Source organism: Pseudoalteromonas sp. 1181_04 (genome assembly GCF_052850545.1).
In genome coordinates this window covers 1-57671 of sequence record NZ_VXCS01000016.1, presented here as the reverse complement: position 1 = coordinate 57671, position 57671 = coordinate 1, and the positions used below count along the sequence as shown (strand labels likewise).

The window sequence follows — 57671 nt, the reverse complement described above, 5'->3', positions numbered from 1 at the left end:
TATTACCCTAATAATGAAGAGCAAATGTTTACGCTTGATGCTAAAAACAGTTTGACCCGCCAGCTGACGATTAAAAATTATGATTGGGGGCGATACAGTGTTGAACTGTCTGTTTTTGGCACTAATGTGAATGGCCGTGAATTTATGGCAACTTTACCGACCTATAAATTTGAAATCGAGCGGCCAATTGAAGTGGTGCCTGAATTACCAGCACCAATTATTACCCCAGCACAGCAACAAGAAATAGAAAGAGTTGCTAAGGAAGCCGAATCAATGGCAACAATTACATTTATTAGTTTAATTGTTGGCGGGAATTTACTGGTTTTGCTGTTGGGTTGGTTAGCAATTCGTGTATTTGTGCAGAAAAAATCAATCATGCCGAAAATCAACTTACCATTTTTGAAGAAAAAAACAGCAGTTGAAAATGAGCCGCAAAGTAATGAAAAAAAAGAACTCGACAAAAATGGTTCAAAAAGTGATAGATCCGGTGAAATTTTAAACCTTTCGATGTCAGATGACTAAAAAACCTGTAAAAAAACAAAAAAGCCCTTGACGAAGTAGGGGTTGGTTCGTATTATTCACGCCGCTGTCAGGGGAGACTCAGACAGCAACGAAAATGTGGAGTGGTAGTTCAGTTGGTTAGAATACCGGCCTGTCACGCCGGGGGTCGCGGGTTCGAGTCCCGTCCACTCCGCCAATTTTCGACAATTTGTAAGTACACGCTGGAGTGGTAGTTCAGTTGGTTAGAATACCGGCCTGTCACGCCGGGGGTCGCGGGTTCGAGTCCCGTCCACTCCGCCAACACTTACACAACATATGGTTGTAAAACATATTCTTATTATGGAGTGGTAGTTCAGTTGGTTAGAATACCGGCCTGTCACGCCGGGGGTCGCGGGTTCGAGTCCCGTCCACTCCGCCAATAAGAAAAAATAACAGTTTAAATATGCGCTGGAGTGGTAGTTCAGTTGGTTAGAATACCGGCCTGTCACGCCGGGGGTCGCGGGTTCGAGTCCCGTCCACTCCGCCAACTATTTAAACAATGTTATATTACAAAATTTGTATGCTGGAGTGGTAGTTCAGTTGGTTAGAATACCGGCCTGTCACGCCGGGGGTCGCGGGTTCGAGTCCCGTCCACTCCGCCAACAAATTAAGTAATAACAAGTATAATGATATCTCTGCGGAGTGGTAGTTCAGTTGGTTAGAATACCGGCCTGTCACGCCGGGGGTCGCGGGTTCGAGTCCCGTCCACTCCGCCACTTGATATCAGTAATAAAATTAGTAAGTGCATTACCCCATGCACATACCACTGCGGAGTGGTAGTTCAGTTGGTTAGAATACCGGCCTGTCACGCCGGGGGTCGCGGGTTCGAGTCCCGTCCACTCCGCCACTTGTTATTTCCTCAATAACAAGCTTATAAAATCCTTATATACCTATTGCAATAAAACATACTTTAGCTATCAGCTATCAGCTATCAGCTATCAGTTATCTTATCTGAACTTGACAAAGAACATAATAAAACCTGCAATCTTGATCAGAATTACAGGCTTATAATTAAACTTCTAGTCAGCTTTAATATTAGCCTTGTGGGCCAAAGCGTTCTTTTAAGTAGGTATCTAAAAAGTTTAGATACGCGTTGGAGGCACTGATACGGTTTTCTTTTTTGCTAAAACCATGACCTTCATCGTCAAATAATACATATTCGACCGGTACGCCATTGGCTTTCACTGCGGCAACTAATTCATCACTTTCTATCTGTAATACGCGCGGATCGTTGGCGCCTTGAATAACCATTAATGGTTTGGTGATATTCTTAGCATGGAATAGCGGTGAGATTGCACGATGACGCTCGCCGTCCGTTGCAGGGTCGCCCATTTCATCGTACAACGCTTTTTTAAAGCTTTCCCACCACGGTGGAATTGAGTTGAGCGTTCTTACCCAGTTGGTGACACCAAAAATATTAATGCCCACTTTGAATTCTTCAGGCTCAAAAGCAAGCGCTGCTGCGGTCATGAAGCCACCGTAGCTGCCACCTATGATACCGATTTTTTCTGCATCGACCCAATCTAAACTTTGTAAGTGCTTTTTACCGTAAACAATGTCTTGTAAGTCGTCGGTGCCGTGTTTTTTATCATCTAAATGAAAAAAGGTTTTACCATAGCCTGAACTGCCACGGTTATTAACCGCAAAAATAGCATAGCCATGATTGACTAAGTGTTGTTGCATTGCACTGTAACCAGTGCGGCTTTGGCCACCTGGACCACCGTGCACCCAAATTAGCGCTGGCACTTTATTATTGCTATTGGCTTGCTTGGGTTTATAAAGTACGCTGGGTATCTCTAAACCGTCAAAGCTTTTAAAGCGCACTATAGTGCTTTCAACTAAATCATTTTGATCTATCTCTTTGCTTAAAGTATTACTTAATTGCTGTGCCTTATCACTACCCACTTGCCAGACAAACAGGTTACTTGGCGAGGTATCTGAATTTAAGTAAAACGCCATGCTTTTTTCATCTGCAGAAAAGTTAACACCACGTAAGTTACCTGTGGGTAACTGAGGCATCGCAATCTCTTGGTCTGACTGGGTATCAATCACCGTGACTTTAGTGCTGGCATCGGCATTGACACCGCTGACTTGATAACGCCCTGATTTAGAAAAATAAATGAAGCTGACATCCCAATTATCTTTTAATACAGGGCTATGCTCCTCTGAGGCCAACTCATAACGCCACACTTGTGAAAACTCGCCTTTAGCATCCGTTGAGTAGTATAAGTATTTACTATCAACAGAGAAGGTTTCAGGCGTGTATTGAGCTGGTGTATTGTGTTTTGAAATTAGCTGTGGTTTGAGGGTCTTTTTATAGGTATCGAGAATAAATGTGTCGCTGTCTTTATTGGTGTTATTTTTAGATAGTGCGATATAGCGGCCATCGGGGCTGATTGCTCCGACATCTAAACCAAGCGTATTTTGATAAACAGGGGTGATTTTATAGGTTTTACTATCAACGCGGTATAAGTCCATAAATTTAGCATCGCGCTGGTTACTAGTAATAAAAAACTCGCTGCTATCTTCTGTAAATCCTGCAAAGCTTGCGCGGGTTTCATCGCCGGGGGTTAAATCTGTTATTGACCCGTCAAGTTCACGGACGTAGACGTGAAAGCGCTCATTGCCGCCAGAATCTTTGGTAAAGAGGACCCTTTCATCATTTGGGAAGTAACGGACAGGGTAGGTGCTATCCTGAAAATTGGTTAAGCGGGTTTTGTTGCCTGTTTTTGCATCTACTTCATACAAGCTGTAAATACCACTTTCATCAGAGCTTACCAGTACTTTATCGCCATTGGGTGAAAAGCTACTGCCCATAATTGCGGTCGTATCAAAGAAGGTTTTAGCATTATAGGTGCTAACTTGCTGAGTTTGCTGCGACTGTACTGTGGTGACGGCTGTTGTTGAGGTTGATTGGCTACAACCGCTCAAGGCAATACTGATTGCACAGGCGAGTGCGGCAAATTGCAATTTTTTGTTCATAGTACATTCCTTGGTTTATTGTTATCTAATCATATTTTTACCGGTTTTAGTGTTGCCCTAACCCTATTTTAACGCAAGTTTTTAGCTGATTTTAACTGCAACAAAGTGTTACAAAGCCTGTATCGTTAAAAATACAGCCTACGTTATAATACTCACTCATATAAAAGGCTCTCTCATATAAAAGGAAAGTGATGATTGAAGTTAGTGGTTTACACAAGCAATTTGCCCAAAACATCCTATATAAAGATTATCGCATCAGCTTTACAGCACCGAGGGTATGTATTGAAGCGCCGAACGGTCAAGGTAAAACCACGCTGCTAATGATGCTTGCTGGACTTGAGCAACCACAAAGTGGACAGATATTATTTGCAGGCAAGGTGTTGTCTGAGCCTTATAAACAGGTAGCAATTGCCAGTGATCGCATCGCGCTGCCTGAGTTTTTAACCGCGAAACAAATTATCAATTTAACGGTTAGCAGTTTAGGCTGCGATTGGCCGACAGCGCTTATCAGCGGCTTTAATTTTTCAGATTTTTTAGCGACTCGTTTTGATGCGTTGTCATCGGGTAATCAAAAAAAGTGCCAATTAATTTTAGCGTTAATGCGCGGTGCGCCGTATTTGTTACTAGATGAGCCCAGTGCGGCACTTGATCAAGCCAGCATTATATATTTACTTGGTTTACTAGATAATTATTTAGCAGATAAAGCGCATGGGCAAATCATTATCACTTGCCATGAGCCGGCGCCGTTTATCGAGCATGGCTTTGAGTGTGTCCCCTTATGAGCAAGCTAGGTATTAAGCTTGAGATTGCACAATATCGCTCATTTATGCAGTATCGTTATCAGGCCTATAAAATTGAGCTGGCACAACTACTACAGCAACTTAAAAACTTCGGCTTATTATTTTTAGTGGTACTTGGCTCAGCCATGCTTGGAATGATTTTGCTGTTATTTTTAGGTCTGGGCAAAATCATCGACAGCATAGATGCGCCGCAATATGGCGCTCAAATGGCGTGGCTGTATCTATTACTGCAAAGCGTGATGCTCAGTGCAATGAAATCAGCCATTCAAAATAGTCAGCAGCGGCTCTTTCAACGCACTATTGTAAGGTCAAACTGGCTTAAGTTAATGGATATAAAACTATTGCTTTTAAGCAATGGCTGGTTGCTAGCAAGTGCTGTAATTGCGCTGGATTTAAACTATTCACAGTGGCTACGAGCACCCCATTTTGTGCTGTTTATGTTACAGCAGTTTAGCCTCGGTGTACTGTGTTTGTACAAGCCAAGAGCATTAATATATGGCTTAGTATTTACTGCTATTTTAGTCTTGCTACCGATTAATATAGCGCCGTTAGCCTATCACTGTGGCTTTATTATATTATTTGCGCTGAGCATGTTGTTGCCAGCATTTTCGCTGAGCGACCGGTTATCGGTCAATGCATTATCTACTTTTTGGCTGAGCTTTTTTATGCAACATAGCAGGGTACTAGTATGGCGAGTGGCTTTATTGTTGTGTGTATTTATGGCAATCACTACTTTGCTCAATGAGCGTGCTGATTTAGAGGCTATATTTAGTGTGATAGCCGCCGCTTTTATGGTGTTGTTTACCAGCTCACTGCAATTTGATTGTGGCAAGCTACATGATAAGTACCAGCTATTTTTTCAAGCAAATAACCAATCGCGGCTGTTTTTTATCAGCCAATTTATGCCAAGTTGCTTGTTCTTTTTGATAACACTTAGCAGCTATCTGTTGTTTGTCGCTCAAATAGAGTGGCTATTACTGAGCCTGAGTGTTGGCTGGGGTACATTACAATTATATATAGCACAAAAAAAACCAGCGCATTATGCGCTGGTTTGGATGATCACAACAGGCGGGCTGTTGGCTGTGTTAACTTAATATGTTAAGCAGCATTCGCCTTTTTTGCCGTGTTATTACGTGCAGCTTTGCCTGCTAATAAATCTGCAGGGTCAAAGTCGTCAACGTTAATAACATCTAAACGTGCTTTTTCAACGCTTGCTAGCTGATCAGCCTCTGCTTGCGTTAAAATACCCGCTTCAAGTCCCATCTGAGCAACTTTATCAAGCTGGAAGAAAGGCAGTTTAACGCCTTTTTCACGACATACCTTATCAAATAAAGGTTCAACAGCTAGCACGTCTTTAAGCGTTTGCTCTTGACGACCAACTAAGTTAAGTGGTTCATTTGTTAAGTATACGTAGCTTGCTAAACGGTTACGTGTTTCGCTAGGTACTTGTAAAATTTGTGCTAATTTATGCTCAAGTTTATCAGTCGGTTTACGAACTGGACGACCGAACGGGAACAACATCAACTTAAGTGCTGCACGAAGCGGAGCTGATGGCATATTGTTAATTAAATCAGCAAGTGCACGTTGGCAGTGGTAAAGGTGATCTTGACAGCTCCATTGTACAAGCGGTAAATCTTCTTTTTTACGGCCTTCATCGTTATAACGTTTCAGCGTTGCAGACACTAAATAAAGGTAACTAAGCAAATCACCTAAACGAGCGGAAATACGCTCTTTACGTTTTAGTGAGCCACCAAATACAGCCATGCTAATGTCAGACATCAATGCAAGTGACGCACTAAAGCGCGACGCAGTACGGTAAAACTCAGCTGTTTCGTCTTTAAATGGTGTAGTTGCAAAACGGGCTCCGGTAAAGCTCATCCACTTAGTACGTACAAGGTTAGACATAGTAAAGCCGATGTGGCCCATTAATGCTTTATCAAATACCGCTAGCGCTTCTTCACGATCTTCGATTGCGCAGGCACCCAATTCAGTCAGTACAAATGGATGGCAGCGAATGGCACCTTGACCGTAAATAATCATATTACGGGTCAAGATATTTGCACCTTCAACAGTGATGGCAATTGGTGCACCTTGATAGCCACGACCTAAATAGTTATTTGGCCCAAGCATAATACCTTTACCGCCGTGAACATCCATTGCATGATTGGTTGAATCACGCATTTGCTCGGTCAAATGGTATTTAATGATTGCCGAAACAACCGATGGCTTTTCGCCTAAATCAACCGCACCAGTTGACATGCTAACAGCCGCATCTGAGCTGTACGCATAACCTGCTAGTTTTGCTAGTGACTCTTCAACACCTTCCATTTGGCCAATAGGTAAACGGAATTGACGACGAATACGGCTGTATGCACCACTTGCAAGTGCAATTGTTTTAATACCACCCGTTGAGTTTGACGGCAATGTAATAGCACGACCAACCGATAAACATTCAACCAGCATGCGCCAGCCTTGGCCGGCCATTTCTGGTCCACCAATAATGTAATCAAGCGGTACGAAAATGTCTTTACCACGAGTAGGACCATTCTGAAATGGTACATTTAGCGGGAAATGACGACGACCAATTTCAACACCTGGCATGTCTGTAGGAATAAGTGCACAAGTAATACCTGGCTCTTTAACATCGCTTAGTAGACCATCTGGGTCTTGTAGTTTAAACGCCAGACCTAATACTGTCGCAACAGGCGCTAGCGTAATATAACGTTTGTTCCATGTTAGGCTAAGACCAATGACTTCTTCGCCTTCCCACATACCTTTACATACCACACCATAATCTGGAATGGCGCTGGCATCAGAGCCTGCTTCTGGTGAAGTTAAGGCAAAGCATGGGATCTCTTGACCACTAGCAAGGCGAGGTAAGTAATGATCTTTTTGTTCTTTAGTACCATAGTGCTGTAACAATTCGCCCGGACCTAATGAATTAGGAACGCCTACAATTGATGAAAGCAGGGTAGATTTACTGGTTAACTTTTGCAGTACACACGATTGTGCAAAGGCAGAAAATTGCAGGCCGCCATATTCTTTTTTAATGATCATGGCAAAGAATTTATTATCTTTTAGGTATTGCCAAACATCTTGTGGTAAATCGGTTAACTCATGAGTTGCTTCCCAGTCGTCCAACATACTACATACCACCTCAACTGGACCATCGATAAAGGCTTGCTCTTCGATTGTCAATTTAGGCATTGGGTATTGGTGTAATTTGTTCCAATCAGGACGGCCGCAAAAAAGATCGGCTTCCCACCATGTTGTACCCGCATCAATGGCTGATTTTTCAGTTTCAGACATAGTTGGAGTAACTTTTTTAAACATGGCAAAAATAGGTTTAATAATATATTGCTGACGAATGCCAGTAACAGACAATGGCACTGCAATGATCAAGAAGATCAACCAGCTAATTGCGCCAAATGCACCTGCAAAGGTACCAATGACAAGTGTTGCGATGGAAACGCCAAGGGCAGTATTCCAGCTCGCTCTGTGGTAACTCGCGATGCTGAGCAGCACGATTAAACCAAGTGTAAATATGAGTGTCATGTATTCAATCCTTAATAGAGGTCAGACCACCTTTAGTTAGAGTAGCGCTAGAGTGAATAATTATCAAGTAGCTTAGTGAAAATATCAGTGACTGTTATTTTGTAATCTGTGCACATCAGCATACGGATAAATGTGTGATTCGTCAGTATGATTTATTTGAGAAAAAATTAAGCTGTTTTCTTGCTTGCCTTGCCCTTGCTTATGTTTAACAATGCCGCTAAGGCCTAAGTTACGGGTTTACGCTTTTTAAAAAGCAGTATTTTAAAAGTATAAAAATTTTTGAAAGGTTAATTTATTTTATGTGTGAGTTGCTTGGCATGTCGGCGAATGTGCCTACAGATATTTGTTTTAGTTTTTCAGGGCTGTTAGAGCGCGGTGGTAACACAGGTCCGCATAAAGATGGCTGGGGCATTACTTTTTATGAAGGGAAGGGGTGTCGTACTTTTAAAGATCCTGAGCCTAGCTGTCAGTCTGAAATTGCCAAGTTAGTAAAGGCCTATCCCATTAAAAGTGTCTCGGTGATTAGCCATATTCGCCAAGGTAATCGTGGCCGTGTCTGTCTTGAAAATACGCATCCTTTTACCCGTGAGTTGTGGGGCAGGGAGCTGACCTACGCGCATAATGGTCAGCTTTCGAATTATCATGATTTAAAACCTGAATATTATCGGCCAGTGGGTAATACCGACAGTGAACTGGCGTTTTGTTGGTTACTCGATCAAATTCGTGAAAAATACCCTAAACGTCCAGCTAATATGGCGTCAGTGTTTCGTTATGCGGCAAAGCTTGCACACACTTTACGTGAAAAAGGTGTGTTTAATATGTTGCTGACTGATGGTGTGTATGTGTTAGCGTATTGTACTAATAATTTGCATTGGATCACCCGCCGTGCGCCGTTCGGTAAGGCTACGTTAATTGATGCAGATATGGTGGTAGATTTTCAACAAGAAACTACGCCAAATGATGTCGTAACGGTGATCGCTACTCGGCCACTGACCAACGATGAGCGTTGGCAAAAAATGGAACCAGGTGAATTTGCGTTGTTTAAAATGGGTGAGTTAATTTAGCCGTCAGTTTTAACGTTTGAACTTAATTAATGTGGTTATAAGCTGAAAAGCCCAAGTTATGATCGTCACACTTGAGCCTTTCGTCTTGCATCTTGAAAGCAATTTATTCTGGTGTTATTTCGTTTTTAACTTCTTCAGGTAATGCAACTGGGTTGGTTACCGTGAACGAGTTAAGTTGCACTTCAAATTGTTCTACGCCTTTTTCGCCTTTCCACATCCTGACTAGCATGTAATCCATTTCAGGGGCGAACCATGCAAGCGCTTGGCGTTTATCATTATCATATAAGCGTTTTACTTTGATCGCTTCGATATTACCGATTGGTAGGGAAATAGTCTCTTTACCAACGACCTCAAAGTTATACTCACGGCAGTTGCCTTTTTTATCAACTAACGGATACGAAAAGCTGGTTTTACCCATTTTTAATTCTTCGCGCACTTGTACTTGGTATGAAATTGAGTCTTGAAATTGCTCAGACCACTCACACTCAATGGGGTATTTACTTTCACTGCTGTTTACGAGTTTTTTAGTGTGGTCAAATTGCAGTGTATATTCTTTATCCGGGCCTGTGCCTGTGCGGATCATGCTATAACTTTCAGGCGTGATTTTTTTGTCGCTGAAAGTAAAATTTGATGTTTCTTTGCGTGAATCTGAGAATATCATCCACTCAATGTCACTGTGGTAGCTAACTTGGTAACTGTTATCTGCTAGTTTTTTTAATGTGCGGACGCCTTGACCATGGTTTTCGCCTTTGCGCAAAATATCATAGTTAGCTTCAAATTGAGTAAGTTCACCAGCAATTAAACTAGTAGGAAGTAATAAAGTGCCCGCACAGAATAGCAAGGCACTTAGTTTTTTATTCTGGGTAGTGCGCGCCGTGTGCAGGAAGTTGTTTTTTGTCAAGAACTGCATAATCTGCTTCCATAGTAAGTCGTTGTTCACTGAACCACTTGACCACCAAAGGGTAAATTATATGCTCTTGTGCATGCACGCGTTTTGCTAATGTGTCAGCAGTATCATCTGCCAGCACGGGTACTTTGGCTTGAAGAATGACAGGACCACCGTCTAATTCTTCAGTAACAAAGTGCACACTTACGCCATGAATGTCATCTTTTGCATCAATTGCTCTTTGGTGGGTATTCAGCCCCTGGTACTTAGGCAACAAAGAAGGATGAATGTTCAACATTTTTCCTTTAAATTTTTGCACTAAGTTAGGAGTAAGAATACGCATAAACCCAGCTAATACAACTAGATTTGGTGCAAAAGAATCAATAACGTTCATTAATTGCGCATCGTAGGCTTCGCGCGAGTCAAAATCTTTATGGCTGAGCACTGCTGTTGCAATGCCCGCTTGCTTTGCTCGCTCAAGGCCATAAGCGTCTGCTTTATTACTAATTACAGCCGCTATGTTTGCATTTATCTCGCCGTTATTACAGGCGTCAATGATGGCTTGTAAATTAGAGCCACTACCTGAAATTAAGACTACTAGACGAGCAGGGGCCATTAATCACGGCCGCCTAGGATTTCTACTTGCTCTTCGCCAGCTTTAGCATCATGGATCTCACCAAGGTGCCAAGCATTTTCGCCAAGCTCTTTTAAGATGCTTAAGCTTTGCTCAAGTTTGTCAGCTGGCACAACCAATACCATACCTACACCACAGTTAAATGTGCGGTACATTTCGTGGGTGGTGATGTTACCGTTTTCTTGTAACCAATTGAAAATACCAGGCCACTGCCAGCTATCACCTTTAACTACTGCTTTTGCAGACTCTGGTAATACGCGTGGGATATTTTCCCAAAAACCGCCGCCAGTAATATGCGAAAGAGCATGAACATCTACTTGCTTGAACAGCTCAAGTAATGGTTTAACGTAAATACGTGTTGGTTCAAGCAGAGTTTCGCCTAATGTTTTACCTTCAAATTCAGCACTTGTATCAGCATTTGATACTTCAAGTACTTTACGAATTAATGAGAAGCCATTTGAATGCGGGCCGCTTGATGCAAGCGCGATTAGTTGATCACCAGCAGCTACTTTTGTGCCATCGATGATATTTGCTTTTTCAACTACGCCAGTACAAAAACCAGCCATGTCGTAATCTTCGCCTTCGTACATACCTGGCATTTCAGCAGTTTCGCCACCAATTAATGCACAACCAGAGATCTCACAGCCTTTACCAATGCCTGTTACTACGTCTGCGGCAGTATCAACATCAAGTTTGCCTGTTGCATAATAATCTAGGAAAAATAATGGCTCAGCACCTTGAACGATAAGGTCATTTACACACATTGCAACTAAATCGATACCTACAGTATCGTGTTTTTTAAGGTCGATAGCTAAGCGTAACTTAGTACCAACACCATCAGTGCCTGCAACAAGTACTGGTTGCTTATAACCAGCTGGGATTTCGCAAAGTGCGCCAAAGCCACCAATTCCGCCCATAACTTCAGGACGACGGGTTTTTTTAACTACGCCTTTAATACGCTCAACAAGTGCGTTACCGGCATCGATATCTACGCCCGCGTCTTTATAACTTAGAGACTGTTTTTGTTCGCTCACAGGATTTCCTCAAAAAAGTTGCATGGTTTTGCATGTGTATGCTTAGAAACGCGCGTATTTTACAACAATTGCAAGGGCGCGGCTAGTTCAAATATGAGTTTACTATTATTGACAAGGACACTTGTCCGTATAATGACACAATAGATTTAGGTAGCAGGTGCTAGGTAGTTCCTAGCACCTAAAACCGAGTTCCTTTAGTATTAAGCCTTTGCAGTCAAAATTGCACGCAACGGCGCTGGGTAACCTTCAATGGTTTTACTAGTATCGTTTGGATCTAAAAAGTCGATCAGGGACTCGTTTTCCATCCAATCTGATTTACGTTGTTCTTCAAGCGTTGTAATAGCGCAGTCTTTCACTTGCACATCTTTAAAACCAACACGTTCCATCCAGAGTTTTAGCGCTGCCGTGCTCGGAATAAACCACACGTTACGCATCTTCGCATAGCGGTCAGTGGGCACTAGTACTGTGTTTTCATCGCCTTCAATGACTAAGGTTTCAAGCACTAATTCACCACCTGGGCGAAGCTGCGCTTTTAATTGTGCTAAAAAGTCGATAGGGGAACGACGATGATAAAGCACACCCATCGAAAACACCGTATCAAAGGCTTTTAACTCAGGCAGGGCTTCAACACCTAGCGGTAATAAATGCACGTTTTCATCTGGGTTAAAGTGTTTGATGGCTTGAAACTGACATAAAAATAAATCAGACGGATCAATGCCAACCACAAACTCAGCGCCTTCACCGCGCATCCGCCATAAGTGATAGCCAGAGCCACAGCCGATGTCTAAAACCGTGCGGCCTTTTAGCGGCTCAATATGCGGTAATAAACGGTCCCACTTCCAATCGCTGCGCCATTCAGTATCAATTTCAATACCGTGTAGGCTGAAAGGGCCTTTACGCCATGGCATCATTCGTTTTAATAAGTGTGTAACTTGTTTTTGTTCGCCGTCGGTCATTTCGCCAGGGGCACCAATTTCAACTTTGTCGATAATATTGACGTGTTTGGTCGCCACTTCAGGCAAGTTTTTTAACACTTTCTGCCATTTTGGTAAATCACCGTGACTGGCCTCTAATTGCCAGTGTTTTAATTGGCTAGGTAGCGTTTCCAGCCAGTGACTTAGCGGGCTTTGTGCGATTGCGGCGTAAAATTGGTTAAACCATTGAGACATTGAATTACTCTTTATATTTGTTACTTGATTGCTACCAGTGAGCAAAAATTAAAACATTGATACCACACTTGGGTTTGGCTAAAGCCAATATCGGTAAGTCGAGAAAGGTGAGCATTTAAAGTATCTGGGCGCATTACATTCTCAATGGCGGTACGTTTTTGGCTAATTTCTAATTCAGAATAACCATTGTGGCGTTTAAAATCGTGGTGCAAGTCAATTAGCAAGTTATCGCATTGCTCGTTCTCGCCTTTGATTTTTTCGCTTAACAGTAATACACCACCGGGTTTTAAATTCGCGTATATTTTTTCAAGCACGGCTTGGCGCTGTGCGGGTGGAATAAACTGTAAAGTAAAGTTCATGGCGACCACTGACGCGTTTTCAATATTTAGCTCATTAATATCACCAAGCGTCACTGTAACAGGCACTTCTGAGCGAAAGCCGTGCAAATGTAATTTACAGCGCTCAACCATGGCTTGTGAATTATCAACGGCAATAATATGGCAATTATCAGTGCGGATATTACGGCGCATGCTTAATGTTACTGCGCCAAGGGAACAGCCCAAATCATAAAGGTTTGAATTGCTTTGCGCATATTCACCGGCCAATTTACCCATCGTACTAACAATGGTTGCATAACCCGGAACTGAGCGCTGGATCATATCTGGGAAAACTTCTACTACATGTTGGTCAAAGCTAAAGTCTTTAACCGCTTGCTCAGTGGCATAAATGCTGTCTTTTATGTTCACACAAACAGTCTCTTGAAAAATAATAGGGCTATTTTAGCATTTTATGCTGGATAGTCAGTGATAATTTCAGTAGCTTGGCTAGAATAATGAATAACAAGTAGAAAAAGAGAAGTTTATGAGCAAAAGTAAAGTGATCAGCACAGATGATATATTGGCAACTCTTTGTCATTCTGTAACGAGTGTATTGTCATCGGCAAGTGGTAATAGTATTAGCTACTCAGCAATGGTACAAAAAATAACCCGCACCTGTATGCGTCCTGATATCGGTTGTTTTGTATTATTTGATGGCGGATTTACAGGACTGGTAATTACTAATTTCACCTCGCAAGCGGCGATGGAGATTTATCATGATTACATGCGTAATATGGGGATGCCTGAAGAAGAACTCGCTCACAGTCATTTATCTGACGATGTATCAAATGTACTCGGTGAATTGATGAACCAAATCGTTGGTGATTTTACTTCAAAGGTACGCGAGCAGTTACATACTTCAATTACCCAAAATCAACCGAAGATGATGGCCATCAACAAGCAAGTACAGATTTCGGTCGATACTACGATGGATAGACCGCAAGCACGGCGCGTGACATTTACCACCAGTAAACAAAATATCTTTTATTTAGAATTAGCAATGGATAAAACTGAGTTTATCAAATTGCACGATTTTGATATTGCTGAAGCTATTGACCCAGATGACATCATTGAAAACGAAGCAAAGCATAAAGCAGAAAAACAAAAAGCTGCTGATGATGCTGCTAAAGCAAGTGATTTAGATGACGACTTTATGGCAGAACTTGGTTTATAAAGCTACCAAGCTTTAAGCTTTAAATAACACAACAAAAGCGCGAGTTTACCTTGCGCTTTTTGGTTTGTGGTGCGGGCCTTAAGGGATTACTGATAAACCTCGTTGCAATATAAGAAGTAAGCAATGTTAGCGATAATGAGTTAAATGTAACTTTCTTATACCTTCAAGAATTAATGTGACGACCGCAAGCAAAATAGCTATGTACGTAAGCCAATCCTTTTGGTTGATAGTCTCGCCTAAAAGAATCGCCACTATTAATAGCAGCACAGGCTCAACATAAACGAGTAAACCAAAAAGGCTTAAATTTAAATAGGGGGCAGATAGGGATTGAAACGAAAGCGCTAGAGCACTAATCCCCCCAAGGCCTACTACTAAATAAAGCAATGTTAAATTTACGGTTAACTCCGTGACAACTTGTCCATTGGCAAAGATAAAATAACAGGCTATAGGAAGGCTCAAGAGCATATCAACCCATGTGCAACCAATGTTATTAGTGTTGGTTTTTTTTCGTAGCCAAAAATAAATAGGGTAACCTATGCATACAACCCAAACCGGCCACAAAAATGATTGAGAAACAATTAATAGATTTAAAATAGCTATGAGAGCAAATAAACATGCTACTTTTTGATGCGGGGTTAAACGCTCTTGAAAAGCAAGCCGTCCGATAATTACCATAGTAATTGGCATGATAAAGTAGCCTAATGAAACCGCTAAACCATATCCATTTACGGGTGCCCACATGAATAGCCATAATTGTACACCAACTAAAAAAGATGAAAGGAGCCGTGTTAGCCAAAAATACTTTTCATATCGCACCCTCGTATATATGCCCAGTACTAGTGGCCAGTAACCTTTTAGTAGAATAAAAACAGTTAAAAATGGCACCGTAAATAAAACTCGCCAACCATATGTTTCTTGACCTTGAAGTTCATTTAACAGTGAAGTGTAAGCAAACATTAGTGCAAAAAGTGCTGATGAAATTATATTTAAAGTAACTCCCAATGAAGTTTTAGTAGAGTTTTGCATAGTCGGTATATAGAAGAGATTAGGTGTGTATATTTTATTTCAATACCATTGATAAATGGGCTCTAAAAAAGTACTGTTTGCGAGAAAATTTATCACCTTGAGATATTATGAAACTAGATCGCTATGACTATGCGCTTTTAGAATTAGTCCAGAAAGATTGCCAAACTCCACTTCGAAAACTGGCTGAAGCGGTACATCTATCAACCGCCTCGGTGCAGCGCCGTATCCATAAACTCAGGGGAAGTGGTTATATTGTATCAAATGTGGCGATTTTAGACCCAGATAAGCTAAATCAAGTTATCACTATTTTAGTAGAAGTGGAGGTTAACAGGACACATATTTCTGAGCTTGAGCTACTAAAGCAACGTTTTTCAGGTCCTGAAGTGCAGCAATGCTATTATGTTACGGGTGCAGCTGATTTTGTACTGATATTAGTTGTGCCTAATATGCAGCGCTTTCAAGAGATTTGTGATAAGTTTTTTCATGAGAACGATAATATCAAATCATTTAGAACCACCGTTGTACTAGAACGCGTTAAATCGAGTTTAAATGTGCTTTAAATACACTTGTGGTGACAATCCATTATTTTATGATGGAATGATTAATATTTTTGAATAACTGACTCAAAATATTTTTGTTCAGATAGTGGATGAAAATCTGCAATTGCCTAGCGTATAACCCAAGTGGTTTATAAAACCACTTGGGTTATAGCAATTGAGTGTTTAGCGGATAATCATTTGCTCACGCTCAGGGCCTACAGACACCATACTTACAGGTACTCCCATCAGTGCTTCGATGCGTTCTACATAATGCTGCGCTGCAGCAGGCAGACTGTCGAAGGTACGACAACCGGTAATATCTTCATCCCACGCTGGCATGCTTTCATAGATTGGCGTTAAAGCCGCTGTTTGTGGCCAAATAGGGTTTTCGCTGTGATCGCCTGCATAACCAACGCAGATTTTTAAATCTTTCATGCCAGATAGGCAATCAATTTTGGTTAAAGCGATTTCAGTGGCTGCTTGTAATTCAACACCGTTACGGGTGGCAACTGCATCAAAATAACCCATATCACGTGGGCGGCCAGTCACTGCGCCATATTCGTTCGCGCTTTCACGAAAATTGTCTTGCTCTGCCATGGCGGTAACGAGTGTACCTGTACCAACAGATGAGCTAAATGATTTAGCCACAGCGATAACACGCTCAGGGCGCAAAGCTGGCAGCCCGCTGCCAATTCCTGCATAGGCAGCAGTCACGTTTGATGATGTAGTATACGGGTATTCGCCGTAAACTAAATCGCGGCCTGCGCCTAGTTGCGCTTCAAACAATAAGTTGGCATCTTGCTTTTGCAGTGCTTTTAAAGGCTCTGTTACATTACAAATAAATTCACGCCAAGGAGCGCTGACAGCTAATAACCACTCAGTCATTTGTTCAGCTGTTTGTGAAAAATCACAGCTTGGGTAAAGGGCTTTTAGCTGTGGCATTTTCCAATCCAGCATAAATTGAATACGCTCTAATAAAACGTCTGGCTGATTTAACCAGCCTACTAAAATGCCTTTTTTCATTACTCGGTCGCCGTATGCAGGTGCAATTCCTTGACGAGTAGAGCCGTAAGCAGCATCGCCTAAGCGCACTTCTTCGAGGGTATCTTCAAGGGCGTGTAATGGTAAGCATAACGTTGCACGATCAGAAATACATAATTTTACATCAACACCGGCGGCGTTAACTTCGGCTATTTCTTCGCTTAATGCGCCAGGGCTTATCACCATGCCTGGGCCTAGTACTGCAATACAATCAGGATTAAAAATACCGCTTGGTAATTGGTGTAGTTTAAACGTACCAAAGTCATTCACAACGGTATGTCCGGCGTTATTACCACCTTGAAAGCGAATGCTAGCAGATGCGTTCTCAGCTAGAAAATCGACGATACGGCCTTTGCCTTCATCACCCCAGTTTGCACCTACAACAACAATTGACGGCATAGTTTAATCTCCAAATTGATTGAACGAATATGGTATGCGCTCTATTAAAATAAGAGAAATTAATTATAATTATTATCTTGATAAGAATTTCATATCGATTTCACACCATTAAGGTCATAAAGATGCTAGATATTCACTGGTTAAAAACTTTTGTCACATTGGCTGAGTTAAAGCACTTTGGTAAAACAGCCAATGCGCTGCATATGACACAGCCAAATGTTAGCTTGCATATTAAGCAGTTAGAAAAAACGACACGGGTTAAACTGATAGAACGTAATCCTTTTAGTTTGACCCAAGCGGGTTTACGGCTATTAGAGTCTGGACAAAAAACCTTATGGGAATTACAGGTTTGCCAATCTGACTTAAATGCGATTAATGATCTCAGCCAAGGCACACTGACAATTGCCGCCAGTGATATAATTTCTCGTTTATTGTTGATTGAGCCTTTTCAGCTTTTTAAGCGCCAGTTTCCTGGCATTGACTTTACTTTGCTCAATACAACGTCTTCGCAAGCGTCAGCATTGGTTAAAAGTGCTGAAGCTGATTTAGGGTTTGTGATTGCCCAAAAAGAAAGTGAGCCGCTGCATTTTACGCAATTACAGCAGATAAAATGGTGTGCATTAGGTAATCATTTAAAGTTATGGCAGCAGGCCAAAAACGATAACAATGTTACATTGACTGAGCCGCCAACATTAATCTTACTCGGCCATGATACGCGAACCCGAGACTTGCTCGATAGTGCCTTGCCATCTTTAAACTTACCAAATTACCGGGTGATGGAAGTGGGCAGTGTCGATGCGCAAATTGATTGGGCTGAAGCGGGGTTTGGCGTTGCCATCGTGCCAGAGTTTTCCCTGCGCAGTAAAGCAAATCTAACTACTACAGTGACCGCATTACCGCAATTTCCAACTACCAGTTTAGGTTATATAGTGAGGCAAAATCAGGTACTTTCAAAAGCGATAAAGCAATTACTACATTGGGTAAATGAAGAAATCTCCCGTACTCATCTTGCATAGTATTTATATGTTAACTGTACGGCTATGTACTTTGTGATTCAGTTATTTTTATGTGTAAGGGTTTTTACCTTCAGCTACTAGTACACAAAAAATCCGTAAATCTAATTCGAGTTGATGGTAGCTTGGCTCCATGTGGCAGCACAGGGCGTAAAAGCTTTTGTTGTGGTCTTTTTCCTTAAAGTGGGCGAGTTCGTGTACTACTAAAGCTTTGAGTAATTCCTCTGGTGCACGCAGTAAATCACTGTTGATGGCTAAATCGTGCTTGCGGGTTTTACCTTGCATACGATACGTATGAGTACCTAGCGCGTTAGTGACCATATCGCCTTGTTTTTTAAACGCGGCGCGGCCAAACGGTGGCGCATTTTTTAAATAGCGCTTTTTAAGCTCAGTGGCGTATGCGTATAACGACTTGTCACTGGTAATATTATGGGAGCTTGGGTATTTTTTAGTTAAATACGCGCCGTGTTTATCATTTTCAATAAGCTGCATTACTTGCGTTACAATTTGCTCTGGATAGCCGCTAAAATAGCGTTTAAAATCACTCATTCAATACTTCTTTGTAGTTAATTAATTTTCAACGCGAGTCAAAAAAGGCTGGCTTGACTGGCTTCTTTTTCACCAGTGAAAGGGTTTAGCACGGGGTGCTGGTAACCTAAATCTTGGCAAAACTCGCGTGCTAATAATGGTGCTTGGCGGTTATCTGCAGTATGAAAAAATACATACGGGTGCTTACCCTCATCAAGCCATTGTTTTACTTTTTTAAGCCACGGTTGGTAATAGCTTTTATAGTCATGATCTAAATCGGCAATCACAAAGCGGGCCATAGGTTGATTGCCTGTTGCAATGGCATGCACGGGTAAATGGGGCTTTTTTTGTTGGGCATCGATGAGTGCTTCAGTGTTCGGCTTAACTGCAAATAATGCGCGGGTGTCCATTGAGATACGGTTGACATTGTTTGCTATTAATAGCTGATTAAAGGCAATTTCGGCTGCGCCTTTCTTAAAAAATTCGGGGTGGCGAACTTCAACGCCGTAGTTTAAACCTGTCGGGAGCTTGGCAATAAACTGTGCTAATAACGGCAGTTGTTTGGGGCTAAAACTACTTGGTAGCTGCAACATGATTTGCCCAACATGAGACAATATTGGCTCGAATAAATTAAACCATTCAGTGAGTTCGTCATCGATATGAGTAAGCTGTAATTCATGACTAAAGCGTCGATGGAATTTAAAAGTAAATTTAAAGTCATTGCCGACAGCATCACGCCAGCGATTTAATGATTCAACACTAGGATCGGCATAAAAGCTGGTATTGCCTTCGACTGAATTAAACACCTGTGCGTATTCGTGCAACATATCGGCATTTTTGCAGTGACTTGATAATAAATTGCCTTTCCACGCGGTACTTGACCACTGCGGACACCCTAAATACAACATAAAACGGTTAACTGATTGTGTGTTTTGGCTAGTATACCAAATCTATAAATTGAAAGCATAGTAGCTGCTGCCGAGCTCGCATTTTCAAGTAACTTGGGTATAATGCTCCCCCTAAAATGATTTATAAATAGTGGCTTATTCTCCCTCAAAAACAGCAATTCTTAGGGGAAGCGGCTATTCGTCTTTACACTGACAGGAAAACTATGCGCTCTATATACTGCGGACAGCTAAATAAAACTCACGTAGATCAAGAAGTTGAACTATGTGGTTGGATCAACAAACGACGTGACCTTGGTGGACTTATCTTTGTCGATTTACGCGATAGAGAAGGTTTAGTACAAGTTGTATTCGATCCTGAAGTTGAAGGCTTAATGGATACCGCGAATACATTACGTCAAGAATTTTGCGTACAATTAAAAGGTGTAGTTCGCGCACGTCCTGACAGCCAAATCAACAAAGATATGGCAACGGGTGAAGTTGAAATTTTAGGCACAGGCCTTACTATCATCAACCGTTCAGAGCCGTTGCCACTTGATTTTAATCAGGTAAACTCTGAAGAGCGTCGCTTAAAATATCGTTACTTAGACCTTCGTCGTTTAGAAATGAGTGACCGTATTAAACTACGCGCTAAAGCTAGCAGCTTTGTGCGTCGTTTCTTAGATGAAAATAATTTCTTAGATATCGAAACGCCAGTACTTACAAAAGCTACCCCAGAAGGAGCGCGCGATTATTTAGTACCGAGCCGTGTTCACAAAGGCAGTTTTTACGCATTACCGCAGTCTCCGCAGTTGTTTAAGCAATTGTTGATGATGTCGGGTTTTGACCGTTACTACCAAATTGTTAAATGTTTCCGTGATGAAGATTTACGTGCTGACCGTCAGCCTGAGTTTACTCAAATCGATATAGAGACCTCGTTCATGAGCTCTGCTCAGGTACGTGGTATCACAGAAAAAATGATCCGCGAAATGTGGCAGCAATTGCTAGACGTGGATTTAGGCGAGTTCCCAATCATGCCTTACGCTGAGGCAATGAGCTTGTATGGTTCTGATAAGCCAGATTTACGTAACCCAATGACATTAATTGACGTTGCCGATTTAGTGAAAGACGTCGAGTTTAAAGTTTTTTCTGGTCCTGCCAATGATGAAAAAGGCCGTGTTGCTGTATTAACAGTACCAGGCGGTGCATCACTTTCGCGTAAGCAACTAGATGACTACACTAAATTCATCGGTATTTATGGCGCGAAAGGGCTTGCGTGGATGAAAGTAAACGACCGCGGTGCAGGCGCTGAAGGCGTGCAATCGCCAATCGCTAAGTTCTTAAATGAAGAGGTGATCAACGAACTTCTTGCACGCACTAACGCACAAACTGGCGACATCATTTTATTCGGTGCTGATAAACGCAACACAGTAAACGAAGCTATGGGCGCGCTACGTATTAAGATTGGCCTTGATTTAGAGATCACTAATCTAAATAGCTGGGCTCCACTTTGGGTTGTTGACTTCCCAATGTTTGAAGAAGACGACGAAGGTACATTGCATGCTGTTCATCACCCATTTACAGCACCAAAAGATGTAAATGCAAGCGAACTTGAAGCAAACCCAGCAGCGGCTATTTCAGATGCATACGATATGGTACTAAATGGCTACGAAGTAGGTGGTGGTTCGGTACGTATTCATAATACAGATATGCAAGAAGCAGCGTTTAGAATCCTAGGTATTGATGCACAAGAGCAGCAAGACAAGTTTGGTTTCTTACTTGAAGCGTTAAAATACGGTACGCCACCACATGCTGGTTTAGCGTTCGGTTTAGACCGTTTAGCAATGCTACTGTGTGGTACTGATAATATTCGTGACGTGATTGCTTTCCCTAAAACAACCCAAGCGTCGTGTTTGTTAACTAACGCACCAAGTAAAGCAAATGCAGATTCGCTTACAGAGCTTGCTATTAGTGTTGTTGAAAAAGCTGAAAAATCAGCAGAATAAGTGATTAATTAGCACTTAATCTTACTATTGATTTAAAACCCTTAAGTGTAGGCTTAAGGGTTTTTTTTATGGTGTAATCAAAATGGTTTAATAAAAATATATTAAGGATAGTAAATGAGTATTAGTGCAACTTTGCTTGGTGAGTTCTTGGCTTTGATATTTATAGTATGCATCCCATTTTTTACGTGGATAAGTTATCGCCTTGGTAAAAGAAAAACAACAACACCGGTTATTGTTGCTGTAATTGGTGGGCTATTAGCGATTATTCCTATTTTTGGGTTGATCTATATCGCAGTTCTTGCTTTGAAAAACGATTTAGAGGTTAAGCATTCGAGTGTTTAAAGAGTTCGATTATTTCGATCAGCAATTTTCAAAATGTGTTGCCAGCGCGCAGCGCTTTAGTGACATTGAGTTTGAACAGTGCCAGTTTATTGAATGTGATTTTAGTCATAGTCAATTTAGTAATTGTCGTTTTATTGAGTGTGAATTTATTAACTGTAATTTAAGCGATTTAAATTGGGGTTATAGTTCGTTAGAAGAAGTCAGCTTTGTTGATTGTAAGCTCAACAGTATTCAATGGGCGCAGGTAAATTGGCCACAATTGTCACTTACTTCATCGGTGAGTTTTAAAAATTGCCAACTTAGTCATAGCTCGTTTTATGAGTTACAGTTAAAAGGCTTGATCATGACGGACTGTTTTGCCAAAGATGTTGATTTTAGACAGGCTAATTTAGCTACCAGTGATTTTAGTAACACTGATTTTAGAGATAGCCTGTTTCAGCAAACAAACTTGAGTAAAGTAAACTTTGTCGGTGCGATGCATTTTAATATTGATATTAAAAATAATAATGTTAGCCGGGCTAAGTTTGAGCGCTTTGCAGCGTTAAACTTACTCAGCGGACTAGATATCGAGCTGGTGGATTAGCCGTTATGACACGGCTAATCTAATGCTTAATTAGCAGGCAGGGCCATTTTTATTTCGTGCGCTGGCAAGTGCGCGGGCAATTTCAAGTAATGCAGGGGAAATATCACTGGCGCCATCTTTGATGAGTTTTGATACATCACCTGATGAATACAAACTATCGCGTGGTGATTTAATGCCTAATTCACGCACAAAATCTTTAGTCTTGCCGGTGCTGCCTGTTTCGATAAATTTGAAAATAATACGCTCGTTATTATTTTTTGGCTCTGTTTCTAGCGTTTTGATTTCATCTTGATACGCTTCAATTCTGCTTTGTAAAATATCGATACGCTGTTCGATGCTGTTGTATGATTTCATGGATAGGTTCTTTTCTAAATAGACGTTAGGACAATACGACTATTATCGCATAAATTTATAATAATTATTTTTTTCTTTAAAACTCTTCTGCTGTTTTAGGTACCTCGTTTTATTGCAATTAATATTCAAAAGCTTAAAGTACTTTATAATTTAAATAAAATAAGTCGAGCAAATTAATGCCACTACCTTTTAAGTACCTTGTGAGCTTCTTCTTTCTCATAGTCAGTGCCGTCGCCAGTTCCGCAACAAACAGCGAAATGATTGTTGATAAAGCGCGTGACCGCGCGATCCCGATCAGTATTTCATTACCAGCATATAACGAGCATTGTAGCCAACAAACAAAATGCCCTGTGGTATTTATTAATGCCGGATATGGTATTGCGCATACTGACTATCAGTTTGCGGCTGATATATTTACAGCTAAGGGCTATTTAACCATTGCTGTAGCCCATGAATTAGACAGCGATCCTGCGCTCAACCGCACGCCACCTTATATGGCCACTCGTATGGAAAACTGGCATCGTGGTGTGGTCACTCTTAAATTTTTAGTGACCGAGTTGAGCCCTCGCTACCCAGAGTATGATTTTACGCGGTTAACGTTATTTGGCCATTCTAATGGCGGTGATATAGCCGCGCTTTACGCGGCGATTTATCCTAAGCAAGTGAGTCAAATTATTACGCTTGATCATCGGCGTATGTTGTTACCTCGCAATAAAAACATTCGGGTTTTAACGCTTCGTGGCAGTGATTACCCTGCGGATAATCAGGTATTACTCAATGAAGATGAATTAGCACAGTATCCGGTTACGCAGATTTCGATAGAGAACTCACGCCATAATGATATGTATGATGGTGGGCCTGCTGATTTAATAAATGAAGTGAAAAAAAATATAAAAGAGTTTTTATTATATTAAGCATCTAATGAAGAGATAAGTGTTGTTTAAAAGGAGCAAATTAACAATGAAATATTTTTTGCAAGGAAGCATAATTTTTTTACTTTTAATTATGTTGATGCCTTCTTATGCAGAAGTAAGGGAGGCTGATTCAACAGCGGGATTACATGTAACAATTGATGTAAAACCTAATGGCAATCTAATAGTCACTGAGCAGTTTGATATAACGGCCGGTGGTTATATATTCAAGCATGGTATTTATAGACGAATCCCATTATTACTTGAGGGCCGTTATGGTGGTGAATATTTAGCTGGCTTCAAGATGCTAAGTGCTCAGTTAAATAATACATCAATACCTTATCAAGCAACCATTTCAAATGGCAACGCAATCATAAAAGTAGGTGATCCTAAAAAAGAGTTAGATTATGGGCCTGCTAGCTTTATTATTACTTATCAACTATCAGATGAAATTCGGTTTTTTGAAAATTATGATGAGTTATATTTTAATGCCATTCCTCATCAATGGGCAACTTCAATAGAGAAGTCAATGGTTGTAGTTAACCTACCAGAACAAACCAGCGTCCTAAAGTACAAAGCCTATACCGGCTCTTACACAGAGAAAGAAGATAATTATATTGTTGATAATCCAGTACAAAATCAATTTAGGTTTACTGCTACGCAAGACTTAGGTTTAGGGGAGGGGATGACAATTGTTCTCGCGCTTCCTAAAGATATAATAGATCAACCTTCGGTATTTTATTTTATATTTTTACTGGATTTTTTAGAGTGGATTTTGCTTATCACGTTTTCGGGTACGGTGGGTGGTTTTGTTTATTGGTCTTGGCGTAAGGTTGGTATATATCCAGATGAAAATGTCGATACTCCAGATATTACTGATGTGCCCAGTGAAATTAGCCCTGCAATAATTAATTACATATTAAACCACGCAATTTTTTCAAATAGTACAATGAGAGATTTAACTTCTGCCAGCACTCACTTAGCTATTAAAGGCTATCTAGGCATAAAATATGAATACCTCCCCTCTGATAGTGGTATTAAAGAAGGTTCATTTTATACCCATACATTAACATTATCACTTAAGACAAACCTACCAAACACTCCTTTACCAAAAAATGAACAATGTATTCTCGATTGGGTTATTAAACAGGGTGGGAGTTACCAAGTTAGCCGTGAAAATAGAAAGAAAAATCGAGAACTCTTTAAACTTTTTTCTAGTGCGATTAGCAAAGACTTAAAAGCGACAAGTATTTTTACGTGGAATATTAAATACACACTTTTTACTGTTGCTCTGTCGTCGGTATTTGTTAGCTTACAATTGATATTTGGCGTTTCAGATTGGACTGATATTCTGTGGGGGCCGCTTGTTATTCTTATGACTGCTCCCGTGTGCATTATATGGTTGGCTATTTACGAAAGTATTTTTGAGGACACTGATGGGAATGTTGAGCCACAGTGGGAAAAAAAGTGCTTACTTATATGTATTACTTGGCTTCCTTGGATGTGGCTTCTTTGTAGTTTTGTACCCTTGTTGTCGATCTCGATGGCTTTTTTATTGTTACTTAGTATAACTGCATTATCTTTAAATCGCGGCCCCTCCCAATACGGGAAGCCATTACTGGTAAGTTCAATGCAAATACGGAAATATATATCCGCTAAAAAACTGCCTGAAGACGATCTATTGCTCACTGAAACTGAATATGAGAAATTTTTACCGTATGCAATTTCGCTGGATTTGCATGATGAATGGTGTGCTCGATTTGATAATGTTCTTAGGTTTAAAAGAGGACAATTTAGAAAACAAAAAAGACGTAAAAAGAAGAAAATTTCAGAATCTCTCAATCCTTATAGATATACACCGATGTGGTTTTCAGGTGGTTTTTCTGACCAGACAGAATTTCTTAATTGTGTAGATGGAATGAGTTATTCAGCTTTGGGAAACTCAAGTGTTTCATCCTCTATGTCGAGTTCAGGCTTCTCCAGTAGTGGCGGTTTTTCTGGCGGAGGAGGAGGTGGAGGTGGCGGAGGTGGTTGGTAGGCAAATGATAAAAACACCAAATTTCAGGTGTATAAATCAAATGCCTAAGCGGGAAGTTTGTTGTTAATCAACCAACTCACTTACAATCAGTGGGTTGTTATGCAGGGTTTTATGCACAGGGCATTTGTCGGCAATTTCTAATAGGCGCTGGCGCTGAGCGTCACTCAAATCGCCCACCAGGGTGATTTTACGAGTGATGGCTTCGAGTTTGTCGGTTTGCTCGCAGTTATCGCAATCGGCGTGATAATCACGGCTGTGGTCCAGTTCTACCTTTACGTGTTCAAGTGGCAAGTTTTTACGACTTGCATACATACGTAAAGTCATCGCTGTGCATGCACCAAGTCCAGCAAGTAAGTGGTGATAAGGGTCTGGGCCTAAATTATTACCGCCAACACTTAGTGGTTCATCAGCCAGCCAAGTATGATCCTTGGTACTTACATGCTGAGTAAAGACATGATCTTTCTCTTCAACTAATACATTGCCGCTGCTAAGTTTGGCACTGTACTGGTTTTTATCAAAATCCACATAACGTTTTGCCCATGATGCTATAACGTCTGCTGCGTAGTCAGCATCGTCTTTGTTAGTGAGTAAGTGGTCGGCGTTATCCAGGCTAATAAAGCTTTTTGGATGTTTAGCAGCGGCGTAAATTTTTTCAGCTTCGTTAATACTTACTGAGGCATCAATAGGGGAGTGCATTACTAACAATGCTCGCTTTAATTTACTGATATGGCTGCGGTCGTAATTGGCAATGTCGTCCACAAACTGTTTTTTAATGGTAAATTCTCGCCCTGCTAAATTTACCTTGGCTTCGCCCTTGCTATTAATTTCATCAAGATGAGCGGCAAAGTTATGCGCTACATGTTGCGCATCTGATGGTGCGCCTATGGTGGTAATGGCTTGTACTTCAGCAATGTGTTCGGCAGCTGCAAGTACCGCTGCGCCCCCTAAACTATGACCAATTAATAATTGTGGCGCTTTAAAGTGTTCACGTAAGTGATCTGCCGCGGCAATTAAATCTTGGATATTTGATGAGAAATTACTGTTGGCAAAATCACCATCGCTATTACCAAGGCCAGTAAAATCAAAGCGTAATACCGCAATACCTTGTTGAGTGAGTGCTCGGCTAATTCGACTTGCTGCGGCGATATCTTTACCACAGGTAAAACAATGGGCAAACAAGGCATAAAATTTAATATCACTGGCGGGTGTTTCAAGCTGACCGGCGAGTGTTAAATCACCACTTTTGAACGAAATTTTTTGGCGCATAGGTTACCTTTGCTTAATGAAAGAGGTTAGTGAAGAGTAGACCATTAAAGTGCGTTTATAATTACAGTTGTTTTAGCGTTTTATCCACAATAGCAACATTTTGATTTGCATCAAGTAATAAACGCTTACCCAGCTAAAGAGGACATAAGTCCTTATGTTTTTTTGCCCGTTTTATTATGCTCGCGAAGCGCTACAATGGAGCAACTGCTATGATTAGCAAAGGCTTTTAACAACTTAATTCATTGGATACGAACATGCAATTACCTACCGTTGATTATAAAGCGAGCGATGCGGCCGCTCAATTTGTTGAGTCTCTTAGAAATACGGGCTTTGGTGTATTAAAAAACCACCCAATTCCACAGTCTCTTGTTGAATCAATTTATAAAAATTGGCAGGATTTTTTTAATTCTGAACAAAAACATGAATTCTTATTCTCTAAAGACACTCAAGATGGCTACTTTCCGCCTTCGGTATCAGAAGTTGCAAAAGGCTTTACAGTTAAAGACATTAAAGAATACTTTCATGTTTATCCAAAAGGCCGTGTACCAGCGCAGTTAGAAGCAGATATTCGCGAATATTATCGTTTAGCCAATGAGTTTGCTGCGACATTGTTAAGCTGGGTGCAAGCTGAAGCACCAGCGGATGTGCGTGCTAAGTTTTCTATCGATTTAAAAGATATGATTGCTGATTCAGAGCAAACATTATTACGTATATTACATTACCCGCCGATGACAGGTGATGAAGAACCTGGTGCTATTCGTGCTGCTGCACATGGTGATATTAATTTATTAACGGTATTACCTGCTTCAAATGAGCCAGGCTTGCAAGTACAAAAAACAGATGGCGGTTGGTTAGATGTGCCATGCGATTTTGGCAGTTTAATTATTAACATTGGCGACATGTTGCAAGAAGCGTCAGGTGGTTATTTTCCGTCGACTATTCACCGTGTTATTAACCCTACTGGCAAAGCGTCATCTAAGTCACGTATTTCGTTGCCGTTATTTTTGCACCCGCGTCCAGATGTGGTGTTATCAGCGCGTTATACTGCTGACAGTTACTTACAAGAGCGTCTGCGTGAGTTAGGTGTTAAATAGCATCACTCAAGTGATGATAGCTTTTCAACAGCGGCCACAGTGCCGCTTTTTTGTTTTTTTAAGGTTGTGTTTTTTTAGTGAGTTATAGTGTGATGTGGCTAGTTAAATTTGGCTGACGCTATTTCAAACGTGAATATACCATGCATTATTGCGTACGATCGGTATAATGCGCCATTGGCCGATTGGGCCTTAAAATTATTGAGAGAAAATATGAGTTTTGATGGGTTAGGTTTATCACAGTCTTTAGTTAATGCGGTTTTAGAAAAGGGCTATGAAACGCCAACACCAATTCAGGCTCAAGCCATTCCAGCGATCATTGAAGGTCGTGATGTTATGGCTGCAGCGCAAACTGGTACAGGTAAAACAGCGGGTTTCACTTTACCGTTAATTGAGCGCTTATCAACAGGCCAAAAAGCCAAGGTTAACCAAGTTCGTGCTTTAATTTTAACTCCAACCCGTGAGCTGGCATTACAAGTAAGCGAGAATGTTGAAGAGTATGCTAAGCATTCTAATATCAGTTCTTTTGTTGTGTACGGTGGTGTTAAAATTAATCCGCAAATGATGCGTTTACGCAAAGGTGTAGATATTTTAGTTGCCACTCCGGGTCGTTTAATGGATTTGCATAACCAAAATGCCTTGAAGTTCGATAACCTCGAAGTGTTGGTGCTTGATGAAGCTGATCGTATGCTTGATATGGGCTTTATTCATGACATTAAACGTATCATCAGCAAGTTACCTGCTAAACGTCAAAACTTGATGTTCTCAGCGACGTTCTCAGACGATATTAGAGCGCTTGCGAAAGGGCTTATTAATGATCCGGTCGAAATTTCAGTCGCTGCAAAAAATACCACGGCAAAAAGTGTTACCCAATGCGTTTATGCGGTAGATAAAGCACGTAAAACCGCCTTGTTAAGTCATTTAATTCGTACTAATGATTGGCAACAAGTGTTGGTATTTAGCCGCACTAAACATGGTGCAAACCGTTTAGTAAAGCAGTTAGAGCGCGATGATATTGTTGGCGCTGCAATTCATGGTAATAAATCTCAAGGCGCGCGTGTTAAAGCGCTTGAAGGCTTTAAAAGTGGCGAAGTACGCGTACTTGTGGCAACGGATATTGTTGCCCGTGGTTTAGACATTGTTGAACTGCCACATGTAGTTAACTATGATTTGCCTAATGTGTATGAAGATTATGTGCATCGTATTGGTCGTACCGGCCGTGCGGGTGCATCTGGCGACGCAATTTCATTTGTAACACCGGAAGATGCTGATGACTTATACGGTATTGAACGTTTTATCGGTGAATTGATCCCACGTGCAAAAGAAGCTGGTTTTGAGCCAACAAAAGGAGTGCCTGAAAGAGAGCTTGATGCACGACCTATCAAACCTAAAAAGCCTAAAAAAGCGGGTCAGCCTTTTTCTAAACCTAAGTCTGATAGCAAAAAGCCAAATAATAACGGCGGTAATGGCACCGGCCCACGCCGTGGTGGCTCAGGCAAAAAACCTGCTGCTAAAGCCGCTGGTGAGCAAACACAAAACCCATGGGCTAAGCGTCAATCTGTTGGTGGCAGTGGTCAACGTCGTCGCTCTGGTAATGATGGCGCGAGTAACACGTAATAATATTTTGATAAAAAACGCGCCTAAGCTGGCGCGTTTTTTTATGCTTTTTATTTCTATAATGCTTTAAGATAATTAACTGCTAAGCCAATAAATAAGGTGACGGTGACACTTAAAAGTGTACCGAGCATGACATATTCGGTGAGTTTTTTATCTTTACTGGCACGTAAGTCGCCAAAGCGAAATACCGATTTTGCTGCTAATAAAAAGCCAACGCCAGCCAACTGATCTAGCAAAATAAATGTAAGCATTAATACTCGTTCAAGCATGCCAATACTTTGCCCCGCTGCTGGTAAACTTCCTGTGGAGCTAAACCCGGTAGTGAGACGCTCTAACATCATACGAATGAACACAGCACTGGGACTCAATACCAGTAAATAGCCACATAGCACCCATAATGTAGTGGGGGCTATCAGCCATTGCCAAATGCTGGTAATAAATTCACTGTTGTCGCTCAACCACACACTCAGTAGTAGTATCACGACAAGATGAGCAAGATGAGCAAGTTGATCAATGATAAATGGCACAACCCCTTTGTTTGAATATGATTTTGCTAAATCAATTAAGTAGTGGGTCACGATAACAATAGCTGTGGCAATACCGATACGCGAGAGCTCTTGCCAGCCAAAACTAAACTCCCACCAGCTGACAATTGCTGCTGTAGTTAGGCCGTGCACTAGCACATGCAAGTACAGTTTTTTAGCACGAAAGTGACGTGTATTACGGTTATTAACCCAACTCATTGGCTGCCAATAAAAATCAGCTAAAATATGACCGATAAATAATGCAACTAATAACAACATAAAACTCATTTTTTTACTCCTATCACGGCATTAGCAATGGCCTGCTCTGCATAGTCTAAAAAACGCTCGATCAACTGATAATGTGCAAGATTAAGTAACTTGGTCACATTCTCACGACTGGTTTTTAATTGTTTAGCAAGTTCACTATGTTGATTGTTTTCTGCGGTTAAATAGACATATAAGGCATTCGCTTGTTTGTGTGTCATTTTGCTCAGGAGCACGTCAATAAAAGCTAGATTAAGGGTTAAGCCATCATTTTTGAGTTCATCAATACTGCTAAGAGTAAAGCGTTGGTTATGGATTTCGTCAAGACCGCGCCCCGATAATGTAAATGCAGAGCCTGTTGCTGTTTTAATATCGGCTCTAGCATTATCTATTTCACCAATGGCAAGGCTTTGGCGAATTTCATAGCCGGTGGCTTTAAGATGTAAGTAAAGCAGCACTGCGACACGGCATACTTGGGGTGGTTGATTTATTTGCACCTGAAAAGCATCGCCTCGATAAATAATACTTTGTCCTAGATGGCGTTGAGTAATTGCTCGCAAACTTTGGTCGAGCTGGTAGAGCATCGCATCGTAGTCGTGCTTTGGAATATGTTGTGATTTGATCACATCACCGCTGATCACCGCAATCATAAATGTCCTTGATTTAAGTTACATAAAGAAAAGTAACCAATTTTGGTTACATGATTCAATGTAACTAATTTAGGTTACTTGTAAGCTAAATGCAAGGGCTTGAAATTAATCAGGGTATGCTACAGTAGTGTGATTAATTTAAAAGGGATAACGCATGAGTCAAGAAATACATAGTACAACGGCGAAAAAGCCGAGAGTGGGGATTTTTGTCGATGTCCAAAATATTTATTACACCTGTCGAGAGAGCTACCGAAAAAACTTTGATTACAATGCCTTTTGGGCAAAAATCAGTGATGACTATGATATAGACTGCGCGATTGCATATGCAATTTATCGCGGGGACGAAAAGCAATCTCAATTTCAAAATATTCTTCGTGCGATTGGTTTTGAGGTAAAGCTAAAACCATTTATTCAGCGTAAAGATGGCAGCGCAAAAGGCGATTGGGACGTCGGCATCACCATCGACATGCTAGAACAAGGTAAAAACCTCGACAAAGTTATTTTACTCTCCGGCGACGGGGATTTTGCCTTATTGCTGGGTCATTTACAGCATCATTATAATGTACCGTGTGACGTCTATGGCGCTGATAGACTGACGGCTGATGCATTAAAACAAAGTGCGGCACAGTTTTTTTGCATTGATGATTCCCTGTTACTTTGAAACTAATGTATTAAAAATATAACATTATGTTAAAAATATTTGACATGGTGCGAGCTCACTCTTATATTCATTAATGTTAAGTATACTTAACATAAAATTTATTTTTATAAGGGGGGGATATGAGTTATACACAAAAATCGCGGTTACTTGAGATGTGCATAACGATGGTTGTGTTGTTTAATTACTTGCAGTCAGTATTATCAATGACGCCAGAAGCTCAGATGGATCCGTTATTAGCAAGTGGCTTGTTGATATCACTTACGATACAAACCGTTGTAATGCTTATTGTGATGCACATTATCTTAGCGATATTTAATACTAAATATGCGGATCAAGCGAAAGATGAACGCGAACAGGCTATTGCCTTAAAAGCAAAAAGTGTTGCACTACTTATTTTACAATTAGGCGTTGTGAACGCGGTGTTTGCAATGCTGATTGACCCACATTTTGGGTTTGCAATTAGTCCGGTTCACCAGTTAGTAATCGCAGCGTTGGTGAGCGAGATAATCGGCACTGGGGCCGAAGCTTGGCTATTATATAGAGGTTAGAATGGCAAAGTTAGCGATTACTAATACGATCCGTGCATTACGGTTTCAGCATAATGAAATGACGCAGCAGCAATTAGCTGAAGTCGTAGGGGTGACGCGTCAAACAATTGCCGCAATTGAAGCGGCAAGGTATTCACCGTCGCTGGAGGTCGCTTTTAAGATCGCGGTTGTTTTTAATCTACCACTAGAAAAAATATTCCAATATCGACAGTGAATCTTTACTAAATTATTATTTTTGGTAAACTGAATGCATATTCTGCATTTTTATTTATGTTTTTTGGCCATTTAAGTTATGAAAATAGTGTTATAAATCACTATTTTTGTTGTTTTTTTAGGTAATAATGTCCTTTTTAAACCTTATTATTACGTTAAAAGATAGTCGACACTAATTTAATTGATATTAATTATTTATTTAATTCAGTTAATTAGAGATAAATGTAGGATATGTGAGATTTTTTATAAAAAACTTAATGACAACGCTGTCATTTGTTGTGTAACATTAATTCAACATGGGTTGCGGGTGAATCGCATTAAGATAATAAAAAAACATGCGATTAATACAAATATAAAACGAAGGTTAGAGGTCGTTAAATGATGGCTAAGAGTGCGAATGAGGACCAATTGTATATTGGTATCGACGGTGGCGGAACTAAGTGCCGTGCAACTATATACTCTGCGCAAAACGGGGTATTAGGAACAGGTTTAGGTGGCCCTGCGAATCCATTACATGGGTTGGAGCGCACATTAGAGTCAATAATGGTATCTACACAATTGGCGATGCGCGATGCAGGTTTGCCATTAGAGTCTATTCATCAAGTGTATGCCGGTTTAGGATTGGCGGGTGTTAATTTACCGAACTTATATGAAAAAATAACAGAGTGGGAGCACCCATTTAAACAAATGTTTTTAACTACTGACTTACATACGGCGTGTATCGGGGCTCATGAAGGCGGTGATGGTGCTGTGATAATCACGGGTACTGGCTCATGTGGTTTTTCATATGTAAAAGGGCAGTCGGTGAATTACGGCGGTCATGGTTTTGCACTTGGCGATAAAGGCAGTGGCGCATGGATGGGCTTAGAGGCAATTAAAGCGGTGTTAATGGAACTAGATGGTTTAGGTCCTCACACGATAATGACGCCAGTGGTTAAAGAGCATTTTAATGTCACCACAGCAATGGGCATTGCAGAGCAAATGGCTGGACAACCGTCAAGTAGCTATGCAAAACTTGCTCGCTATGTATTTGATGCAGCACACCAAGGCGATCAAATCGCTTTAGCCATTGTAAAAGACGGAGCGCAATACGTGAGTCAGTTAGCGCATCGTTTATTAGAGAACAATCCTCCGCGTTTATCTATGATCGGTGGTCTTGCAGAGCCTTTAAATCAATGGCTTGACCCAGCAATTGCAAAACTCGTTGAAGTACCAAAGCAACCGCCTGAAATGGGCGCAATTTATTTTGCACAGCAATCAGTATTAGAGCAAAACCAAAAGGTAGCACTGTAATGAAAACCTTCTATCGCGCGACACGTTTATTCACGGCTGAAAAATTTCTAGATAATGCATTATTCAGCGTTGAAAATGGCATTTTTCATCTTGAAACTTCCACCACAGGCAGTGTTATTGAGCTAAATGGTTTAGTTGCGCCAGGCTTTATCGATGTACAAGTTAATGGCGGTGGCGGGGCATTTTTTAATGCTGAGCAAAGCACACACTGCTTAGATCGTATCGCAAAAGCGCATGGTCAATTTGGTACAACGGCACTGATGCCAACACTTATCACCGATAAAGTTGAAACCATGCAAGCAGCTGCTGATGCAACAGCAAAAGCAATATGCGAAGGGGTCGCGGGTGTATTAGGTATTCACTTTGAAGGTCCGCATTTGTCTTTTCCAAAAAAAGGCACACACAGTGAGCAGTTTATTCGCCCAATTAGCGAACAAGAATTTGCCATTTATGCGCGTCAAGATTTAGGTATCAAAATGGTTACCTTAGCGCCAGAAAATGTCAGCATTGCTGATATTGAGCGCTTAGTGGCGTGTGGTGTAAAAGTATCACTAGGTCACACTAATGCTGACTATACAACGACAATGGCGGCACTCAATGCTGGCGCCGATGGGTTTACACATTTATATAACGCGATGTCGCCGTTTACATCGCGTGAACCAGGCGTGGTTGGCGCTGCGCTTTGGCATGATAACAGTTGGTGTGGCTTAATTGTTGATGGGCATCATGTACATCCATTGTCTGCACAATTAGCTATTCGCACCAAACAGCGCGGCAAAATTATGTTAGTCACTGACGCAATGCCGCCAGTGGGTACCGATGATATGGAATTTGATTTTTTTGACGGGCGCAAAGTAATTCGTACTGGGGATAGATTAAACTCAAGTACGGGCGAATTAGCAGGCAGTGTATTAGACATGGCCAGTGCTGTGCGTAATACCATTAATACATTGGATGTAAGCCTCCGTGAAAGTTTACGCATGGCTGCACTGTATCCAGCAGAATATTTAAACCTCAAGAAAAAGGGACGTTTACTTGATGGCTTTGATGCAGACTTCGTGGTGCTCGATGAACACCAGTTTGTAAAAGCCACTTATATTGCAGGTAATGCAGTGTAATGTTTCCCTGTAAAAACCCCGCAGTTGTATCGCGGGCTTTTTATTTAAGAGTAAAAATAATGACAACAGCACATACAGACACAAAGCCGAGTAAAAAGCGCTTAGCATCTCTTGATGCTTTACGTGGCATGGATATGTTTTGGATTTTAGGTGGGCAATCTATTTTTGCCGCTTTATTTGTTTTAACCGGTTGGACTGGTTGGCAGGTATTTGAAGCGCATACGCTACACAGTGCATGGCATGGATTTACATTTTACGATTTGATTTTTCCGTTATTTATCTTTTTATCAGGTGTGGCGATGGGCTTAGCACCAAAACGCATCGATCATCTGCCATGGCAAGAGCGAAAAGTTTTTTATGCTAAAGCGTTAAAGCGGTTATTGCTATTGTGCGGGTTAGGGGTGATGTATAACCATGGTTGGGACACAGGTATTCCGCTTGCCTTCGATGAAATACGCTATGCGAGTGTACTTGGTCGAATAGCGATTGCATGGTTTTTCTGTGCAATGCTAGTGTGGCATACCAGTATTCGCACACAGCTCTTTACAGCAATCGCTCTCCTGCTAGGGTATTGGATCTTGATGTGTTTTATTCCTGTACCAGGAGGTAACGCTGGTGATTTAAGTGCACAGGGGAGTTGGAATGCATGGTTTGATTCGCATTTTTTACCCGGTATTAGTTATCAAAATAGAGCCGTCGACCCCGAGGGCGTGTTATCGAGTCTACCAGCTATTGTGAATGCCATGTTTGGGGTATTTGCAGGACAACTAATCGCCAGAGCAAGTAAGATTGGCGAATGGCAAACAGCAGGCATATTATTTGTTGCAGGTGTTGTGAGTGTTTGCTTAGGTTGGCTTTGGGATTTACAGTTTCCAGTTAATAAAGAATTATGGACCAGTTCATTTGTTTTAGTCACAGTCGGATGGAGCGCAATATTACTGGCTGTGTTTTATGCGGTGATTGATATTCTCAATGGCCAAAAATTAGCTTATCCGTTTGTGATTATTGGCGCTAACTCAATCATTATTTATTTGGCATCAAGCTTAGTGAATTGGGAGTTTATAAGCCATAGCGTGTTTGGTGGCTTTATTACAGCTGCAGCTACCGATTGGCAGCCACTGATTGGCGTGGTTGCGCTTTTGCTGGTGCAAATGCTTTTATTACATTGGATGTATAAGCGCAAAATATTTGTCAGTGTTTAGCTGGCTAATGTACAGCACAGTAAAAAAGGTAAATTTTTATTCACTTTTACTTTACAAACTAAAATTGAATGGTAATAATGACAGCGTTGTCATAATGGTGTTGACCAAATAGTGTATCCCTGTTTGGTTTGATCTAAGGCCCAATCCGATTGCACATGGGGTTGGGACTTAGGTCCCATTTTTTCATCAACTAATTTAATAACTGAGCAAATTAATATGCAAATAGTAATTTTAAATGATGCAGCAGCCGTAGCAGCATATGGCGCAAATATTTTCGCAACACAATTACAAAAAAAACCAACGTCAGTGCTCGGTTTAGCAACGGGCTCTACGCCAGTTGCGTTATATCAAGAATTAATCGCTAAAAATAAAGCGGGTGAGATTTCATTTTCACAAGCAACAACGTTTAATTTAGATGAATACTTAGGTTTAACGGGCGATCATCCACAAAGTTACCGCCACTTCATGAATGAGCAATTGTTTAGCCATATTGATATAAACAAAGATAATACCTTTGTACCGCCAGGGGATGCCCTAAACCCAATTACAGCATGCAAAGAATACGAAGACAAAATAGTTGCAGCAGGCGGTGTTGATGTACAGTTATTAGGCATCGGACGTAATGGTCACATCGGCTTTAATGAGCCTTCATCAGGTCTGCGTTCACGTACTCGTGTAAAAACCCTGACTAAAGCAACCGTTGATGATAATGCCCGTTTTTTTGCTGCTGATGAATATCAGCCACAGTTATCAATTACGATGGGAATTGGTACGATCTTGGAGGCGAAAAAAGTTGTTTTACTTGCTACGGGTGAAAATAAGGCTGATGCAGTGCATGCCATGATTGAAGGCCCGTTAATGGCTAAATGTCCAGCCTCTGCGCTTCAGTTACATAAAGATGCTGTGATTGTTATTGATAAAGCAGCAGCAAGCAAACTTGAAGATTTAGAGTTTTATCAGCATATCGAAGCTGAAAATCAAAAGTTACAGGCTCATTTAGCTACATTGTAATTACGACAGAATTTATTGTGTGTTTAAAAAGCCCTTCAGGGCTTTTTTTTTGGCTGTTTCAACGTCAGTAATAAATTGGGTTTCGTGTAAGCTTATGGTAGTTTTAGCCATCTAAATAGTAACAAGGATAAGCATGCTAAATTACAGCCAGATGCCTTTAAACCGCGCATCAAACCTACGTAAAGAGCAACAATGGGTGGCAGCACAAATAAATGAGCAAAGCCGTTGGTTATTGGTGAATAACAATCACACTTTATTTGATATAAATAATATTGCTGTGACTTTTTTAAGCTTTAGTGATGTGAGTCACTTAGCACTAAACGAAGCGATATTTTTAGGTTTAGATGAGCAGCAAACCAGTCATTTCGCACTTGATGTAAGCAAGCTAGACGAAGCCGCCTTAAGCCAGCTGATAGGTGACGCTGAGTTTGTCGATATTCGTCGCTTTGGGGTGCAAGTGGAAATCGCGCAAGGCTCAATGGCTGCACTGGCACGAGGTTTGTGTTACTGGCATGCAACTCATCGTTTTTGTGGACGTTGTGGCAGCGAAAATGAGCTGGTTGAAGCGGGTCATTCACGTTTATGTAGTAATGATGGGTGTAAACACCAAACGTTTCCGCGAACTGATCCGGCCGTGATCATGGTGGTAACGCGTACATTTGCTGATGGTGTTGAACGCTGTTTACTTGGTCGCCAAGCTGTGTGGGCAGCAGGTATGTATTCGTCTTTAGCTGGTTTTGTTGATCCGGGCGAAAGCTTAGAGCAAGCGGTGGCGCGTGAAGTGATGGAAGAAGCGGGCATTGTGGTTGAAAATGTTAAGTATATTGCCTCGCAGCCGTGGCCATTTCCATCATCGATTATGCTGGGCTTTATCGCTGAAGCTGTTACGGAAGATATCCAGGTTGATAAAGACGAACTAGACGATGCGCGGTGGTTTAGCCGTGAAGAGCTTGCTCAATTTGGCAATTGGCACGAAGAGGGGGAGCATTTAAAGCTACCAAGAGCTGATTCTATCTCGCGCTATTTAATCGACTATTGGTGTAATTTGCAAGATTAAGCATAGTGCAGAGTATGTTCTAACGAAATATTTTAAGGATTAATGATGACGACAAAAAGCAATAAAAGTACGCTGTTAGTAAGTACCGGACGTAAAAAAGCATATACTCATGGGGTGGTTAACCCCGTAGTGCAACGTGCATCGACAGTTGTTTTTGATTCAGTGGCAGAGCTTAAAAAAGCGGCAAAAAAACGTGGCGATAAAACACTTTTTTATGGTCGTCGTGGTACTACTACACATTTTGCATTACAAGAGGCGATCACTGAGCTTGAAGGTGGTGAGGGATGTGCGCTTTATCCATGTGGTGCAGCGGCGATTAGCAGCACACTATTGGCTTTTTTGAAAGCGGGCGATCATATCTTAATGGTAGATAATGCCTATGAACCAACGCGTGATTTTTGCGATAAAATTTTAGCTGGCTTTGGCGTTGAGACGACTTATTATCCACCAACAATTGGGGCAGATATTAAAGCGCTGATCAAAGACAACACCAAAGTGCTGTTTTTAGAGTCGCCAGGTTCTATCACCATGGAAATTCAAGATGTACCAGCCATGGTTGCAGTTGCCAATGAGCATGGGGTAATGACCATGCTTGATAACACCTATGGTAATGGCTTGCATTATCGCCCACTTGAACACGGGGTGGATATTAGTATTCAAGCGGCAACTAAATACATTGTGGGTCATTCGGACGTGATGATGGGGGTGGCAGTGGCCAATAAAAAATACTGGCCGACACTTCGAGAAAATTCATATTTACTTGGTCAATGTACGTCGGCTGATGACGCTTATTTAGCGTTAAGAGGCCTGCGCACTATGGCGGTACGTTTAAATCAGCATGAAAAAGCCGCGATCGAAGTCGCTACTTGGTTAGAGCAGCATCCATTGGTTGACCATATTCGTCACCCGGCATTTGCAACGTGTCCGGGTCATGAGTTTTTTAAGCGTGATTTTGATGGTAGTAATGGCTTGTTTTCTTTTGTTATGAAACAAGGTAACCAAAGCGCGATTGATGCTTTTTTAGATAGTTTAGAGCATTTTAAAATGGGCTTCTCGTGGGGCGGCTTCGAGAGTTTAGTGACTGCCAACTTAACTATGAAAGGTTTACGCTCAGCAACTGGTTGGACGCAAGGACCAGTGATCCGCTTACATATAGGCCTTGAAGATGTGGACGATTTGATTGCTGATTTAAGCCAAGCACTCGACATATACCAGCAGAATTTGTAGCTTGCGGATCAATAAGACTACATTATTTGTTACAAAGCTCGTATTAATACGGGCTTTTTTTTGCTAGTAATTCAACACGTTTGCCCTTAGTGTAAGCTGTATATAGATTAATAAGGAATATCTGTGACGCAACTCCACCCTCAGCGATTATTAAAGATTGCCCAGTTTGAACTAGTGAGATTATTTTTAACCAAGCGCGGCTTACTTGCTGTTGCCGCATTTTCGATTTGTTGGTTATTGATTTTACGCTATCCGATAGGTCAAGCGGTCAGCTTAATTAGTTCGCCCCAAATAGCCGATTTAGCACAACAAGTATTTGGTGCTATTGGACTGAGTAAATTACTCGATTGGCCTGAAGCTGAATTAGCAATGTATTGGTTAATTGCATTGTATAGCTTTCCTAGTTTCTGCTTGTTTTTATGTAGCGACCAACTTGTTGGTGATAAACAACGAGGAACACTACGCTTTTTATCTCTTAGAGCTACCCGAAATGAAATGTTATTTGGCCGCTTTTTAGGACAGGTATTTATTTTAGCAGCATTAATACTTGTTACCTTGGTAGCTTCAGTTGCAGTTATGGTCTTTAGAGATCCAGCATTATTAGTCAGTGGCATAAGTCGCAGCTTTGTTTTGTTCTGTTATTTATTAATTGCTGTTTTGCCCTTTATAGCACTAATGACGTTGTTAAATACTTTTGCACGCTCAGCGCGTTTAACTGTGGTGCTTGCCGTATTATTTTTTGCTGGCGGGAATATTGTGGTCAGTATTTTAAGCTGGCAAATACCCGTTTTGGCAATGCTTGATTATGTTTTCCCTGGCGTACAACTTGATCAAATGGCAGGACAAAACGCAGGAATATTTAATAGCATTGGCATTGCGTTAATACAAACTACCGTGATGCTAGCGATTGCTCAGCGTATTTTTGCAAGGAGTTCTCTATGAGCACACTAATACACGCAACAGGTTTAACTAAGCAGTATGGTAATAAATTGGCCCTTGATCAGGTAAGTTTTGAGATACAGCAAGGCGCGCCAGTAGCACTGGTTGGGCCAAATGGTGCAGGCAAAACCACCTTGTTTAGTTTGTTATGCGGTTATATTTTACCAACAAAAGGCACGCTCAATATTATTGGACATAATCCAGGCAGTAGTGAATTGTTTGGCAAGCTCAGTGCGTTACCGCAAGATGCTCAACTTGATCCGCGCTTTAGTATCGCTCACCAACTGGCGTTTTATGGCCAGCTACAAGGGCTGTCAAATAAGCAAAGCCAAGCAGAAGCGATCCGCGTACTTGAGTTAGTCGGACTAGCTGACGTTGCTAAACAGCGTTCTGATGATTTATCACATGGAATGCGTAAACGTGTCACCATAGGTCAAGCGCTGATCGGGAAACCACAAATAGTCATGCTGGATGAAGCAACCGCTGGGCTTGATCCTATTCATGCTCGCGAAGTACGCGAAGTGGTTGCGAATCTTAGCAGTGAGGCTACCTTTATTTTAAGTTCGCATGATTTAACTGAACTAGAACGCTTATGTTCACATGTACTGCACCTTGATAAAGGTAAGCTCACAGAGCATCCAACGCACAGTGATAATAGCGAACTAGAGTCTGGATTTATTACATTGTTATTGAGCGAGCATTACCCGGATGTTGAAGAGAAAATACAAGCTTTAGCAGAAGTGTCTAAAGTGTATATGAGCCAAGCTAAAGAATATGTTATCGAGTACCAAAAAACGGCGACACCATTTGATATCACCATACTGCAACATTGTTATCAGCAAGGTTGGCGGTATCGCCAATTGGTAAACGGCCATACATTAGAAAATCAAATATTTAAACAGGAGCAAATATAATGGGTTTATTAAGTGGTTTAATGGGTAATGCCAGTGAAATTGATGACAATGATTTAGAAAAAGTATTGGCAAATACACTGATTGAAGGTGAACAAGTTGAAAAGGCCTATAAAGTGGTACGTGACATGTTTATTTTTACTAACAAACGTTTAATTTTGTTGGATAAGCAGGGGGTCACTGGCTCAAAAATAGAGATGATCAGTATTGCTTATTCAAAAATAACTAAGTTTAGTAAAGAAAGTGCAGGTCATTTTGATTTAGATGCTGAATTAAAAATTTGGGTTGGCTCTGATCCAACACCGATCAGCAAAGACTTTAAATCGGGTGATAATATCAATGATGTGTACCGGATAATCAGCCAGTACGCGCTTTAATCATAATTGAGCTCTTAAAATGGTAGCGATTAACATTCCTGTTCGCTACTTTTTTTTTACATTTTCCTACATTCACTTACATTTTTATAATCAAATACAAGCACTTAGTTAAGTTTCGATTCAGTTTACTCGCGTTAGGATGTGCCCCGTCTTTAACCAACCGGTTAAACGTTAAACCTTGTAGCAATAAAACAATGTAAAATAGGGAAATCTTTTTATGAAAAAATTAGCAGTTATTATTTCGAGTATTCTTCTTTCTAGTGCCGCGACTGCTGCGGATAACTATCAGTCAATTAGCCATTTAGGATATAAGGATACCGATGGCAACGACACAGTGAGCGTTGATTCAACGTATTACTTCTCTCCAAAAGCGACTTTAGGTCCTTACGATCAATTTGAGTACATCAATAAGCAAACCAACGTATATGGTTCATACATTGATAATGACTCTAGTGATGTAGCGACTATTGGTGGTGAGTATTTCGTTGAGAATTTCGTTGTGGGTGCTAAATACAGCAACCATGACAGCGATTTCGGTTCAAGCACAGATGAAATTAATGTATCAGCAGGTTACTTTTTTAATCCAAATTTATTATTAAAAGCAACGTTTATTGATGTTGAAGATGCTGATAATGTGTTTATGTTCGATTTAGCATATAACCACCAATTAAACAGCACAGATTACATCGGCTTCACTTTAACATCAGACGATGAGTTTGATTACCGTGCAGTGAATGCAAAATATTTCATGGACCTTAAGCAAGGTAACTACCTAACAGTTGAAGGTACTATTTCAGATACTGACGACAGTGGTAGTTCATGGGAATTAGGTTCTAATTACTACTTCACTAAAGCGACATCAGCGTTTGTTACATTTAATAAAAACGATGATTACACTTTTGGTGCTCAACATTTCTTCAACAAAAATGTTGGCTTAAAAGCGGGTTACGGTAATAACTGGGATGATTCTGGTTATGACGCTTACTTTGCAAATGTAAGCTTACAGTTCTAATCAAACTGTAAATTTAGTACTGCAATACTAAAAAAGCCCGCTCAATTTAGCGGGCTTTTGCATTTTGCTATTTAACTAGTTAACTTACCAACCACATTGACGGCCTTTATTTTGCTCATCAAGATATTTTTGCAGTGGCGCAAAGTAATCAAGTAGGGCTGTTGCATCCATTTCAGGTTTACCTGTTACGGTGGCTAATGCTTCTTGCCAAGGGCGGCTTGAACCCATTTCTAGCATAGCATTGAGTTTTTCACCTGCTTCTTTAGAGTTGTATACTGAGCAGCGATGAATGGCTTCTTTGTTACCTGCTATTTCACATAAACTACGGTGGAAATCAAACTGTAAAATATGCGCTAAGAAGTAACGTGTATAAGGTGTATTACCTGGCACATGATATTTTGCACCTGGATCAAAGTCAGCTTCGCTTCGTGCGATAGGTGCTTTTACACCTTGGTACTTTTCACGTAATTCCCACCATGCCTTATTGTAGTTTTCAGGGGTTACTGCACCTGAAAATACTTGCCAACGCCATTGGTCCACAAGTAAACCAAATGGAATAAAGGCAACTTTATCCAGCGCCATCTTCATTAATAAGCCAATGTCTTTCGATTCATCAGGCACTTGCTCTAATAAACCAATTTCTTTTAAGTAACCAGGTGTTACCGAAAGCGCAATGGTATCGCCAATGGCTTCGTGGAAACCGTCGTTAGCACTTTCTTGATAATAAAGCGGTTGGGTATTGTAAGCGCGTTGGTAGAAGTTGTGACCTAACTCATGGTGAATAACTGAGAATTCTTCACCAGTACGCTGAATACACATTTTAATGCGTAAGTCGTCTTTACTATCTATATTCCACGCTGAAGCATGGCACTGTACATCACGATCGGCAGGTTTAGTGAATAACGAACGTTGGTAAAAGGTGTCAGGTAAAGGTGCAAATCCCATTGAGGTGAAAAATTTTTCAGCGCCGCGTACCATTTTAAGTTCATCGTAGTTATGCTCGGCTAATAATGCGGTTACATCATAACCAGGATCGGCATTTTCAGGTGCGACTACATCGTAAATGTTGCCCCACGATTGCGCCCACATATTACCTAATAAATGCGCTGGGATAGGTTGGTCTTGAGGTACTTTGTCTTCACCGTATTTTTCACCTAACTTGGCACGAACATGACAATGCAGCGAATCATATAATGGTTTTACTTGCCCCCAAATACGATCAAGTTCTTTGGCAAAATCATCTGCTGGCATATCATACTTACTACGCCACATTGCACCAGTGTCTGCATAACCAAGCTCTTTAGCGCCTTCATTGGTTAATACAACTTGTTGTTCATACAGTGGACGCATTGGTTTTGATACCTGGCGCCAACCTTGCCATAAATCAAGCAGTTCGTTGTAATCACGGCTGGTGGCCATTGTTGCAGTCATATCACCTAGGCTTAAACAGCTGCCATCGTCTTTACAATATTTACCTTTACCATATATACCGCCAAGTTCAGCCACAAGCTGTGATAGTTTTGCTGTTTTTTCTGCATCTTGTGGGGCAGGTAAAGTCAGTGCCAATTTTAATTTGTCGAGTTTACGACGTGCGTCATAATCAAGTTCGAGAGAGTCAAACTGTGCAGCTTCGTTAGCAAGGCGAACCACCGCTTCGGTCATTTTACGATTTACTTCAGCTGATAGGGCTGATGTATCATGCGTTATAAAGTTAGCGTATATCCATTCCGCGCGACTTGATTCTAGATATAAAGCACTGAGCTCTTGCTCTGTCGTATCTAAAAAGGCTTGCGCGTCTTTTGCAGTTACCGGCGCAGGGCTTGCAGCTTGAGTTACTGTGTTAGTGGCTTCTTGGTTACAGCCGCTTAATGCTAATGTGCTGGCAACCATTATTGCGCTCAAACTGAGCTTAAAATGTGGAGTAGTCATGTTAACCCTTATATTTGTTATTTATCGGGTAGGATGATAGCAGCGTCTATGTGTTAGGCAAAGTTTATCAATAACCGACTCTTTAGCTCAGGCAATGCGAGTTTACAGTGGCATTGTATTTATTAAAGGATCGGTCATAATTAAGTCAATCTGTTTTATTAATTAATAAGGATAGTTTCCATGTCAGTGTTTATTTTGTTACTGGTGTTGGTGATAGTTATTTTTGCGGTTAAAGATATCCGCTTAAATCTCGTCAGTCGCCCGACATTTAAAATGTTTAAAAAGGTATTACCGCCGCTTTCGCAAACTGAGCGTGAAGCGATGGAAGCGGGCGACGTGTGGTGGGATGGAGAACTATTTAGTGGCAATCCTGATTGGCAACTACTTCACAGCTACCCAAAGCCAGAGTTGAGCGAAAAAGAGCGAATATTTTTAGACAATGAAGTGGACACACTGTTGGCAATGCTTGATGACTATCATATTGTGCAAAAAGATAAAGACTTGCCAAAAGAAGTATGGGATTACCTAAAGACCCAAGGTTTCTTTGCGCTGATCATTCCCGAGAAATTTGGCGGACGCCAGTTTTCAGCAATTGCAAACTCAACCATCGTAGCTAAAATCGCCACTAAAAGCTTAACAGCTGCAGTCACCGTGATGGTGCCCAACAGTTTAGGCCCTGGTGAATTACTATTACATTATGGTACAAAAGAGCAGCAAGAGCGCTGGTTACCTTCACTTGCGAAAGGGGATGATGTGCCGTGTTTTGCTCTAACAGGCCCTGAAGCAGGCTCTGATGCTGGCAGTATTCCTGACTCTGGCGTAGTGTGTAAGGGTGAGTTTGAAGGCCAAGAAGTTGTAGGCTTACGATTAAATTGGTCAAAACGCTACATTACGCTTGCACCCGTAGCAACGGTTCTTGGACTTGCTTTTAAAATGTATGATCCCGATGGATTACTTGGTAAACATAAAGAGCTAGGTATAACCTGTGCGCTGATCCCAACAGATCACCCTGGTGTGGAAACGGGTGAGCGCCATTATCCATTGAATATGGCGTTTATGAATGGCACAACCTACGGTAAAGATGTATTTATTCCTCTTGATTGGATCATTGGCGGTCAAAAAGGGGCTGGACGAGGTTGGCGGATGTTGGTTGAGTGCTTAAGTGCCGGGCGCGGTATTTCATTACCAGCATTGAGCAGTGCAACAGGGCATTTATGTGCCCGTATGACATCGGCCTATGCAATGGTACGTCAACAATTTGGTGTTTCTATCGGGCAGTTTGAAGGCGTGCAAGAGGCGCTGGCTCGCATTGGTGGACTAACCTATAGTCTTGAATCATGCCGCTTAATGACTGCCGGAGCCATTGATTTAAAATTAAGCCCATCAGTGGTGACTGCGATTGCCAAATATCATATGACAGAGATGGGCCGTACGGTAATGAATGATGCTATGGACATTCATTCGGGTAAGGGGATCCAAGTGGGGCCAAATAACTATTTAGCGCACGGTTATATGGGCATTCCAGTATCAATTACTGTTGAAGGGGCGAATATTTTAACCCGTAATCTGATGATCTTCGGTCAAGGTGCAACTCGTTGCCACCCATTTGTACTCAAAGAAATGGAAGCCGCAGCAATGGAAGATGACGATCTTGCGTTAAAAGAATTTGATTCATTATTACTGCAGCATATTTTATTTGCCGCTACTAATGCGAGTATGGCTTTTATACATGGATTAACGCGAAGCTATTTTGCAAAATCGCCCGTTTGCGGTGAGACTGCTTCATATTATAAGCAGTTAGGGCGTATGAGCCGAGGACTTGCCTTTAGCACTGATGTGGCAATGTTAGTACTTGGTGGTGAGCTTAAACGTAAAGAGATGATTTCAGCGCGTTTAGGGGATGTCTTAAGCCACTTATACTTAGCATCTTGTGTATTAAAACGTTTTGAAGACGAGGGGCGTCAACAAGCTGATCTTCCGTTCGTAAAATATGCGGTTGAATTGTCACTGTTTGAAATTGGCCAAGCATTTGACGGTTTTTTCAAAAACTTTTCAAACCCAGTTATTAACTTCATTTTAAAACGTATTGTATTTCCGCTTGGTAATCATTATCAGCGCCCAAGTGATGAACTTGCACAAACAATTTGTGAGCATATGACCCAACCTGGGGTATTTAGAAACCGCTTAACTCATTTATGTTATGTGGATGATAAAGCGGGTACTGGTGTGATGGAGAATGCGTTTATGGCGATGCATGATACCAGCTCCGCCTTCAAACGATTGAAGAAATGGCAACGTGACGGCACACTTAACCGTAATGCTGATATAGCAACTGCAATCGACAGTGCGCTTGAAAAACAGTTAATAACTGATGAGCAAGGCGAAAAGCTACATGCTGCAAATAACCTACGCAAACAGGCTATTGCGGTAGATAATTATCAGCCAGGTGAACTGTAATAGCGAAAACTAACAAGCCTTGCTGCGAGCAAGGCTTGTTAAGCTATTTAAATATTTAATATAAAGCGTTAGCGTGCAAAAGGATCGGCATTGATTTTATCAACATACCAATTGCCTTTTTTACGCACCATTTTTACGCTGCGCATATCATCAACTTTATTACCATTGAAGTGGCCTGTGAAAATAAGGTTGATATTGGCTGTATCGCCATACTGTTCTCTTAAACTCATATTAGTCATATCAACTTCAATTACTACATCATCGTATTGCATGTTGACTAAATTGCGGGCAAATTGTTTTGAGGTGCCATAAGAGTTCATGATCCGCGCCATTTTAGGTGTGGCCATGGTAGTGGCTTTGCTCAGATCCTGTTCGTTATAAAGTGTATCAAAAAATAGTGCTGCGCTATTTCCTGGGGTATTTTTTTCACCTTTTGGTGAATCTTCATTTCCACAGCCGCTTAACAGCAGTAAAAATGTAGCAGTGCAAAGAGTTATAAATGATTTCATTAGATAAATAGATTTATTAGTGATGATTTAGTGTGTGACGAAATACGACAGATGTAAAGTTTACGGTAAGAATTAGTGATGTGAATGCAATAAATAATAAAAAAGGATGCAGTTTGCATCCTTTTTCAAAAGCTATTTAAACTTATTGAACCAGCTCTTGCTCTGAAAACTCTTCAGCAAAAAGTGGGCTTGATAAATAACGTTCAGTTGCACTAGGTAAAATTACTACGACATTTTTACCTGCATTTTCAGGTAACTCAGCAATGCGTTTTGCCGCAACAACCGCAGCGCCAGATGAAATACCAACTAATATACCTTCTTTTTTCATCAGCTCATGAGCCATTGCTATACATTCTTCATTAGACACTTGCTCTACACCATCGATCATTGATAGATCTAAATTACCAGGAATAAAGCCTGCGCCAATACCTTGAATTTTATGTGGCCCAGGTTTAATTTCTTCACCCGCGAGTGTTTGGCTGATCACTGGCGAATTAGTTGGTTCAACAGCGATTGATTTTACATTAAGGCCTTTTTCAAGTTTCAAATAACGGCTGACACCAGTAATTGTACCTCCAGTACCTACACCAGCCACAAAGAAATCAACTTTACCATCTAATGCATTAAAGATTTCTGGGCCTGTTGTTTCAAAGTGAATTTTAGGGTTTGCAGGGTTTTCGAATTGTTGCAATAAAATAAACTTTTCAGGGGCTGATGCTTGAATTTCCTTTGCCTTAGCGATCGCACCGTTCATACCTTTAGCGCCATCTGTAAGTACAAGGTTTGCACCAAGTGCTTTTAATAGTTTACGACGTTCTAAGCTCATAGTGTTTGGCATCGTAAGCGTTAACTTGTAACCACGAGAGGCTGCAACAAATGCCAGTGCAATACCTGTGTTACCTGAAGTAGGCTCGATGAGCTCTTTGTCTTTGGTAAGTTGACCTGATTTTTCAGCCTCCCAAATCATCGATGCACCAATGCGGCATTTAATACTAAAGCTTGGGTTACGCGACTCAACTTTAGCGTATACATTCCCACCTGTAACACGATTAAGTTTTACCAACGGTGTGTTACCGATGCTTAGTGAGTTATCTTCAAAAAAAGTAGACATAATGTTCCCTTAGGTGCAATTTATTCAATCGTGACCGATTTTTATGTAATCGATCTGTAATAGTGACACTTTACTGCTGAATTAAAAAAACTAAAGTAAAGTTTGGCTATAAGATATATCTATTCGGCTTATAACTGAATGAAATAAAAACAGCGACTGCTTGTAAGTATAGTTATTAAGACCAAAATACTATCAGTTATGCTGACATAGGATTATTAGGGATACAAATACTGACCAAAATTTATATGCGCTAGATCATAATGAATTGCCTAGTTGATATTATAATGAACAAATTAGACGGGCGTTTAACGCTAAAAGTGATTGTATTTTGTGCAAACAGGCTGTTGTTGAGCGGTTTTATGATACATATAATTAAAAACATGCTAAAACCTCACCCATCAAAATTTATGAAGTGATGACAATGACGTTAATCTTAAAATTAATTGCCGGTATATTGGCCGGTATTTTAGTGGGCTTATATGTTCCACTAACAGGTGTTGAACTCCTTTACACGGTAAAAGAAATAATTGGTCAGCTGATCACTTTTACTATTCCACTAATTATTTTATTTTTTATAGCATCAGGAATTGCAGGTTTACCAAAAGGTTCAGGCCATTTGTTAGGTAAAACCGTTGGTTTCGCCTACGGTTCGACCATTATTGCAGGCACATTAGCTGTGATGGTTGTTAGTGCAATTATTCCGTTATTTGATGGCGGTTTAACCTTTGAAGCTGAAATAGCAACCGAAGTGGCAAGTTTTATTGATTTAGAGATCCCACCATTGATGGGTGTTATGACCGCGCTTGCCACAGCGTTTGTGTTTGGCATCGGTATGAGCCAATTAGAGCTAGAGACCTTGAAAAAAGTATCGGATCAGGGCCGCGATGTGATTGATGGTTTGCTAGCAAAAGTTATTATTCCAGCATTACCGTTTTATATTGCAGGTGTGTTTGCTGAGATGACAGTTGCAGGCACTGTTGTTGATACCTTACAAACGTTTGGTGTGGTGTTGATTGCTGCATTAATAATGCATTGGGTATGGTTAAGTATTCTTTATATCGGTACGGGTATTTTATTAAAACGCAACCCAATTGAATTAATTAAAAATATGCTCCCAGCTTACTTTACAGCCTTAGGCACTATGTCAAGCGCTGCGACTATTCCAGTGTCTTTACGCTCAAGCAAAGCAAATAATGTAAAAGAAGATGTTGCTAACTTTACTGTACCTTTGTGTGCGACTATTCATCTATCTGGCTCAACGATCACTATCGTAACTTGCGCGATGGCGGTGATGTTTTTATCACCAAATATGGATGTACCATCATTATTTGGGATGTTGCCGTTTATTATGATGCTAGGTGTGGTAATGATTGCCGCGCCGGGTGCTCCGGGCGGGGCAGTCATGTCTGCGCTGGGTTTATTAACCAGCATGCTCGGTTTCAATGAAGGTGCTGTGGCACTCATGATAGCGCTTTATCTGGCTCAGGATAGTTTTGGCACAGCCTGTAATGTTACCGGTGATGGGGTAATTGCCTTGTGGGTTGACCGCTTCAGTGAAAAAACGCCATCTTAAATTAGTTATCTGAAACGATAATTGGGTTATCGTTTCAGATTTTCTGTGTTAGTGTGACGAATTAAATTGTCATACTAACATGCTGTTAGGTTATATGAGGGTGTCCCATTGATTAATGTACTTTTAGTTGATGACCATGAACTCGTACGAACGGGTATCAAACGTATTTTAGATGATGTTCGTGGGTTTAAAGTAATTGGTGAAGCTAAAACAGGTGAAGAAGCGGTACAGTTTTGCCGTCAGCATTCTCCTGATATTGTGCTAATGGACATGAATATGCCAGGTATTGGCGGATTAGAAGCGACCAAGAAAATTTGTCGCTATTGCCCTGATGTGAAAATTATTGTGTTAACTGTACATTGTGAAGACCCATTCCCAAGTAAAGTGATGCAAATTGGCGCTCATGGTTACTTAACCAAAGGGGCGGGCTCTGATGAAATGGTCAATGCAATTCGCGCAGTAAATGCAGGACAACGCTATATTGCACCAGAAATAGCTCAACAAATTGCCCTTGCGCAAGTGACGGGTCGTACTGATGAAAGTCCATTTCAGAGTTTATCTGAACGTGAATTACAGATCATGTTAATGATCACTAAAGGTGAAAAGGTGCAAGACATTGCCGAACGCCTTAATTTAAGTTCTAAAACAGTGAACAGTTATCGCTATAGAATGTTTGAAAAGCTGAATGTGGGTGGTGATGTTGAACTAACTCATTTGGCTATTCGTCATAAGATGATCGACATCGACAGCGCCCACTAGTGTTGCCCCATGGCAGAATTTGATCACGCCCATTTCTTAAAAACACTATCAAGCGAACCCGGCGTTTATCGGATGCTTGATAGTGATGATAAAGTTATTTATGTTGGTAAAGCTAAAAACCTTAAAAAACGTGTTAGTAGCTATTTTCGTAGCAATGTCACGGATGGCAAGACTCGCGCTTTAGTCAGTAACATTAGTGATATTGACATCACTTTAACCAATACTGAAACCGAAGCCTTACTGCTTGAAAATAACTTAATAAAAAAATATCAGCCACGTTACAATATTTTACTGCGTGATGATAAATCCTATCCGTATATTTTATTAACTGCTCACAAACATCCAAGACTTGCATTTCATCGCGGTAGCCGCAAAGTGAAAGGCGAGTATTTTGGGCCATTTCCAAGCGCTGGCGCTGTCTCTGAAAGTTTGCGGTTAATGCAGAAAATATTTCCTGTTCGTCAATGTGAAGATGCGTATTATCGCGTTCGCAGTCGACCTTGTTTGCAATTTCAGCTAAAACGTTGTTCTGCACCTTGCGTGAATGAAGTGAGTGACGATGAATACAATCAGCAAGTTGATTTTGTACGTAAATTTTTGACTGGCAAATCTCATGAAGTCATCGCAGCGTTGATCTCTAAAATGGAAGCTGCGAGCCACGCTTTGCAATTTGAATTGGCAGCTAAAGTACGCGATCAAATAATGCTACTGCGTAAAATGCAAGAGCAACAATCAATATCAGGTAATTATGCCGAAATGGATGTTGTGGGTTTTGCTCATTTAAATGGCCTTAATGGCATTCATTTGTTGATGATCCGCGATCATAAAGTACTCGGTAGCAAAACGTACTTTCCAAAAGTACCGAAAGATTCACAGCCACAAGAAATACTGGCTTCATTTCTTGGGCAATATTATTTAGCGCCAGGTGCAACAGGGCGAATTGCTAAAGAAGTTATTTTGCCATTTGCACTTGATGAAGTTGATGTACTCAGTGAAGCATTAAGCCAAGTGAGTGAACGCAAAGTAACTTTAAAAACAGTTACACGCGGTGAGCGTGCGCAATACTTACAGCTCGCTAATAAGAATGCGCTTAATAGTATTACCGTGAAGCAAAGCACTCAGGATTCGATTAATAAGCGTTACGCACAACTTAAAGCGACGTTAGGGCTTGATGATATTAATCGTATGGAATGTTTTGATATCAGCCATACAATGGGAGAAAACACAGTTGCCAGTTGTGTGGTGTTTGATTCGCAAGGACCGAATAATAAAGAATATCGACGCTTTAATGTCACAGGGATCACTGGAGGTGATGATTATGCTGCAATGGAGTTTGCGTTAAACAAGCGTTACAACAAGTTGGTTGACGAAGATAAAATTCCTGATGTGATTTTTATCGACGGTGGTAAAGGACAACTTTCTCGTGCCGAGCAGTACTTTGCTAATTGGCCACATGCAAAAATGCCGCTGTTAGTCGGTGTGGCAAAAGGCACCAGTCGTAGGCCAGGCCTTGAAACACTATTAATTGATGGTGGCCGGAAAACAATCCCAATGGATTCAGACGCACCAGCGCTACATTTGATCCAACATATTCGCGATGAATCACATCGCTTTGCTATTGCAGGGCACCGTAACAAGCGGCAAAAACAACGCACTCAATCACTATTAGAAGAGATAGGTGGTATCGGCTCGGTACGACGCCAAACATTATTAAAATTTTTAGGGGGCATGCAGGGAGTAAAAGCTGCTAATATAGATCAATTAAAGCAAGTACCCGGGATCAGCTCTGACATGGCTGAGAAGATATTTAACCATTTGCATGACAAGGGCTAGCCCTTCGTGCGAATATAGAAAAAAAGACATCCCCAAGTAGTTATGTGGAATATTCCAAACACACTCACAACATTTAGACTTTTTCTTATCCCCATTTTTTTGGTGGTATTTTATCTGCCTTATTCATGGGCTTTCTTTGCTGCAGCTTTTATTTTCTGGCTTGCATCGATCACTGATATTCTTGATGGCTATCTAGCGCGCAAGCTTGAGCAGTCTACGCCATTTGGTGCATTCTTAGATCCTGTTGCTGACAAAGTGATGGTGTGTACAGCATTGGTTGCTTTAGCTAGTTATTATCAATCAATGTATATGACTATTCCTGCTTTAATCATAATAAGCAGAGAAATTGTTATCTCAGCACTTCGAGAATGGATGGCAGAGCAAGGCAAGCGTGGTAATGTAGCTGTATCAAATATGGGTAAGTTTAAAACTGCTGCGCAAATGTTAGCTATTATTGGACTCATTTGGCAATACGATAGTTGGATGATGTACTTAAGTTATGGCTTACTTTACATTGCGACCTTCTTAACGGTTACTTCTATGCTGCAATATTTGATAGCAGCGTGGTCTGAATTGACTAAAAATTGACTCTAAACGTATAATAACGCACCGTTTTAGATAAAAAATAATCAAACAGTTCAAAACTAGCATTTTTTGTATTGACGCGTTTAATAATCTCTGTAGAATGCGTCCGTGTTGAGAGGGCATAGCCCCCTAGATAAACAAAGTGACACTGGTTAAGTTGCTAGAATGTTTTACCGCGACAAGGTTGCGATGAAACATATTAATACTTACATGCGTTATGCGGCACTAGCTCAGTTGGTAGAGCGCGACCTTGCCAAGGTCGAGGTCACGAGTTCGAGCCTCGTGTGCCGCTCCAGTTTATCAAAGGTTACCCAGTATTGAGGCGGAATGGCAGAGTGGCCATGCACCGGATTGCAAATCCGTTTACCCCGGTTCGACTCCGGGTTCCGCCTCCAATCAACACTCCACACGCTTTAATTAGCAAACTCGATGCCCGAGTGGTGGAATTGGTAGACACAAGGGATTTAAAATCCCTCGACTAACAAGTCGTGCCGGTTCAAGTCCGGCCTCGGGCACCACTTTGTGGTTTAGTTGCATATACCAAATGTAACTTTTAAAAATGTAGTAATTAGAATTAATATGATGCGGCACTAGCTCAGTTGGTAGAGCGCGACCTTGCCAAGGTCGAGGTCACGAGTTCGAGCCTCGTGTGCCGCTCCATATTAGTTTTATCCACTTGCTTTAAATAGCAAACTCGATGCCCGAGTGGTGGAATTGGTAGACACAAGGGATTTAAAATCCCTCGACTAACAAGTCGTGCCGGTTCAAGTCCGGCCTCGGGCACCACTTTAAATTACTCAACCAAGGTAATTTAAGGGCGATAAAAAATATTTCTTACAAAGAATTATATCTAATTATGCGGCACTAGCTCAGTTGCCAGAACGTTTACCGCGACATAGTCGCGCACCAACGTACAAATTACTGACAAAGTTTTATGCGGCACTAGCTCAGTTGCCAGAACGTTTACCGCGACATAGTCGCGCACCAACGTACAAATTACTGACAAAGTTTTATGCGGCACTAGCTCAGTTGGTAGAGCGCGACCTTGCCAAGGTCGAGGTCACGAGTTCGAGCCTCGTGTGCCGCTCCAAATTATTTGTTACATTTAGGCGGAATGGCAGAGTGGCCATGCACCGGATTGCAAATCCGTTTACCCCGGTTCGACTCCGGGTTCCGCCTCCAAATAATTACTCCACACGCTTTAATTAGCAAACTCGATGCCCGAGTGGTGGAATTGGTAGACACAAGGGATTTAAAATCCCTCGACTAACAAGTCGTGCCGGTTCAAGTCCGGCCTCGGGCACCACTTTATATTCACTATTACTTCATTTATACCTACAGCGTAAAAAAACACACCCAAAATTGCTTATCTATCTATTAAATTAAACTTTCACCTTATAGCTTTTGTATGCGTTTAACTTTTATCCATAGCGCGTACGGACAATCTTAATACCAAAATATACGCAAATCACTTTGTTGATTGATGCCAGAGAAATTAGCTTAACTAACACTAATACCAATCTGCATAAAGATTAAGTAAATTTGATCCAATCTCTAGAGCATATAATTTTAACCGTATCAGGGACGGAGATGAATTTATTCCACGCTTGCGAAACCTGTTCGACTATTTCTTCATAACCACTAAATACACGATTAGATAGACAGTGTTGTCGTATCCAACTCAATTGTTAAGGTAGTTTGAAATCCATTTTTGACACTGCAGCGTGCTGTATTTGGCCGCTTAGCAATATTCGTTCTGTTTCCCCCCTCAAAGAATAATGAAACAGCAAGCAGGCGTATGCGTTTTCTTGCATTAGGCTCTTTACGTGATAAAACTAAAAGTTGTTTGGATTCTTTTAAGTTCAATTCAGTAAAAGTAGATAAGTATCTGTGCGCTAATTAGATCACATAATTTGGCAGATTGGTATAAAAAGCAGCAGGCTTTACTTTTGTGGTGACGCTTGATAAATGGCCAATGCTGAGAACAGTAAAGCGTCACTATGCCAATTGCAGCCGCATGCATACCCAATAGATTCAGAGCAACACTCCTGTGTGGCGCTTCGCTGAAGCATTGTTGAAGCATTGTTGAAGCTGTAGCCAGATTTATAAAGCACTCAATAAGGGCCGCGCTTTAGCGATGAATATATTAGACGCTTGTGATAGCAAATCTGAATAACTACTAAGGCATTATTATTTTGATCAAAAAAGGGAGCACATAGACTCCCTCTTTGATTGTAAATAAGCTTATTTACTTTTTATGCCAAATCCCTTTCGGGATGGTTTGATCAAGCTGAGTATTTTTGGTTGGATCAAATGTTGGTAATTTGCCAGCTTTGCGCTGTGTCGTGTAGTCGTTCGCAAGCCAGATCACCACGCCTGATAACATAAACAGTGCAATAACATTCACGATTGCCATGAGGCCCATCGAAATATCAGCTAAGGTCCAGATCAACCCCAGTTCACTCACAGAGCCAAACATCACCATACCTAATACTATAAGTCTAAAGATCAACATACCATGCTCATGATTATGCTCTAAGAATAATAGATTAGTTTCTGCGTATGAATAGTTAGCAACAATTGAGGTAAAAGCAAAGAATAATATAGCAATCGCAACAAAGATTGTGCCCCAGCTTCCAACATGTTCTTCAAGAGCAGCCTGAGTTAATGCAATACCAGTTACACCTGAGTCAGCTACTAATTGATCAGAGAGCAAAATCAGCGCGGCTGTTGCACTACATATAACAACCGTATCAATAAATACACCAAGCATTTGCACATAACCTTGTGAGGCAGGGTGGGGCGGATTTGGCGTCGCAGTCGCTGCCGCATTTGCTGCGCTACCCATACCTGCTTCATTTGAGAATAAGCCGCGCTTTATTCCTTGGATCATTGCTTGCATAACGCCATAACCAATCGCACCGGCACCCGCTTGCTCAATTCCAAATGCACTATTAATAATACGCATAAATACAGTCGGTAATTGCTCTGCATTAATAGCGCACACATATAAAGCTACAAGTAAGTAAGCTAATGCCATAAATGGTACAACCAACTCTGCAAAGCGAGAAATAGTTTTCAGGCCACCAAATATAATAATGCCAGAGCCAACGACTAGTACTAAACCAACAACATAGTTTGGAATGTCAAAAGCGACTTTAAATGCAGCGGCTATAGAGTTAGATTGCACTGCATTGAATACTAGGCCAAATGCCAATATCAAACAGAGTGAGAAAATCACCCCCATCCAACGTTTGCCCAAACCATATTCCATATAATAAGCAGGGCCTCCTCTGAAGTTACCATGTTCATCACGAATCTTATAAGCTTGAGCCAAAGTACTTTCTGCAAAACTCGTTGCCATACCTATTAAGGCAATTAGCCACATCCAGAAAATAGCCCCAGCACCACCTAAATACAGTGCAACAGCAACACCAGCCATATTTCCGGTACCAACACGTGCGGCTAAGGAAGTACAAAAAGCTTGGAAAGATGAAATACCGTTTTTATCACACTGACGAGAATTGAACATGACTTTAATCATGTGGGGGAATTGAACAAATTGAATGAACTTGAGTTTAATAGTAAAAAAGAGTCCTGCCGCTATTAATAGGTAGACGAGAATATGACCCCAAAGCAGCCCACTAATACTATTTATTATATCTATCATGTTATATGCCTAATGAACGAGTTTAAAAAACAGCGGGCAACTTACCATAAGCAAAGCAGATAGTTTAGTGAAACGATGAAAAAAACGAGGTTATCCACAGGCTTCTGTGGGTAAGGTGTCAGTTTCTTTTGGGTATCTTGAGGGTATAAAATAAATGCGAATTTAATGATAAAAACGCTTGCGTAAAATTCGCCGCGCCCTATAATGCGACCCCACTGAGACGGCAGACAGCAACGCTTAAGCTGCAAGAGTTAATCAGTTAGTCGAGTAAAACTTGAGTTTAGATTTTTAATAAAGTTTAAAATTAAGTGTTGACAAGAAAATAGGAAAGCGTAATATGCGCAGCCCTAGCGAGATGAAGTTTAACTTTAACCGCAACGTTCTT

Annotated in this window: 51 protein-coding genes and 15 tRNA genes (1 of these 66 running past the window's edge); 47 read left to right on the top strand and 19 right to left on the bottom strand. The window is 41.0% G+C overall.

All coding sequences use genetic code 11. The features are described from left to right. From FW757_RS14490 to FW757_RS14455, 8 genes are all read left to right on the top strand, one after another. Positions 1-522, top strand: partial view of a TIGR03503 family protein gene (locus FW757_RS14490; RefSeq protein WP_404675522.1) — the end only. The gene continues 822 nt to the left of window position 1, outside the view; only the last 522 of its 1344 coding nucleotides appear in the window; its start codon lies off the left edge, out of view; it ends in the stop codon at positions 520-522. 98 nt (positions 523-620) lie between these two features. Beyond that, a tRNA-Asp gene (locus tag FW757_RS14485) sits at positions 621-697 on the top strand. A gap of 27 nt (positions 698-724) precedes the next feature. Continuing rightward, positions 725-801: transfer RNA gene (locus tag FW757_RS14480), tRNA-Asp, on the top strand. A 41-nt stretch (positions 802-842) separates the two neighbouring features. Beyond that, positions 843-919 (top strand) — tRNA-Asp (locus FW757_RS14475). A 31-nt stretch (positions 920-950) separates the two neighbouring features. Continuing rightward, positions 951-1027 (top strand) — tRNA-Asp (locus tag FW757_RS14470). Between the two features lie 38 nt (positions 1028-1065). After that, positions 1066-1142, top strand: a tRNA-Asp gene (locus tag FW757_RS14465). Between the two features lie 37 nt (positions 1143-1179). Next, positions 1180-1256: transfer RNA gene (locus tag FW757_RS14460), tRNA-Asp, on the top strand. A 54-nt stretch (positions 1257-1310) separates the two neighbouring features. Beyond that, positions 1311-1387, top strand: a tRNA-Asp gene (locus tag FW757_RS14455). Between the two features lie 188 nt (positions 1388-1575). On the opposite strand, the gene FW757_RS14450 is transcribed toward FW757_RS14455, so the two are convergent. After that, positions 1576-3522: a S9 family peptidase gene (locus FW757_RS14450; RefSeq protein ID WP_182740033.1), complete on the bottom strand. Its 1947-nt coding sequence runs from the start codon at positions 3520-3522 to the stop codon at positions 1576-1578. A 191-nt stretch (positions 3523-3713) separates the two neighbouring features. Here FW757_RS14450 and FW757_RS14445 point away from each other — a divergent pair, with 191 nt between their 5' ends. Together FW757_RS14445 and FW757_RS14440 are read left to right on the top strand one after the other, a co-directional pair. After that, complete coding sequence (locus FW757_RS14445) at positions 3714-4304, top strand: ABC transporter ATP-binding protein (protein ID WP_182732242.1); 591 nt, start codon at positions 3714-3716, stop codon at positions 4302-4304. Next, positions 4301-5416 carry a DUF6136 family protein gene (locus FW757_RS14440; protein ID WP_182740035.1) on the top strand — a complete coding sequence of 372 codons (1116 nt, stop codon included), beginning with the start codon at positions 4301-4303 and terminating at the stop codon, positions 5414-5416. The genes FW757_RS14445 and FW757_RS14440 overlap by 4 nt, the downstream gene beginning before the upstream one ends. A gap of 4 nt (positions 5417-5420) precedes the next feature. On the opposite strand, the gene fadE is transcribed toward FW757_RS14440, so the two are convergent. Beyond that, positions 5421-7877, bottom strand: a complete 2457-nt coding sequence (fadE, locus tag FW757_RS14435) for an acyl-CoA dehydrogenase FadE (protein ID WP_149982939.1) — start codon at positions 7875-7877, stop codon at positions 5421-5423. Between the two features lie 299 nt (positions 7878-8176). On the opposite strand from fadE, the gene FW757_RS14430 reads away from it, so the two are divergent. Then, positions 8177-8941: a class II glutamine amidotransferase gene (locus FW757_RS14430; protein ID WP_149982940.1), complete on the top strand. Its 765-nt coding sequence runs from the start codon at positions 8177-8179 to the stop codon at positions 8939-8941. Between the two features lie 103 nt (positions 8942-9044). Here the strand turns inward: FW757_RS14430 and FW757_RS14425 are convergent, their stop codons facing one another. The 5 genes from FW757_RS14425 to cmoA all read right to left on the bottom strand — a co-directional run bounded on the left by FW757_RS14425 (position 9045) and on the right by cmoA (position 13410). Next, on the bottom strand, positions 9045-9842 hold the full coding sequence (locus FW757_RS14425; protein WP_404699423.1) for a DUF3108 domain-containing protein: 798 nt from the start codon (positions 9840-9842) through the stop codon (positions 9045-9047). After that, the gene (gene purN, locus FW757_RS14420; protein WP_145242362.1) at positions 9796-10443 is read right to left on the bottom strand and encodes a phosphoribosylglycinamide formyltransferase; all 648 of its coding nucleotides are present in this window, start codon (positions 10441-10443) and stop codon (positions 9796-9798) included. The genes FW757_RS14425 and purN overlap by 47 nt, the downstream gene beginning before the upstream one ends. Further along, positions 10443-11495, bottom strand: coding sequence for a phosphoribosylformylglycinamidine cyclo-ligase (gene purM, locus FW757_RS14415; protein WP_145242360.1), 1053 nt, complete (start codon positions 11493-11495; stop codon positions 10443-10445). The genes purN and purM overlap by 1 nt, the downstream gene beginning before the upstream one ends. Before the next feature lie 200 nt (positions 11496-11695). Further along, positions 11696-12664: a tRNA 5-methoxyuridine(34)/uridine 5-oxyacetic acid(34) synthase CmoB gene (gene cmoB / locus FW757_RS14410; RefSeq protein ID WP_182717957.1), complete on the bottom strand. Its 969-nt coding sequence runs from the start codon at positions 12662-12664 to the stop codon at positions 11696-11698. A 20-nt stretch (positions 12665-12684) separates the two neighbouring features. Then, a complete protein-coding gene (cmoA, locus tag FW757_RS14405; protein WP_145242356.1) occupies positions 12685-13410 on the bottom strand; it encodes a carboxy-S-adenosyl-L-methionine synthase CmoA in 726 nt (241 codons plus the stop codon). Between the two features lie 115 nt (positions 13411-13525). Between cmoA and FW757_RS14400 the strand changes: the two genes are divergently transcribed. Then, positions 13526-14215 (top strand): DUF3334 family protein, encoded by a 690-nt coding sequence (locus FW757_RS14400; protein ID WP_145242354.1) that lies wholly within the window; start codon positions 13526-13528, stop codon positions 14213-14215. Positions 14216-14341: 126 nt separating this feature from the next. On the opposite strand, the gene rarD is transcribed toward FW757_RS14400, so the two are convergent. After that, entirely contained in the window at positions 14342-15241 is a 900-nt protein-coding gene (rarD, locus tag FW757_RS14395) for an EamA family transporter RarD (RefSeq protein WP_182717959.1), read from the bottom strand. 107 nt (positions 15242-15348) lie between these two features. On the opposite strand from rarD, the gene FW757_RS14390 reads away from it, so the two are divergent. Next, entirely contained in the window at positions 15349-15801 is a 453-nt protein-coding gene (locus FW757_RS14390; RefSeq protein ID WP_182740037.1) for an Lrp/AsnC family transcriptional regulator, read from the top strand. A 162-nt stretch (positions 15802-15963) separates the two neighbouring features. On the opposite strand, the gene FW757_RS14385 is transcribed toward FW757_RS14390, so the two are convergent. Further along, the gene (locus tag FW757_RS14385; protein WP_182717960.1) at positions 15964-17220 is read right to left on the bottom strand and encodes an adenylosuccinate synthase; all 1257 of its coding nucleotides are present in this window, start codon (positions 17218-17220) and stop codon (positions 15964-15966) included. A gap of 122 nt (positions 17221-17342) precedes the next feature. Between FW757_RS14385 and FW757_RS14380 the strand changes: the two genes are divergently transcribed. After that, positions 17343-18236, top strand: a complete 894-nt coding sequence (locus FW757_RS14380) for a LysR family transcriptional regulator (RefSeq protein WP_145242350.1) — start codon at positions 17343-17345, stop codon at positions 18234-18236. Positions 18237-18284: 48 nt separating this feature from the next. On the opposite strand, the gene FW757_RS14375 is transcribed toward FW757_RS14380, so the two are convergent. Next, entirely contained in the window at positions 18285-18782 is a 498-nt protein-coding gene (locus FW757_RS14375) for a M48 metallopeptidase family protein (RefSeq protein WP_149982946.1), read from the bottom strand. Between the two features lie 38 nt (positions 18783-18820). Next, the gene (locus tag FW757_RS14370; protein WP_182717961.1) at positions 18821-19669 is read right to left on the bottom strand and encodes a DUF72 domain-containing protein; all 849 of its coding nucleotides are present in this window, start codon (positions 19667-19669) and stop codon (positions 18821-18823) included. A 203-nt stretch (positions 19670-19872) separates the two neighbouring features. Here FW757_RS14370 and aspS point away from each other — a divergent pair, with 203 nt between their 5' ends. From aspS to FW757_RS14355, 3 genes are all read left to right on the top strand, one after another. After that, entirely contained in the window at positions 19873-21651 is a 1779-nt protein-coding gene (gene aspS, locus FW757_RS14365; protein ID WP_145242380.1) for an aspartate--tRNA ligase, read from the top strand. A 114-nt stretch (positions 21652-21765) separates the two neighbouring features. Beyond that, the gene (locus FW757_RS14360; protein ID WP_149982948.1) at positions 21766-21993 is read left to right on the top strand and encodes a hypothetical protein; all 228 of its coding nucleotides are present in this window, start codon (positions 21766-21768) and stop codon (positions 21991-21993) included. Next, complete coding sequence (locus FW757_RS14355) at positions 21986-22576, top strand: pentapeptide repeat-containing protein (protein ID WP_149982949.1); 591 nt, start codon at positions 21986-21988, stop codon at positions 22574-22576. Before FW757_RS14360 ends, FW757_RS14355 begins: the two co-directional genes overlap by 8 nt. A 30-nt stretch (positions 22577-22606) precedes the next feature. On the opposite strand, the gene FW757_RS14350 is transcribed toward FW757_RS14355, so the two are convergent. Next, the gene (locus FW757_RS14350; RefSeq protein WP_182717963.1) at positions 22607-22930 is read right to left on the bottom strand and encodes a hypothetical protein; all 324 of its coding nucleotides are present in this window, start codon (positions 22928-22930) and stop codon (positions 22607-22609) included. Positions 22931-23106: 176 nt separating this feature from the next. Between FW757_RS14350 and FW757_RS14345 the strand changes: the two genes are divergently transcribed. Both FW757_RS14345 and FW757_RS14340 read left to right on the top strand, forming a co-directional pair. Then, positions 23107-23844, top strand: a complete 738-nt coding sequence (locus FW757_RS14345) for an alpha/beta hydrolase (RefSeq protein ID WP_182717964.1) — start codon at positions 23107-23109, stop codon at positions 23842-23844. A 46-nt stretch (positions 23845-23890) separates the two neighbouring features. Beyond that, positions 23891-25879, top strand: coding sequence for a DUF2207 domain-containing protein (locus FW757_RS14340; RefSeq protein ID WP_182717965.1), 1989 nt, complete (start codon positions 23891-23893; stop codon positions 25877-25879). Positions 25880-25942: 63 nt separating this feature from the next. On the opposite strand, the gene FW757_RS14335 is transcribed toward FW757_RS14340, so the two are convergent. Continuing rightward, on the bottom strand, positions 25943-27145 hold the full coding sequence (locus FW757_RS14335; RefSeq protein WP_446441363.1) for a bifunctional alpha/beta hydrolase/OsmC family protein: 1203 nt from the start codon (positions 27143-27145) through the stop codon (positions 25943-25945). 254 nt (positions 27146-27399) lie between these two features. Between FW757_RS14335 and FW757_RS14330 the strand changes: the two genes are divergently transcribed. Both FW757_RS14330 and FW757_RS14325 read left to right on the top strand, forming a co-directional pair. Then, positions 27400-28239: an isopenicillin N synthase family dioxygenase gene (locus tag FW757_RS14330; RefSeq protein ID WP_145242335.1), complete on the top strand. Its 840-nt coding sequence runs from the start codon at positions 27400-27402 to the stop codon at positions 28237-28239. 210 nt (positions 28240-28449) lie between these two features. Then, positions 28450-29853: a DEAD/DEAH box helicase gene (locus FW757_RS14325; protein ID WP_182761634.1), complete on the top strand. Its 1404-nt coding sequence runs from the start codon at positions 28450-28452 to the stop codon at positions 29851-29853. Positions 29854-29909: 56 nt separating this feature from the next. Here FW757_RS14325 and FW757_RS14320 read toward each other — a convergent pair whose 3' ends face one another. After that, entirely contained in the window at positions 29910-30665 is a 756-nt protein-coding gene (locus FW757_RS14320; protein ID WP_446441362.1) for a DUF3307 domain-containing protein, read from the bottom strand. Beyond that, positions 30662-31291 (bottom strand): hypothetical protein, encoded by a 630-nt coding sequence (locus FW757_RS14315; RefSeq protein WP_145242329.1) that lies wholly within the window; start codon positions 31289-31291, stop codon positions 30662-30664. The genes FW757_RS14320 and FW757_RS14315 overlap by 4 nt, the downstream gene beginning before the upstream one ends. A gap of 154 nt (positions 31292-31445) precedes the next feature. Between FW757_RS14315 and FW757_RS14310 the strand changes: the two genes are divergently transcribed. The 13 genes from FW757_RS14310 (at position 31446) to FW757_RS14250 (ending at position 42860) form a co-directional block, all read left to right on the top strand. Then, on the top strand, positions 31446-31952 hold the full coding sequence (locus FW757_RS14310; RefSeq protein WP_179959226.1) for a LabA-like NYN domain-containing protein: 507 nt from the start codon (positions 31446-31448) through the stop codon (positions 31950-31952). Between the two features lie 119 nt (positions 31953-32071). Continuing rightward, entirely contained in the window at positions 32072-32500 is a 429-nt protein-coding gene (locus tag FW757_RS14305; protein WP_182794486.1) for a hypothetical protein, read from the top strand. 1 nt (position 32501) lies between these two features. Further along, positions 32502-32714, top strand: coding sequence for a helix-turn-helix transcriptional regulator (locus tag FW757_RS14300; protein ID WP_446441361.1), 213 nt, complete (start codon positions 32502-32504; stop codon positions 32712-32714). Between the two features lie 377 nt (positions 32715-33091). After that, positions 33092-34006, top strand: a complete 915-nt coding sequence (gene nagK, locus FW757_RS14295) for an N-acetylglucosamine kinase (protein WP_182717969.1) — start codon at positions 33092-33094, stop codon at positions 34004-34006. Further along, positions 34006-35124: an N-acetylglucosamine-6-phosphate deacetylase gene (gene nagA, locus FW757_RS14290; RefSeq protein ID WP_182761633.1), complete on the top strand. Its 1119-nt coding sequence runs from the start codon at positions 34006-34008 to the stop codon at positions 35122-35124. The genes nagK and nagA overlap by 1 nt, the downstream gene beginning before the upstream one ends. A gap of 59 nt (positions 35125-35183) precedes the next feature. Further along, positions 35184-36326 (top strand): transmembrane glucosamine N-acetyltransferase NagX, encoded by a 1143-nt coding sequence (gene nagX, locus FW757_RS14285; protein ID WP_446441360.1) that lies wholly within the window; start codon positions 35184-35186, stop codon positions 36324-36326. Between the two features lie 216 nt (positions 36327-36542). Further along, positions 36543-37337 carry a glucosamine-6-phosphate deaminase gene (gene nagB / locus FW757_RS14280; RefSeq protein ID WP_149982959.1) on the top strand — a complete coding sequence of 265 codons (795 nt, stop codon included), beginning with the start codon at positions 36543-36545 and terminating at the stop codon, positions 37335-37337. Positions 37338-37470: 133 nt separating this feature from the next. Then, positions 37471-38394 (top strand): NAD(+) diphosphatase, encoded by a 924-nt coding sequence (gene nudC / locus FW757_RS14275; protein ID WP_182717972.1) that lies wholly within the window; start codon positions 37471-37473, stop codon positions 38392-38394. Between the two features lie 45 nt (positions 38395-38439). Continuing rightward, positions 38440-39621 carry a cystathionine beta-lyase gene (locus tag FW757_RS14270; protein WP_446441373.1) on the top strand — a complete coding sequence of 394 codons (1182 nt, stop codon included), beginning with the start codon at positions 38440-38442 and terminating at the stop codon, positions 39619-39621. A gap of 123 nt (positions 39622-39744) precedes the next feature. Next, positions 39745-40563: an ABC transporter permease subunit gene (locus tag FW757_RS14265; RefSeq protein ID WP_182717973.1), complete on the top strand. Its 819-nt coding sequence runs from the start codon at positions 39745-39747 to the stop codon at positions 40561-40563. Continuing rightward, positions 40560-41474 carry an ABC transporter ATP-binding protein gene (locus tag FW757_RS14260; protein ID WP_145242312.1) on the top strand — a complete coding sequence of 305 codons (915 nt, stop codon included), beginning with the start codon at positions 40560-40562 and terminating at the stop codon, positions 41472-41474. The genes FW757_RS14265 and FW757_RS14260 overlap by 4 nt, the downstream gene beginning before the upstream one ends. After that, a complete protein-coding gene (locus FW757_RS14255; RefSeq protein ID WP_145242310.1) occupies positions 41474-41848 on the top strand; it encodes a PH domain-containing protein in 375 nt (124 codons plus the stop codon). The genes FW757_RS14260 and FW757_RS14255 overlap by 1 nt, the downstream gene beginning before the upstream one ends. A 217-nt stretch (positions 41849-42065) precedes the next feature. Further along, entirely contained in the window at positions 42066-42860 is a 795-nt protein-coding gene (locus tag FW757_RS14250) for a putative porin (RefSeq protein WP_149982964.1), read from the top strand. 84 nt (positions 42861-42944) lie between these two features. Here the strand turns inward: FW757_RS14250 and FW757_RS14245 are convergent, their stop codons facing one another. After that, positions 42945-44789 (bottom strand): M2 family metallopeptidase, encoded by a 1845-nt coding sequence (locus tag FW757_RS14245; protein WP_149982965.1) that lies wholly within the window; start codon positions 44787-44789, stop codon positions 42945-42947. A 180-nt stretch (positions 44790-44969) separates the two neighbouring features. Between FW757_RS14245 and FW757_RS14240 the strand changes: the two genes are divergently transcribed. After that, positions 44970-47246 (top strand): acyl-CoA dehydrogenase, encoded by a 2277-nt coding sequence (locus FW757_RS14240; RefSeq protein WP_182717976.1) that lies wholly within the window; start codon positions 44970-44972, stop codon positions 47244-47246. A gap of 68 nt (positions 47247-47314) precedes the next feature. Here FW757_RS14240 and FW757_RS14235 read toward each other — a convergent pair whose 3' ends face one another. Further along, entirely contained in the window at positions 47315-47755 is a 441-nt protein-coding gene (locus FW757_RS14235; protein ID WP_182717977.1) for a hypothetical protein, read from the bottom strand. 142 nt (positions 47756-47897) lie between these two features. Beyond that, positions 47898-48866: a cysteine synthase A gene (gene cysK, locus FW757_RS14230; RefSeq protein WP_149982968.1), complete on the bottom strand. Its 969-nt coding sequence runs from the start codon at positions 48864-48866 to the stop codon at positions 47898-47900. Between the two features lie 421 nt (positions 48867-49287). Here cysK and FW757_RS14225 point away from each other — a divergent pair, with 421 nt between their 5' ends. The 12 genes from FW757_RS14225 to FW757_RS14170 all read left to right on the top strand — a co-directional run bounded on the left by FW757_RS14225 (position 49288) and on the right by FW757_RS14170 (position 54922). Then, positions 49288-50439, top strand: a complete 1152-nt coding sequence (locus FW757_RS14225) for a dicarboxylate/amino acid:cation symporter (RefSeq protein WP_145242298.1) — start codon at positions 49288-49290, stop codon at positions 50437-50439. 108 nt (positions 50440-50547) lie between these two features. Then, entirely contained in the window at positions 50548-51198 is a 651-nt protein-coding gene (gene uvrY, locus FW757_RS14220) for a UvrY/SirA/GacA family response regulator transcription factor (RefSeq protein WP_016707677.1), read from the top strand. A 9-nt stretch (positions 51199-51207) separates the two neighbouring features. Beyond that, a complete protein-coding gene (uvrC, locus tag FW757_RS14215; protein ID WP_145242296.1) occupies positions 51208-53031 on the top strand; it encodes an excinuclease ABC subunit UvrC in 1824 nt (607 codons plus the stop codon). A 42-nt stretch (positions 53032-53073) separates the two neighbouring features. Beyond that, positions 53074-53619, top strand: coding sequence for a CDP-diacylglycerol--glycerol-3-phosphate 3-phosphatidyltransferase (pgsA, locus tag FW757_RS14210; protein ID WP_145242294.1), 546 nt, complete (start codon positions 53074-53076; stop codon positions 53617-53619). 216 nt (positions 53620-53835) lie between these two features. Further along, positions 53836-53911: transfer RNA gene (locus FW757_RS14205), tRNA-Gly, on the top strand. 26 nt (positions 53912-53937) lie between these two features. Beyond that, positions 53938-54011: transfer RNA gene (locus tag FW757_RS14200), tRNA-Cys, on the top strand. Between the two features lie 36 nt (positions 54012-54047). After that, a tRNA-Leu gene (locus tag FW757_RS14195) sits at positions 54048-54134 on the top strand. Between the two features lie 66 nt (positions 54135-54200). After that, positions 54201-54276, top strand: a tRNA-Gly gene (locus tag FW757_RS14190). Between the two features lie 39 nt (positions 54277-54315). Next, positions 54316-54402 (top strand) — tRNA-Leu (locus tag FW757_RS14185). Between the two features lie 228 nt (positions 54403-54630). After that, positions 54631-54706: transfer RNA gene (locus FW757_RS14180), tRNA-Gly, on the top strand. Between the two features lie 18 nt (positions 54707-54724). Continuing rightward, a tRNA-Cys gene (locus FW757_RS14175) sits at positions 54725-54798 on the top strand. A gap of 37 nt (positions 54799-54835) precedes the next feature. Next, a tRNA-Leu gene (locus tag FW757_RS14170) sits at positions 54836-54922 on the top strand. A gap of 942 nt (positions 54923-55864) precedes the next feature. On the opposite strand, the gene FW757_RS14165 is transcribed toward FW757_RS14170, so the two are convergent. Beyond that, a complete protein-coding gene (locus FW757_RS14165; RefSeq protein ID WP_182740048.1) occupies positions 55865-57286 on the bottom strand; it encodes an alanine/glycine:cation symporter family protein in 1422 nt (473 codons plus the stop codon). Positions 57287-57671: the final 385 nt, after the last annotated feature.

Coding starts and splice junctions, on each gene's coding strand:
- FW757_RS14450 (WP_182740033.1), bottom strand. CDS start 3,522: ATGAACAAAAAATTGCAATTTGCCGCACTCGCCTGTGCAATCAGTATT.
- FW757_RS14445 (WP_182732242.1), top strand. CDS start 3,714: ATGATTGAAGTTAGTGGTTTACACAAGCAATTTGCCCAAAACATCCTA.
- FW757_RS14440 (WP_182740035.1), top strand. CDS start 4,301: ATGAGCAAGCTAGGTATTAAGCTTGAGATTGCACAATATCGCTCATTT.
- fadE (WP_149982939.1), bottom strand. CDS start 7,877: ATGACACTCATATTTACACTTGGTTTAATCGTGCTGCTCAGCATCGCG.
- FW757_RS14430 (WP_149982940.1), top strand. CDS start 8,177: ATGTGTGAGTTGCTTGGCATGTCGGCGAATGTGCCTACAGATATTTGT.
- purN (WP_145242362.1), bottom strand. CDS start 10,443: ATGGCCCCTGCTCGTCTAGTAGTCTTAATTTCAGGTAGTGGCTCTAAT.
- cmoB (WP_182717957.1), bottom strand. CDS start 12,664: ATGTCTCAATGGTTTAACCAATTTTACGCCGCAATCGCACAAAGCCCG.
- FW757_RS14400 (WP_145242354.1), top strand. CDS start 13,526: ATGAGCAAAAGTAAAGTGATCAGCACAGATGATATATTGGCAACTCTT.
- rarD (WP_182717959.1), bottom strand. CDS start 15,241: ATGCAAAACTCTACTAAAACTTCATTGGGAGTTACTTTAAATATAATT.
- FW757_RS14390 (WP_182740037.1), top strand. CDS start 15,349: ATGAAACTAGATCGCTATGACTATGCGCTTTTAGAATTAGTCCAGAAA.
- FW757_RS14385 (WP_182717960.1), bottom strand. CDS start 17,220: ATGCCGTCAATTGTTGTTGTAGGTGCAAACTGGGGTGATGAAGGCAAA.
- FW757_RS14380 (WP_145242350.1), top strand. CDS start 17,343: ATGCTAGATATTCACTGGTTAAAAACTTTTGTCACATTGGCTGAGTTA.
- FW757_RS14375 (WP_149982946.1), bottom strand. CDS start 18,782: ATGAGTGATTTTAAACGCTATTTTAGCGGCTATCCAGAGCAAATTGTA.
- FW757_RS14370 (WP_182717961.1), bottom strand. CDS start 19,669: ATGTTGTATTTAGGGTGTCCGCAGTGGTCAAGTACCGCGTGGAAAGGC.
- aspS (WP_145242380.1), top strand. CDS start 19,873: ATGCGCTCTATATACTGCGGACAGCTAAATAAAACTCACGTAGATCAA.
- FW757_RS14360 (WP_149982948.1), top strand. CDS start 21,766: ATGAGTATTAGTGCAACTTTGCTTGGTGAGTTCTTGGCTTTGATATTT.
- FW757_RS14350 (WP_182717963.1), bottom strand. CDS start 22,930: ATGAAATCATACAACAGCATCGAACAGCGTATCGATATTTTACAAAGC.
- FW757_RS14345 (WP_182717964.1), top strand. CDS start 23,107: ATGCCACTACCTTTTAAGTACCTTGTGAGCTTCTTCTTTCTCATAGTC.
- FW757_RS14340 (WP_182717965.1), top strand. CDS start 23,891: ATGAAATATTTTTTGCAAGGAAGCATAATTTTTTTACTTTTAATTATG.
- FW757_RS14335 (WP_446441363.1), bottom strand. CDS start 27,145: ATGCGCCAAAAAATTTCGTTCAAAAGTGGTGATTTAACACTCGCCGGT.
- FW757_RS14330 (WP_145242335.1), top strand. CDS start 27,400: ATGCAATTACCTACCGTTGATTATAAAGCGAGCGATGCGGCCGCTCAA.
- FW757_RS14325 (WP_182761634.1), top strand. CDS start 28,450: ATGAGTTTTGATGGGTTAGGTTTATCACAGTCTTTAGTTAATGCGGTT.
- FW757_RS14320 (WP_446441362.1), bottom strand. CDS start 30,665: ATGAGTTTTATGTTGTTATTAGTTGCATTATTTATCGGTCATATTTTA.
- FW757_RS14315 (WP_145242329.1), bottom strand. CDS start 31,291: ATGATTGCGGTGATCAGCGGTGATGTGATCAAATCACAACATATTCCA.
- FW757_RS14310 (WP_179959226.1), top strand. CDS start 31,446: ATGAGTCAAGAAATACATAGTACAACGGCGAAAAAGCCGAGAGTGGGG.
- FW757_RS14305 (WP_182794486.1), top strand. CDS start 32,072: ATGAGTTATACACAAAAATCGCGGTTACTTGAGATGTGCATAACGATG.
- FW757_RS14300 (WP_446441361.1), top strand. CDS start 32,502: ATGGCAAAGTTAGCGATTACTAATACGATCCGTGCATTACGGTTTCAG.
- nagK (WP_182717969.1), top strand. CDS start 33,092: ATGATGGCTAAGAGTGCGAATGAGGACCAATTGTATATTGGTATCGAC.
- nagA (WP_182761633.1), top strand. CDS start 34,006: ATGAAAACCTTCTATCGCGCGACACGTTTATTCACGGCTGAAAAATTT.
- nagX (WP_446441360.1), top strand. CDS start 35,184: ATGACAACAGCACATACAGACACAAAGCCGAGTAAAAAGCGCTTAGCA.
- nagB (WP_149982959.1), top strand. CDS start 36,543: ATGCAAATAGTAATTTTAAATGATGCAGCAGCCGTAGCAGCATATGGC.
- nudC (WP_182717972.1), top strand. CDS start 37,471: ATGCTAAATTACAGCCAGATGCCTTTAAACCGCGCATCAAACCTACGT.
- FW757_RS14270 (WP_446441373.1), top strand. CDS start 38,440: ATGACGACAAAAAGCAATAAAAGTACGCTGTTAGTAAGTACCGGACGT.
- FW757_RS14260 (WP_145242312.1), top strand. CDS start 40,560: ATGAGCACACTAATACACGCAACAGGTTTAACTAAGCAGTATGGTAAT.
- FW757_RS14255 (WP_145242310.1), top strand. CDS start 41,474: ATGGGTTTATTAAGTGGTTTAATGGGTAATGCCAGTGAAATTGATGAC.
- FW757_RS14250 (WP_149982964.1), top strand. CDS start 42,066: ATGAAAAAATTAGCAGTTATTATTTCGAGTATTCTTCTTTCTAGTGCC.
- FW757_RS14245 (WP_149982965.1), bottom strand. CDS start 44,789: ATGACTACTCCACATTTTAAGCTCAGTTTGAGCGCAATAATGGTTGCC.
- FW757_RS14240 (WP_182717976.1), top strand. CDS start 44,970: ATGTCAGTGTTTATTTTGTTACTGGTGTTGGTGATAGTTATTTTTGCG.
- FW757_RS14235 (WP_182717977.1), bottom strand. CDS start 47,755: ATGAAATCATTTATAACTCTTTGCACTGCTACATTTTTACTGCTGTTA.
- cysK (WP_149982968.1), bottom strand. CDS start 48,866: ATGTCTACTTTTTTTGAAGATAACTCACTAAGCATCGGTAACACACCG.
- FW757_RS14225 (WP_145242298.1), top strand. CDS start 49,288: ATGACGTTAATCTTAAAATTAATTGCCGGTATATTGGCCGGTATTTTA.
- uvrC (WP_145242296.1), top strand. CDS start 51,208: ATGGCAGAATTTGATCACGCCCATTTCTTAAAAACACTATCAAGCGAA.
- pgsA (WP_145242294.1), top strand. CDS start 53,074: ATGTGGAATATTCCAAACACACTCACAACATTTAGACTTTTTCTTATC.
- FW757_RS14165 (WP_182740048.1), bottom strand. CDS start 57,286: ATGATAGATATAATAAATAGTATTAGTGGGCTGCTTTGGGGTCATATT.